This window comes from Flavobacterium columnare (assembly GCF_014844295.1).
GTDB classification, from domain to species: Bacteria; Bacteroidota; Bacteroidia; order Flavobacteriales; family Flavobacteriaceae; genus Flavobacterium; species Flavobacterium columnare.
This window is the reverse complement of the sequence record NZ_CP054494.1, coordinates 2866714-2924384: the sequence shown is the minus strand read 5'-3', so window position 1 is coordinate 2924384 and position 57671 is coordinate 2866714. Positions and strand designations below refer to the sequence as shown.

Sequence of the window (57671 nt, the reverse complement as noted above, 5' to 3'; positions counted from 1 at the left end):
CCTTTTCCTCTTATTATAGGAATATTACGTTTATTTTTTATAAATGAAAATAAAAAATTTACATTGCAACTGATTACGTATTCTACCATTGTATTAGTAATAGGATCTAGTACTTGTGGTATATTAACTTTTATAAACTAAAGATTATGATAAATGATGTTTTTTTTTCTTTAATTTTTTTTGTAGAAATAGTTAATGTAATAACTTTTTTTATTGGTCTCATATTAGTTATTTTTTTTAGAAAAGAACCCTATAAGACAATAGCCAAAAAAATATTAATTTATTCAATTATTTCATTTGTAATAGGATTTGGATGCTGTGTAGGAGGGATTGCACTATTTAATTAATGAACTTTAACGCTATATTAACAACTATTTATAAATTATAAAAATACATTTGCTATAGGTAAATATTAAATAATGATTGCTTATTATAGAAAAATACTTTCTTATACCATATTTGTTGTTTCTCTTCTTATGATTTCTTGTGATCAAAAACAGGAGCAGAGAGTCTATTTTGGCGGTGAAATAATAAACCCTAATTCAAAATTTCTTTACCTCTGCAAAGAAGATAAAGTTATAGATACTATAGAATTAGATCGTAACAATCGCTTTTTAGTTAAATATGATACCTTATCTTCTGGTATGTATACGTTTAGACATGAACCAGAGTATCAGTATATGTATGTAGAAAAAGGCGATAGTTTAATGATTAGATTAAATGCCCAAGAATTTGATAATTCATTAACTTTTTGTGGTCGTGGCGATGAAAAAAATAATTTTTTAATAGAATTATTTTTAAAAAATGAAGAAGATAAAAATTCAAGTTTTGACATATACGATGAATCTCTAAAAGAGTTTGAATACAGACTCAACAAGGAATACCAAGAACGGAAAATATTTTATAATGAAAAAAAAGAAGAAATAAGTTGGAATGAGGATTTTGATTTATATGCTAGTTCCATGCTAGAAATGCCTTATTTAACCAAAAAAGAACTCTATCCTTTGGTTCATCAATTTAGAACAAATCAAAAAGTTTGTGGTTTGCTTCCTAAAGATTATTATGATTATAGAAAAGAAATTGATTTTAACAATCAAAAGTTAACGGATTTTGCTCCTTTTGTTGCGTATCTAACCGCTATGCTAAACAATATTACTTGTGATAGTAAAAAAGAAACTATAATTGTAAAAAATAATATAGATAGATTAAAGGTTGCTGATTCTATATTTACCAATAAATCAATTAAAAACTCTGTATTACATAACATAGCTTTTATGTATCTTTTAGAAGATCAAAACACCTCTAATAATAAAACCTTTTTATCAGAATATTATAAACTTTCTACTGATTCATGCAGTAAAAATGCCATTAAAGAAATAGCTAATTCTATTCAATCTTTAGCCAAAAATAAATACTTACCCAAAATTGAACTTATAGATTCAAAAGGAAAAATAGTTAACTCCGTTCCAACTAATGCCCAAAAAACGGTTGTCTTTTTTTGGAGTTCAGAAGCCAAATCACATCTAAAATTAGCTCATAAAAAAGCTATGGAAATTAAGAAAAAAAATCCTGCTATAAATTTTGTAGCCGTTAATATAGATAAAGATCCTAATCAATGGGAAAAGGTTTTAGCACATCATCATTTTGAAATCCCTCAACTTCATGCTAAATATTTTGAAGACATACAGAGTAAATGGGTTATAACTAAAATACATAGAGCCATCTTATTAAATGAAGACAAAACAATTAAAAATGCTTTTATAAATATTTTTGATGCTGAGTTTGATAATTATCTAAAATAATTTTAATTCGTTTAAATCCTTATTAAGTTCTCAAGTTTTTAAAAAACTTGAGAATATTTTTTATATTAATTTAACGTTTTTATGCGTACTCTATTTTTATTTTTTTCTGTTGCCTTGTGGTCTCAATCAATTCCTAAAATTGATTTCATTTCCTTAAAAGCGGAATTAACTCCTTCTTTTAAAACAAGGTCAATTTCAGGAACTTGCCGTTATATAGTTCAAGTAAACCAAAAGATAGATTCTATTAAAATAGATGCCATAAAAATGAAGTTTGAACAAGTTAAAATAAATGGAAAATCTGTAAATTATAAAAACACAAATAAATCACTTGTCCTTTTTGAAGGATACAAAATAGGTAAAAATGAAATAACTTTTAATTACCAAGCTACACCTAAACAAACTATGTATTTTGTAGACATGGGCAATGATTCTTTATTTTTATCTTCTAATAATAAAGAACACATACATAACAAGTATCAAATCTGGACACAAGGTCAAGGAAAATATACTTCGCATTGGCTTCCTAGCTTTGATGATGTAAATGAAAAGCTGGTTTTTCATTTAAGTATTTTTGCAGAACCTTTTTATAAAGTAATTTCAAACGGTGTTCTAAAAAAAATTATACAACCAGGTATAAAAGCAAATAAAAAATGGGTGTATGAAATGAAAAAACCAATGTCTTCCTATTTAGCAATGCTTACGATAGGAGCATTTGATTCAAAAGAAATAGTATCAAAAGGAGGAAAGAAGCTTCAACTATATTATAAATATGAGGATGCAAATAAATTTGACTATACCTATAAATATTCGAAAGAAATTTTTAATTTCTTAGAAAAAGAAATTGATTTAGATTATCCTTGGAAAATATACAAACAAGTTCCTGTCGAGGATTTTTTATATGCAGGTATGGAAAACACTACAGCTACATTATTTTCTCAAGATTTTGTAGTAGATAAAACAGGTTTTAATGATAAAAATTACATAAATGTAAATGCTCATGAATTAGCACATCATTGGTTTGGTGATCTAGTCACAGCAAAAGAAGGAAAACATCATTGGCTACAGGAAGGTTTTGCTACTTATTACGCATTATTGGCGGAAAAACATTTGTTTGGAGATACTCATTTTCAGTTTGAATTACTAAAATATGCCGAAGAAATAAATGCTAATTCTAAAAAAGATACAATTCCTATTTTAAATGAAAAAGCAAGTGTATTAAGTTTTTATAAAAAAGGAGCATGGGCATTACATTATTTGAAAGAATCAATAGGGGATCATTGTTTTAAAAAAGCAGTAAAAGCATATCTAAAAGAATACCAATACAAAAATGTTGAAACAGATGATTTTTTAAATGAAATACAAAAAGTAGCTCCTCATTTTGATATAGCTCAATTTAAAAAAGAATGGTTAGAATCACCGGGTTTTGATATTGAAAAAGTCGTTCAAATTTTGAGTCAAAATAAAGAAGTCAAAAAATATTTTGAATTACAGGAAATGCAAACAATTCCTTTTGATCAGAAAAAAGTATTTTTTGAAAATATTTTACTATCAAATCAATATGTTGCTTTAGTACAAGAAATTATTTATCAATTAGGAAATATTTCTTATCATGAAAAAGCTGAATTGTTAAAATTAGCAATGAATACTAAAAATATAGCTATCCGACAAGCAATAGCAGAAACTATTCAAACAATACCATTAGAATTCAGATCTGATTATGAACAACTTTTGGATGATGAATCCTATATAACTAAAGAAATTGCATTAGTACAGTTATGCAAACAATTTCCAGAAAATTGTGCTATTTATTTAAATAAAACAAAAGAAATAATTGGTTTGAATGATAAAAGTTTTAGAATTACCTGGTTAGGACTCGCTATAAAATCAAAAATAGAAAGAAAAGAAGTATATGAACCATTTTTATCTGAACTTTTAGAGTATACAACTCTAAAATTTAGTTCAACAATAAGGCAAAACGCATTAGAAGTAATCCTTAAAATTAATCCAACTCATCCTATTGTTTTAAAATCATTAGTAAATGCTACGCAGCATCATAAATGGCAATTTGTTCGTTTTTCAAAAAATACAATTAGAGCTATGCTTAAAAAAGAGTATTTTAAGAAAGCTTTTGAAGGCATTCTTCCTAATTTGTCTGGCAAAGAAGAATTATTTTTGCGTAATGAATTAAAATAATAAAAGCAGAATCATAAAATCTCCTCTATATTTTTTTTAATATTTTCAGCAATTTTATCTGTAGGCAAATCATTTTCATCATTTCCAAAAGGATCTTCAATTTCCTCAGCAATAAGCTCTAAACTGGCTAATACATAAAATATGAATATAACAACAGGAATTGTTAAATATCCTAAACTAAAAACATAGCCAAAAGGTAATGACATAACGTAGAAAAAGATAAACTTTTTTAGAAATACACTATAAGAAAAAGGAATAGGGGTATTTTTAATTCGTTCACAAGCACCACAAATATCTAAAAAAGAGGAGAGTTCATTATTTATAAATACTAAATTTTCATCAGAAAGTTTTTTTTCATTTTTTAATTCAATTATCTTTTTAGTCATTAGTTTTACTATTTGACTTGGCTTATGTTTTTTATGGTGTATGTCTACATTTAGTTCATCAAATAACTCTTGATTAATCTGTTCATTTTTTAAATGTAAACTGAGTACTTGAGCAAAATATGGAATAGCCTTTTTAAATAAGACTTTATCTTCTTTATCTATTAAGATAGCAGAAAGTTTTATAGCTAAATTTCTACTATTATTTACTAAGGCTCCCCATTGTTTTCTACCTTCCCACCATCTATCATAAGCAGTATTGGTTCTAAAAACCAAAAGTAGTGAAATAACAAAACCCAACATGCTGTGCATGATGGGTATGTTTTTTAAATTATGTTCTTTAGATAACTTGAAATATTCTAGTTCTAAATAAGCTATAACCCCTGTGTATAATCCAATACTAAGTATTAGTGGTAATAATTGCCTAAAGGTATCTGCTTTATGAAATCTAAAAATAAAGGTAAACCAATCTTTTGTATTATAAGAAATCATTATTATTATTCTTTATCTTTATGAATTCTTTCTAGTATAATTTTTTCTGGAGCATGAAGAACCATTGGAAACTTTTCAATTTTCACAGAGCTTATATCTAATCCAAAAGCACTTTCTTCTGATAATGAAAATTTCTTTAGGAAGAAATAAGTGCTCATAACTATTTTTTCAGCAAAATTCAAGAAACTGTCATTTGAAAGATATTTTTCAGAAAGTATAAATTTAAAATCTCCCAAGATTTTATTTTTATGTAAAGATTCGTAACGACTTGTAATATCTACTTCGCCTTTTTCTACCATATCTTTAATTACTTCTTTAAACATTAAATTGATTTTAGTAGGCTCTCTAAATCCTAAATTAAAATCAATACGGTATAAATCATCTCTAATAATTTCTGTTACACGGTATTCTTTTTTATAAGGTTCATTGGCTACATTAACATGTATAAACCAATAGATATCAGCTCTTTTTGGACGTTTTTGTAAGATAGAATACATTACTTTCTCCTCAATTTCATCTACACGACCTGCATTAGTCATATATACTAAATGAGTAGCGTATTTAGGGATTGATAAATCAACACTTAATTCAGCTAAAACTTTTTTATAATGTTCTACTTTTACAAATTTTGTATAATTTTTACCTATTTGCTTAGCTCTATACCAAACAGCCATGACAAATATTAATAATGAAGCAATAATAAGAGTTACATATCCACCATGAGCAAACTTATCTAAACAGGCTATTAGAAAACTAAACTCAATAGCTAAATAAAATAGGATCACTGGTAGTATTATAAAAACTGTAATACGCTTCATAACCATATAATACATCAATAAAATAGTAGTCATAATCATACATAAAACAATTGCAAGACCGTAAGCTGCTTCCATTTTACCTGATTCTTTAAAATACAATACAATACCTATACAACCCGCTAATAATAACCAATTGATTGAAGGAATATATAATTGTCCTTTTAATACCGTTGGATATTTAATTTTAACTTTTGGCCAAAAATTTAATCGTACTGCTTCATTAATAAGGGTAAAAGAACCTGATATTAAAGCTTGTGAAGCAATAACAGCAGCTAAAGTGGCTATTAAAATTCCGAAGGGTTGAAACCAATCAGGCATTACCAAGTAAAATGGATTAATGTTATTAGGATTAATACTACGTAAAGTTTCTCCTTGATGTTTAATTAAATATGCTCCTTGGCCAAAATAATTTAATAAAAGAGCTATTTTTACAAAAATCCAACTAATTCTAATATTTTGTCTTCCACAATGCCCCATATCAGAATATAAAGCTTCAGCACCTGTAGTACATAAGAAAACAAAACCTAAAACATAAAATCCTTCAGGATGAATTTGTAATAAATGAATAGCATAATAAGGATTAATTGCTCTTAACACATCAAAATTCTGTGAAATTTGAATAATTCCTAAAATAGCCAACATTCCAAACCAAATGGTCATCATAGGCGCAAAAAATTTACCTACCAAACTTGTACCAAATTGTTGAATTAAAAACAATAGTACTAAAATAGTAATTACAATAGGAACCGTATTAATTTGAGGAAAATACAACTGCAATCCTTCTACAGCAGAAGAAACGGATATAGGAGGTGTAATAATTCCATCAGCTAATAGAGCAGAACCTCCTACAATGGCAGGTATAATCAGCCATTTGACTTTCGTTCGTTTAACTAATGCGTATAATGCAAAAATTCCACCTTCTCCGTTATTATCCGCAGATAGTGTCATAATTACATACTTTAACGTGGTCTGGAGAGTAAGCGTCCACAAAATAGCTGAAATACCTCCTAAAACAACATCTGGGCTAATGGCATGATTGCCTATAATAGCTTTCATTACATACAAAGGCGATGTACCAATGTCACCATAAATAATTCCTAAAGTAACAAGAATTCCACCTAAAGTAAATTTACTGTGAAGATCTTGATGATGCGTTGAGCTCATATTTGAAGTTAATAAAATAAAGGACAAAATTAAATATTTACAATTAATTGTTTGTCTTTTTAGGCTTTTTTTTTATGAATAAATAATATTTTTTTTAAGCCATTAAAAACGGATTCTTTTATTTTTAGTTTTTTTGTACTATTTGTTTGTAAAAGAACTAAAATAATTTCTATGATGTTACTCTTCTAATAAATATTACTACTTTTTTAGTAGACAAAAGTAGTAGAGAATCCTATTGAGACAGAAAAAAGAAGATGTATTTAAGAAAAAAGTACCTAAATATACCTTCTTTTTTTGAAAAGTATTTTATTTAAGAAACAAAATAAAAAATAGGTTAAAATTATTACCTGATAATAATTTTATTTCCTTTTTTAAATTTAGATAAACCACTATTTTTCTTTAAAAACAAACCCAAGCCCAATGGATTTTAACATTTTTTTACTAAATGGTGAAAAAAATACAGATTGACCAAAAAGCCAACCAAAAAACATTAACATAAAAGGGTAGAGGGGTAATACTAAAATGAATACTAAAAAATAATAGAAACTCCAATGCAAATTTTCTTTAGTTAAACCCAAAAACTGCATAAAATAAGCAGAAATTTTAGCTGATAAGGAACCATTTATAGCAAATACAATAAAAATAATAGCTAATTGATAATTAGATTTAATTCCCCAACGTTCTTTAAGTTTCTTCATCTATTTTTATTTTCACAAATATAATTAACGTATAGGAACTCTACCAAATAATTGTTGATTATTACTATTTTGAAAGTAAACAAGATAATTGTATATTAAATAATTTACTTCATAGCCATAACGGATATTAGGATCGTAATTTATTTGCATCTGATATAAATTTGGATTATACCTAAAAGATTCTAAAACTCGATTATTCCATTCTCTAATCCATAAACTATTTTTATTTTCAAGAAATGACAAACTATGATATCCTCTTGGAAAGGATCTACTTAGTAACCAATTACTAAAACCAGAGTCAATAATTATTACTTCATAATTAGTATCTTCATTCACGATTTTTACAGTATCTCCGCGAATTATCTTTGAATTTTCTTGCAAATTACTGGTGTTAAATTCACCAGATGATTTACAAGAATAAATCATAAAAATTAGTATCCAAAAAAATATTTTTTCCATTTTAAATTTTATGCAATTGTAATGATATAAACTATTAATTTTCAAAAAATTAAATAACCTTTTCTAAAATTATGAATTTAACTTATTAAATACTCATAATTTAATGTTATAATTTCTAAAATTTTATTAGATATTATGTTTAAAAGAATTTATACCTTCTTTATAAATGAACTATAATTTATATTATGTAAAATAGAAAATTTAAAGATTTCCTTTCACTTCTATAAAAAATGTTCTAATTTTACTTTTAATGAAATCATTAGATATTCTTTAACTTTGGCAAAGTCTTTGATATCGTAACAGTATCATTATTTTTGATAATTATAATTGTAATGCTCTAAAAATAAAACTTATACAAATCACATGAAAAACTCTATAGCTACAAATATTGCTAATTTTTTAAAAGATTTTAAACCATTTAATTTTTTATCTTTTGAGGATTTAGAGCAAATTGCTCGTTATATAAAAGTTATTCATTTAGATAAAAAACAAAAACTTTTTCAAATAAATGATCCTTTGCATGATAGTTTTTATGTTGTAAATTCAGGAGTTGTTCATTTAACAGTTGTATCAGATGCGGAAGAAACATTATTAAATAAATGCTATACAGGAGATATTTTTGGATTAAGACCTTTTTTTGCTAAAAATAATTATCAAATGACGGCTAAAGCAAATGAAGAAGCTATTTTATTTGCAATACCTATTGAACGAATCAGACCATTTGTCATACAAAATTCTCAAGTTTTAAATTTTTTATTAGAAAGTTTTGCCTTAAATTCAAATAATCCAACAGATCAAGATAAAAAACATTTGATTGCTGATAATATTCAACTTTCAGAATTTCAAAATGATTTTTCCTTTATACAAACACTAACCTATAACCACTCCCCTTTATTAGTTGAAAGACATCAAACCATTAGGGAAGTAGCGTTATTAATGGCTGATAAAATGCTAGATAACGCATTTATAATGGAAAATGATAAACTCATTGGAATTGTAACGGATTCTGATTTCAAATATAAAGTTGCTACAGGAAAAAATGCCATTCAATCGCATATTGATAAAATTATGACTTATCCTGTAATAACTGTTACTGAAAATGTTTCCTTATCCGAAGCCCAATTAGTAATGTTATCTCATAAAGTCCATCATTTATGTGTGACTGCAGATGGTACACCAAATACTCAAATTAAAGGAGTTATTACCCAACAAGATTTAGTACAAGCTCAAGCTAATTCTCCTGGAGTATTAATAAAAGAAGCTAAAAGAGCTAGTTCGTATTTAGAATTAAGAGCCGTTTATAGATCTATGGCATCTATGATGCAACAAGCTCTTACTAAAAATATACCATTGCAACATCTTTACAATGTAGCTGGTGAAATTGTATTAGCTATCATTAATAGATCCATCGAATTGGCTATTTTAGATTTAGGCTCCCCTCCTGTTCCTTTTGCTTTTTTGAGTATAGGAAGTCAAGGAAGAAAAGAACAGTTATTATTAACGGATCATGACAATATGCTAATTTATGCTGATGTAGATGTGCAACAGGCAAGAAATGTCCGATTTTACTTTAGTCAATTAGCTAAAAAAGTAGCAGAAACACTTGAAAAATTAGGTTATAAACACTGTGAATTTGGGAATTCTGTAACGAACGAAAAATGGTGTAAACCCTTAACCGAATGGATTATACAATACGAAAATTGGATTAAATCCCCTGGAGAGTTCACAAATGAACATTGTGCTATCTTTTTTGATTATGAATTTGTTTATGGAGATCAAAGTTTTGAAACAGTCATAATAGATACTATCTCTAAAATGAAAAACAAGGTATTGTTTTTAGATTATTTAGGAAATGATGCCCTTAAAAAACCTGCTCCTCTAAATTTTTTCAAAAAATTTAATGAAGAAGATAGCGGATTGCATCATGGAAAATTTAATATTAAAGAAAAAGCTATCAATCAAATGGTAGACATAGCTCGTTTACTATCTATACAATTTGAATTAAAAGGAATTAATAATACTTATTCTAGATATAAAGAATTAGCTATTAAAAACCCAGATAATGCTGAAGTTTATCGTCAAGCATCTGAAACTTTTTTATTAGTATCTAAATATAGAATTTTAGAAGGTTATAAAAATGATAATACGGGTGAATATATAGATGTAGAACATTTACCTAAAATAGAGAAAGAACGTTTAAAAGAATCGTTTTCTGTATTAAAAGATTTAGAAGAAATAGTAAAAGACACGTTTCAATTAACACAATTTTCATAAAAATGCTCGATTGGTTAAAACATTTAGGAAAAGAATATCCAGATTTTTGGAAACAATACTTAGTTCAGTTAGAAATACCTTCTGTACGAAAGGTAGCTTTGCATATTGAAACTACAGGATTAAATCCATCAAAAGATAAAATTATTTCAATAGGAGCTGTTGTCATTGAAAACAATCAAATTATAATTGAACAAAGCTTAGAAATTGAACTAGAAAAAGATAAAATTATTAATGCAAAAGAATTAACGTACGAAGAAGCACAAGCCATTGAAGCTTTTATTCATTTTATAGGCAATGCTACACTTATAGGGCATCGTATACATTATGATATTGAAATTTTAAATGAATATCTATCAAAATTACATAGTGGTCGTATAAAAAACAATTTATTAGATATAGAAGTTATGGAAACAAGAATTTTAGATTTAAGTTCTAAAATATTTTCATTAGAGGAATTGTTTTCTACCTATAAAATAAAAAAAACGGAAGTACTAACTTCGGGAAATTTAGCATTCAATATCGGTTTGTTGTTTTTAAAAATGAGAGGTAAGTTAAAGATTAGCTAAAAAAAAATTAGCAAGCTCTAGTTAAATTTCCACTAAAAAATACAACCTGTTTTTTCTATTTTAACAGGTTGTATTTTGGTTTCTTAAACTTTTTCGTTTTTAATTTCTTCAAGAACTTCTGGGTTTAATAACGTAGAAATATCTCCAAAATTTTCTAAATCACCAGAAGCTATTTTTCTTAAAATTCTACGCATAATTTTACCTGAACGGGTCTTAGGTAAACCACTAACAAATTGAATTTTGTCTAACTTAGCAATAGGTCCTACTTGATCCGAAATGATTTGATTTATTTCAATTTTTAAATTTTCACGATCCCGATGTTCTCCTGTTTCTTTTAAAATGACAAAACCATATAAAGCATTTCCTTTTATATCGTGAGGAAATCCTACTATAGCACTTTCTGCTACAGCTGGATGTTCATTAATAGAATCTTCAATGGGAGCTGTTCCTAGATTATGTCCTGAAACAATAATAACATCATCTACTCTACCTGTTATTCTATAATATCCCACTTCGTCACGTAATGCTCCATCACCAGTAAAGTATTTTCCAGGAAATTGAGAAAAATAAGTTTCTTTATATCGCTCATGATCTCCCCAAATAGTTCTGGCAATACTTGGCCAAGGAAATTTAATACATAAACTTCCTACAACTTGATTTCCTTCTATTTCATTTCTTAATTCATCCATTAAAACAGGTTGTACTCCTGGTAATGGCAAGGTGGCATAAGTAGGTTTAGTAGGAGTTACAAAAGGTATAGGTGCAATCATAATTCCACCTGTTTCTGTTTGCCACCATGTATCTACTAGTGGACAACGCTTCCCTCCTACATGGTCATTATACCAATGCCAAGCTTCTTCATTAATAGGTTCTCCTACTGAACCTATTACTTTTAATGATTTTAAAGGAAATTTCTGTACATAGTCTAAATTTTCTTTGGCTAAAGAACGAATGGCTGTAGGAGCTGTATAAAATTGTGTTATTTTATGTTTTTCGATTATTTGCCAATAACGTGAAAAATCGGGATATGACAATATCCCTTCACTGATTACGGTTGTTCCACCATTTAAAAGAGGTCCGTATAATGAATAAGAATGTCCTGTAATCCAACCTATATCTGCGGTACACCAAAATATATCTCCGTCATTATAATTAAAAACATTTTTAAATGTATAAGCTGTGTAAACCATGTATCCAGCTGTTGTATGTAACATCCCTTTTGGTTTTCCTGTAGAACCTGAAGTATATAAGATAAATAATGGATCTTCAGCATCCATTATTTCAGCCACACTAGTGTCTAAAGCATTGTCTAATAAAGGTTGTAACCAATGATCACGTCCTATTTTCATATCTATCTTTTCCTTGGTTCGCTCAACAACTAAAACGGTTTTAACACCGTGACAACGTTCTAGTGCCTCATCTACAATCCCTTTTAGATTGATTTTTTTATCACCTCTATAACCTCCATCAGATGTAATCACCATTTTTGCTTGACAATCATTTATACGAGCTTCCAAAGCACCTGCTGAAAAACCTGCAAAAATAACAGAATGAATAGCACCTATTCTTGCGCAAGCTAAAACGGCTATGGCTAATTCAGGTATCATGGGTAAATAAATACATACGCGATCTCCTTTTTCTATGCCTTGTTCTAACAAAACATTAGCCATTTTTGAAACTTTTTGATAAAGTTCGTTGTAACTTATCTTCTGTGCTTTTTCTTCGGGGTTATTAGGTTCAAAAATAATTGCTGTTTTGTCTCCACGTCTAGCCAAGTGGCGATCAATACAGTTTTTTGTTATATTAACTTTTGCATCAATGAACCATTTAAATTCTGCTTTTTGCATATCAAAATCAAAAACCTTATCCCATTTTTGATACCAGATAAAATTCTCATCGGCTATTTTATCCCAAAATTTTTTGGGTTCTCGTACCGATTTTTTATACATTTTAAAGTAGTTTTCTAAATCCTTTATGGTATAATAACTCATGATTTGCCTTTTTTATAAAATGGTTTATGACTCGTTAAAATTCTGAAAAGCGAAAATACCATATTTCTAATGAGTGAGCAATTTATAAATCATTAAATATTTACTAAAAAGTAAAAAAAATTCTACTTCTATTTTTTAATACATTTTCTTTTTTCTATTCTATCTAAAAGAATTAAATAAAATAGTATACAAGAAATATAAATTAAATTATTTTTGCAAACTTAGGATCATTTGAAATAGTAGAACTATTTTTTTATTACCTATGCTGTTTTTTTAAATAAAATAAAATGTTTTTTAATTCCTTAGAATTTGCGATTTTCCTACCTCTTGTTTTTTTACTCTATTGGTTTGTTTTTAATAGATCTAAAAAGGCACAAAATACCTTATTAATTATAGCTAGTTATTATTTTTATGCTTGTTGGGATTGGCATTTTTTGTTCTTATTAATTTTTTCAACGCTTTTAGATTATGTATCAGGTATAAAAATTGAAAGAAGTAATAACGAAAGAATTGCTCAATTTTGGTTTTGGTTAAGTGTTGGGATAAATTTAGGGTTTTTAGGAATTTTTAAATATTATAACTTTTTTGCACAATCATTTGCTGATTTATGCAATAAAATAGGATTTGAAGTACATCCTTATCTATTACAACTTGTATTGCCTGTTGGTATTTCTTTTTATACTTTTCATGGATTATCTTATGTAATTGACATTTATAAAAAAAGAATTAAAGCGGAATATAATTTTATTGATTATTCATTATTTGTTAGTTATTTTCCTTTATTAGTCGCTGGTCCTATTGAAAGAGCGACTCATTTATTACCTCAAGTAAAGGTTAAAAGAGAATTTAATTTTGAGAAAGCAAAAGAAGGAACCTACCAGATTATATGGGGGTTAGTAAAAAAAATAGTTGTTGCTGATTCTTGTGCATTGTATGCAAATGCTATTTTTGATCATTCGCATACAATGAATTCTTATTCATTAGTATTGGGTGCTATTTATTTTGCCTTTCAGATATATGGTGATTTTAGTGGTTATTCGGATATTGCATTAGGAACATCTAAATTATTTGGAATTGATTTACTAAAAAACTTTAATTATCCTTATTTTTCTAGAGATATTGCAGAGTTTTGGCGTCGTTGGCACATCTCTTTATCTTCTTGGTTTAGAGACTATTTATACATTCCTCTAGGAGGTAGTCAAGGAGGCAAATGGATGCAAGTTCGTAATACATTTATTATTTTTTTAGTCAGTGGATTTTGGCATGGAGCTAATTGGACCTTTATTATATGGGGACTTATAAATGCTATCTATTTTTTACCCCTTTTATTATTTAATAAAAACAGAACTAATCTAGGAACTATACATTTCCAGTGGAATGCTTCTGGAATTACAACCATATTTAATATAATAAGTACTTTTGCTCTTTCTACTTTGGCATGGATATTTTTTAGAGCAAAATCTATTACGGATGCTTATAATTATATTTACCAGTTATTTACTAATGGTGATTTTTCTATCCAATACCTAAATAATGAGCGTTATTCTTATGAATTAATGCCTTTGGTTGTGTCGTTTATTCTTTTTGAATGGTTTAATAAGGATAAAATTGAGCCTATTTCTGGAAGATTTGTTTATGTTAAATTATTTATATCTATTTTAGCTTTAATTGCTTTAGGTGTTTATTCTGATTATAAGGAGTTTATATATTTTCAATTCTAATGAAAAAATTCTTAAAACATAGTGTATTACTCTTATTTATTGTTTTAATAAGTAGTATTTTTCTGGATTTACTTTATACTTTTATTCTTAAATCTTCAGCTAAAAGGAATAAGATTGAATATGTATTACATACAAAACAAAAAGTGTATGATGTTATTATTATGGGGACCTCCCGTGCTAATAATCATTTTGTCCCCTCTCTTTTTAAAAAAAGAGGTTATAAAACATTTAATTTCGGAATGAGTGGTTCACATCTTTTTGAAACCAATTTAATGTTAAAAATAATGCTTCAACAAAATTTTAAAATTAAAAACTTATTATTAGAAGCAGATTTGAGCGTATGTAATGAAAAAAGAGACGAGGGAACAACAGCTCGTTTTATGCCCTATTTACATACTAATTCCATTATAAAAGATCATTTTAAATTTGAAAATGACTTTTTAGAACTTTATTATATTCCTTTTTATAGATACATAAAATTTGACGCTAAAATTGGTTTTAGAGAGGTAAACAAGTCCTTTCTTAAGAAAAAAACAAATTTATTAGATCATAATGGTTATTACCCTCTAAATGGAACTAATTGGAAAAGAATGAAAAATAATATTTCAGGATTAAAACCTATTCGTAATAGTTATTTAGATGATATTAAGAAAATTTGTAAAGAAAATAATATTCGATTAATTTTAGTAATGACTCCTATGTGTAAAAGCACTGAAGGAATGGATTATTTTGATAAGATAAATAAAATCTATCCTGAGATTTATAATTTTGAAAATGCGGTAACAGATGATCATTATTTTTCATCTTGTGGTCACTTGAATAACCAAGGAGCTATAAAATTTACTAAATATGTATTAGATCATATTTCTTTTTAATTATAGAGAAAAAGTTGTAATGTTTGAAAGCGAATTCTAATCTTTTAATAAAAACTGTATACTAAAACAAGGGCTCTCCTAAAAAGGAATAACTTAGGTTTCGTTTGTTCTTTTAAGGTTAATAAAAAATGTAATTATTAACATTATACAACTTAAACTTCCCGTTCACTCCGTTTGAGTTCTCCCCCCTTGGGGTCAACTAGAAAAGAGACTCAATGAAGTGAAATGAGAGGATTACCACCTTTTCGGACAGCCTCTTGTTTTTTAGTTTAATTTATAGTTTAGAATTACTAAGCATGAAAAACAAGTACTGGAATATGTACCCGATGTGTCATTTTTTGAGTTAATCTTTTAGTAAACAATTCCGTAAAAAAATCTCTTTTGTAAGTAACCATTCCTAATAAATCGATTTGATAATGGTTAATAAAATACTCAATAGCGTCTACCACGTTTTCGGATTTATTAAGTATAAAACTAACCTTTTCATTTTCAAATTCTTTTCTCCAAGAATTTATAATATCTTCTGATACTTCATTCTCTGAGTTTATAACGTGTAAACACTTAACAGACCATCCTAACTTATTTGCTAGATTTACTGTTTGTGCAAAAGGTTCTCTATCTTTTTCTCTAAATCTGGTAGTAAATCCTATAGTTTCTAATTCTTTGGTGTTACATCCTTCTGGTAATACTAAAGTTGGGACATTTGCGGTTAAGATGACTGAATCCGTATTAGTTCCCATAATTTTAGAAAACCAATCATCATCTCCTGAAGTTGCCATTATGATAAAATCTACTTTCTCTTCTTTTACACACTGATTGATACTTACACTCAATTCTCCCAAAACAATTTTATGATGGATCTCTACAGCTTCTAATCCTTTTGAGTAAGCTAATTCTTCCAATTTTTTATTGTTTTCTTTGAAAAGTTCAAATTCGTCTAAATCAACACTGGAATAAAGCATATTAGCACTTAGTACACCAGACTGTACATCTACTATAGGTAAACTGTAGGTATGTAATAAAAGTACTTTTGCTTGATTTTTTTTGGCTAATTCCAAAGCAAAAAGGCTCGCGTCATTAGCTGCATCTGAAAAATCAGTAGGGACTAAAATGGTTTTCATATATATAAGTTTTAGTTATGATAGTCTATCTATTTAAGAATATTTAGTTCTTTTTATTCGTACTCTAATTTAGGACTAAATAGTTATAAAAAAAATGATATTTATCATTTAATCACATTCTGAGTTTTTTCTTGTTGTTATCACTTTTTTATCAAAAATTCTTTACTAAGTTTTATAGTGGAATAGATATAAATAGAAAAGAGCTTAGATTAAAAACAATCTAAGCTCTTTTCTAAGAATTAATAATTTTATTATTTTTTAGTCCATTCCTTTATGCTTTCTTCATTCATCTTTATATAATCAAGATTATTTGCAGATTTTGCTCCCTCTAATGAATTTTTTGCTGTTTCTATAGCTCCTTTATAATCGCCTAACTTGGCTTGAATTTGTGACTTAAGGCGAGTGTACCAAAAAGGTTTTTTTTCATTCATTTCATAGGCTTTATTAACATAGACTAAGGCTTTATTGAGATCTCCATTTATATTGTAGTAATATTGTGAAGCGGCAAAATAATCTCCTGAAGTAGGTCCGTTTAATGTTTTATCAATAGAAGCAATAGCTGTTTTATTTGTTGGTACTTCAAAATGTAAGGATACAGCTGTCTTTTCCCATAAGAAATCAAGGTTGGCTCCGTTAAAATCTGTATTAGAAATTCCTATAGTAAATGTTTCTACTGATTTATGTAATATTTCAGTTTTAGCAGATGTTTTTAAAGCTACTTTTGCATCATCCCATTTTTCAGGAGTTCCCCAATTGTTGGTATCATTATAAAAATAAATTTCCCATTCTTCTGCTTTAGGCATTAGATATAAAGCATACTTTCCTTTTTTTAAGGTAGCCCCGTTAATTGTTACATCATCAGTAAAACTAATAGTTGTATTAGCATTTGCACCTGCACGCCATATCTTACCGAAAGGGACTAGGTCTCCAAAAACAATTCTTCCTTTTATACTGGGACGGGAATACTCAATTTCTACTTCTGTTAGACCAACAGTTTGTGTAAAAAGAGCTTTAGGACTTGCTTGCGGAACTTTTATTTGTCCTTGTGTAAGCAAAGAAGCTAAAAAAGTAGTAGCTGCTATTATAAATCGTATCATCTAAATAGTTTTTTCAAAGATAAGGTTCTGATTTTTAAAAAATTGTTAACAAAAGTATAAAATAATTTTCTGCCTTTAGAATCCTTTAATCAATATTCTTAGGTTTAGATTTCTTAAATGATCTCTTGTTTTTTATTTGTGAAATAAGTAGCAATAATATACCTGTTAGCATAAATAAAGAGATATAAACTAACATTTTATTTGCAAGAGGTAAATAAATATCAAAATAGGGTAATCCTCCTTGACTGAATAAAAAGAGTTGGTTAAAAATGATTCCTAAGGAAAATAAACCAATCCCTAATATACTCATTTTTTTTAAACATAATATTTGCTCTATAAATATGTTTGCTAATAAATATAAAGTAATTATGCATAAAAATACTAGATGTAAATATGCTATTACTATGGTTCTATTACTATATACAAAATGTTTTAATTCATTTATAAGTAAACCTATTGGTAAAACAAATTTCAAAGTAGTTGCTATAAGTATTATTAATAAAATTCTTTTTAAAATTAAAGGAAGTGTTTCGTATTGGTTTTTAAATTTAGTAATAAAGAGGTATTGCATTTTAAACCAAAAAAAGAGTTGGAGAAATGTAAATATAGCAGTTAATAGAAACACCCATTTAGGAACTTCAACCCAAAGTATGGAAAAGATATAGGTTATAATACAAGAAATAAAAAATAGATAAAAATAGTTTGTTAGCTTTTTTATAAGTTGTGCTTCCAAGGAGAGTTTTTTAATAAATAAACCAATTATTGTAAAAAGAAACCAACCATTGTACTGAAAATGTAAATAGAAATAAATAGAAAAATGATACATATTTTCATTAATGTTTTTTGTAGCTAACATATAAGCTAGAAAAAAAGTTCCTAAAGTAGAAATAAAATTAAAGAACAGGCCTCCTTTAATCCACATATTTGAAAGAGTATTTTTTTTGTTATCTTTTAAAAAAAAATACGTAAAAAAATAAGTTATAATTATAGACAAAGTTGATGCTATTATTGATATTAATCCGTAACCTTGAATGATAAATGAACCAAGCATTCCATAAGAACAAATTAAATTTACTAATAATAAAATATTATATTTCTTATATTTCTCTTGTTTGTGTAATGCCGCTAATAAGAAAAATAATGTTTGACTAATCCAACCTGAGAAAGCAAAATGTGAATGCGCGTGAAGTAGGTTTTTTTGTTGAAAAAAAGGAAATTCAAAAGCAATTTTATAGCGCATTAAAGTACCTAGAACTACAACTATTAATAAATTAAAAATAGAAATTAATGCCCAATTCTTATTTGTAATTTTCATTAAAAATAAATTTTATGATTAATAATTTCAATAATACCTGATCTTTTTAATTTTGAACAAGCACGTATTACGGTTTCTACTCTAAGTCCTGTAAAATTTGCAATTTCCTGACGAGTAAAGGGAATATGAATTTTTTCCTGTACGCTTTCAGGTTTTTGAATCATTAAAAAAGATATTATTTTTTGTTCTGTATTTTGATTTATTATATCCTTTGATGATTTAGCTTTACCTATAATTCTTTTAGACAAAATTTTAATAAATAACATCTGTAGCTCTGGTATTTCTTCTAACATCTTAAAAAAGTTCTTTTTAGAAAGTTTTAAAACGGTACTGTCCTTTATAGAAGCTGCTGTAGTTGGATAATTTTCATCAATAAATAAAGGAGGTTCCCCAAAACTTTGGCCACTTGAAAAGTATCCTTGTACAAACTCTTTTCCTTCTTCATTCCTATTAAACATTCGGATACTTCCGCTTATGATAAGGTAAAAAAATAAAGCCGATTCCCCTTCATTAAAAATTACTTCATTTTTTTTAACTATTTTTTCTACAGCGCCATACTTTATAAATAGATCATAATATTTTATCATACTATATTTCTTAGAACTATAATCAGCTTTTCTACTTCTTTGTTATTATATAATCCATCTCTTTACCTATTTTTTATATTCTAATTTAACCCTGATTACGCATTGGAAATTCATTACAGATAAAAATGACTTTAAATCTAAAAAAGTACTCTTTTCCCCCTCAATCTAACAAAACTAAAACTGTAAGGAAAAATTTCCATTCCTTTTTTATCAGAAAGGCTAACGCATAATCTGCGTTTAAACTTCTATACAGAATGATTAAGTCTAATAGAAAGGAAAGAATATTTAAGCCTTTAATAAGACAAAAATATCTTATTAAAAAATATCAGTTTATGACTTTTGTCATTATATCATTTAATATTTTAAAAAGGTATTGCCTATTTTAATTCCTGAAGCTAGTTCTTCTAGAGTAGTACTTTTAAAGATCGTTAATAAATTAGATTTTATATCTTTAAACTTATCATGAAATGGGCAAGGATGCTCTTCTGAACAATCTTTCAATCCAAGACCGCAGCCTTTTACTATAGAATCGCAATCTAAAGCTTCAATAATTTCTAGAAGTGTAATATTTTTTAGTTTACTTTTTTCTATATAAAATCCGCCACCACTGCCCTTTGATGATGAAACTATATCTTTATGCACCAGTTTTTGTAAGATTTTAGCAGTAAAAGCCATTGGAGAATCTATTTGATCTGCTATTTCTTTTTGGCTCATCTTTCTATTAATTACAGACTCAGAAGCGATAAAAATCGTTGCTCTAATTCCATATTCACAAGTTTTAGAAAACATTTTTTTATGTAAATTTATTCATAAAAAACCCAAATTTAGAAAATATTTATCATATCAATGGTTTTTTCTTTTTTCTGTTAAAAAAAATAACTCTACTCTATTGAAGGTTTTATTATAAAAAACAAAAAATCGCTTCAATATATATTGAAACGATTTTTTAAATAATTCTATTTACGCTTTATAGATCTTTGATAATGAATTCACTTCTGCGATTTAATTCATGTTCTTCTTCTGTACAAGATTCTTCGTTAGTACATTTTATAACTGGCTGACTTTCTCCATATCCCTTGGCTATAATACGTTTTGATTCTATTCCTTTATCTATAAAATAATCTTTAGTAGCGGTTGCTCTATTTTCAGATAAAACTAAATTATAGGTCTTCCCTCCTCTTATATCAGTATGCGAGCCAATTTCTATAACCATATCGGGGTATCTCTTCATTAGTTCTATTACTTTATCTAATACGGCTTTAGAGTCTTTACGAATATACCATAAATCATAATCAAAATAAATAGGATCCGTTTTAATGATTAATTTATCTTTTTGAGCAACGATCTCTTTTTCTTTAGCTAGAATTTCTTTTACTTTTTCTTTTTTCTTTTCTTCTGCTAATGCTCTTTGTTTTTCTTTTGTTTCTTCTTCTATTTTTTTCTTAGCTTGTTCCGCAAGAGTTTGCTCTTCTTGAATTTTAGCTAAAGATTTTAATTTCATAGAAGCATCGTTTTCTTTGTTACGCTCTTTTTGAATAGATAACGAACGTTTATCGTCTGTATAACCTTCTTTTGAAGCTTTTACAATATACCCTTTTTCGCAAGGAACTGTAAACCTAAATTTGCCATTAGAATCTGTAGACAGAACTTCTAAATCTTTTTTATTTATTAAATCATACAAAATTAGTTTTACTCCTTCTAGTGGTAAGGCTGTATCAATATCAGTAATTATACCAGTTATATATTGCTTACAATCTTCAATAATTAGAGGTTTTATTTCTGCAAATGAATAAAGATCGTCTCCTCCTTTTCCTCCTTTTCTATTAGATGAAAAAAATCCTTCTTTTGTATTAGAATTAATCATAAAAGCAAAATCATCTACTCCAGAGTTTATAGGCAAGCCTACATTTATTGGTTTAGAAAAATTTTCGTTAATAATTTCAGAAACAAAAACATCTAAAGCTCCAAAACCTATATGTCCATTAGATGAAAAATATAGTTTGTTATCATTTGAAACAAAAGGAAATTGTTCACGATGGATTGTATTTATTTGACTACCCAAATTTTTTGGGATTCCGAATAGACCTTCATTAATTTCAACACTATAAATATCAAAAGATCCTTTACTTCCTGGCATATCAGATGAAAAATAAAGTGTTTTTTCATCGGGACTTAGAGCAGGATGAGCAGTAGAAAAATTAGGGTTATTAATAGGTAACGAAGTTATATTACTCCACTTACCGTTTGTTAATTCTGCTTTATAAATATGTAATACTGAAATTTTTTCACTATTTTTTGCTCTTTTTCCACTTTTTTTTGTAAAATTCCTTGTAAAATACATAGTTTTCCCATCTGCTGTAAAAACAGGGGTGGCTTCATGCATTGAGGATTTTAATTCTTTTGCAAAATAATCTACTATTGAATCTTTTGCGTAAATATTTCCTAATGGAACTGATACTAAATTTAAATAAGATTCGTTGTTCCATTTGTATATTTTATCTAAAAATCCTGTTTCTTTTTTAGCGGCTGCATAAACTAATTTGTTATTATAAACAACAGCTCCAAACTCAGATTTATTAGTATTAATTCCTAAATTTTTAATTTTAAAGCGTTCACCAATAGCTGTAACATTTTCTAATATTTTTAATTCTTTTTCTAGTAAAGCCAATTCTGAGACTTTACCTTTTTTAGAGTAATAATCTATTAAAACTTGATTGGCTTCAGCGTAGTTAGCAGTAGCTTTTAATGATTCTGAAAAACGAAAATAGTATTCTTCTGACAAATCTTTCCCGTAATTTTTAATCAAAAAACGAAAATATCTCTGTGCATTTTTTAAATCATTTGTAAAATAATAACAATCCCCAAGGTTTTGAATAACCTCTTGCGATCGGTTTTCTATTAACAAATTTTCATATAATGGTATTGCCTCACTATAATAGGTTCTACTAAAATATTTTCTTGCTCGTTCTAATTTATTTTCTTGGGCTAATCCAAATAATGAAAATAAAAGTATTGATATATATAATAATCTTTTCATGTGTTTAAATTTTATTTTTGAGGGCACATCATATTATGGTTTTAAACCTTTATGCTTATAGCTATACCCTTTTTAAAGCAATTTAGTATTACTTTTTAGAAAAATCGTGGCGATTTATCATATCCTTTACTCAATAAATCTAAATTAAAGATTAAAAATACTTCGTGTGTAGCTGAGTTAAAACGTCCTAAATTAGATAATGTATGATCGTATGAATAACCCAATTTAAAGTTTTTAGTTGGATTAATAGCCATCAAACCACTTACTGAATCATCTAATCTATAAGAAGCACCTAACTCAAAACGATTATTATATAAAACATTTGCTGAAATATCTAATGAAAAAGGAGCGCCTTTAACAATTTTTGCCATAGCAGAAGGTTTTACTTTCAACATATCGTTTATATTAAATACATACCCTGCAGTAGCAAATAGATGCAGTTCTTCGGATCCTAATTGATTAACCCCTTGACGCTCTTCAATGTATTGCGTAGGTAAAACATTAGGCACTGAAATTCCCATATAGTATTTATCTGAAAAATAATACGCTCCAACCCCTACATTGGGTTTAAAAGCATTTATATTTTTATTGAAAGCTTGATCTGTAATCGTGTTTCCTGATTCTAACTGAAAACCATTAAAGTTAGTTGTTAGATTGGTAAAACCAGCTTTCATACCAAATGATAGTCTTTGGCTACCTCCAAACTGAAGTATGTATGCAAAATCAGCATAAAAATTATTTTCTTTTTTGGCACCGCTTCCTACATCATCTGTAATTAATGAAGCTCCTACCTCTATTTTTTTATTTAGGGGTATGTGAGCAAAAGCAGTCATTGTTTTAGGAGATCCTATAGCCCCTACCCATTGTGAACGATATAAAACTCCTAAATCTAAAACAGATTGTTTCGCAGTGGCATACGCTGGATTTACTACACTCATGTTATACATATAATGTGTGTATTGGGGATCTTGTTGAGCAAAATTCGTAAGGCTAATTAAAAATAAGCAGCCTATATATATATACTTTTTCATTGGTTTTATTACTTTAATGATATTAACGATTCAAATATAGACGTCCTTGTTTTGCTGGAATATTATCTTTATTAAAATTGATTAAATAAAAATATACATCATTAGGGACTACTGAGCCAACCAAATTAGTTGAGGCAGAGTTTTTACCATCCCAATTATTGTCTTTATTCCCTCTAAACAACAAATTACCATATCGATTATAAATTTCAATAGTATAATTAGGATAAACAAATTCTATATTCGGAATATGAAAAGTATCATTTACACCATCTCCATTAGGAGAAAAGCCATCAGGAATAAAAAAGTTATCAGGAACATTGCAATCTGTCAATGAAACAGTCACAGCTAAAACCTCTTTTGATTTACATCCGTTTGCAGAATTTGTACTAAATCCATAGTAGGTCGTTCCTTCTTGTAGTAGATTAGAAGGGGGTATTAAATTTCCTGCGGCTAAAGCATCATACCATTCTATAGTTGAAGGAGTGTTCGTATTATTAGACAAATCTTTAATTGTGGGTTTATTCAATCCACAAAAAATTTCTCCATTTGGATTTAATGTTGGTGCTTCAACAATATCAATATTTACATTTACAGGTACTCGCTCCGTCTCACAACCTGTTATTAAATTTATTTTTGAAACATAATACTTACCCGTTTTTAATGGAGAAGTATTAGATAATGAATTAATAGAAAGATCTGAGCTATACCATAAGTAGTCCTTTCCTTGTGGTTTTAAATTTTGTATTGTAGCATTTTCTGTTTCACAAAAAATTTGATCTGATACAACAGGCAATTCTGGATAATTATATATATTAAAAGTATCTATAATATTACTCAAAGCTATATTACAAGAGTTATCTATATTGGTCAACTCAGTTAATAATATTGTTGTAATACCTATATTGGGTAATACTTTTTTGGGTAAGATAAATTTAGCTTTCCCTGAAACTATATCTAAATCTATTTCATTATTATAAGAATTGTTAGTTCCATTAAGATCATAAAATAATTTGACGTGTTTTAATGATTCTAAACCTGTAATAAATACTTCAACTTCTTTATCCTTACATACATCATTAACTAATACTTTTAAATTAGAAACGAAAGGCAAAGGCTTTACATTAAAGATATTCCTTAAGTCAACTATACTTGAACATCCTGTTTCATCATTCGTTATTTTTGTAACTACAATTTCTGTTTTTCCAGCATTAAGCAATAAATTCTTAGGTATGCTAAAATTAGCAACTCCTCCTAATACGTTAAAAGTTAGAAATTGGTTAACTGCTACATTGGCTCCACTCAAATTGTATAGAATAGAATAACTACCATTTTCTAACAACAAGGCATTCTTTATAGTTGCATTAGCATTGTAATTTTGACAAACTTCATTTACAGTTAAAATACTATTTTGGAGATTAGGTAAGGGATTAATTTTAACTATAAATGATTGATCTTTGAAATTATTAGGACAAATTCCTAACGCATCAACATACACAAGATCTGTAACATTAACTGAATAATTACCTGATATATTAAATTTCATATTAGGAATCGTAAAATCAGCAACTCCTTTTTTAAATTCAATTCTTTCTTTAGTATTATAATAATTACCGTGATCGCCTACAACATTATAAGTGACCCAATAATTACCATCTGGTATTAAAACTGGATTTTGAGATAATATAGCGTTAAAAGAAGTTGTTTGAACTTCATCAATACATCTTTTATTTGGAGTAACGACTAATGATATGTTTGAATAATCTATAAAATTTTCTATTGTTATAACAAAAACTGATCTTTTTTTATCACATATTGGATTAGTAGGATATACTTCATAAGTAAAAGAATAAGATCCTACTCCAAATTTTTTGTAGATTCTTTCAACATTTATAAAAGAATCTGTTAAAGAAGTTAATTCACCTGTATTATTGTTATCATACCATCTCCCTCCTGGATCTTCTCCTTCTAATCTATCAAACAAATTTATATTTTGATATACTGAAAAATCCTCGTTATTACAAATTCTAAGGGGTAAAGGGGTACCTTCTTGAGCTGGTGGATAAACAGTTAACTGCGCTATAGCTCTACTTGCAGGACATTCATTTACTTCATTTACGGTATAAGAAAATGTATAAGTCTTAGGTTCTTTTAGATTTTCGACAGAAGTATCAAAAAAGTTGGATGAAACGCCTAAATTATTCGTTTCATTTACCCATACTCCATTAAATTGAGGGCTTATATTATTGGATCCTGTTCCGTCAAATAATAAGAATAAATTATAAACATTATCTCCACAAGCAGTTCCTTTTGGTCCTGGAACACCAGCATAATTTCCTACTGTTACCTCTACAGTACCAGTGGTATCTACACAGCCAGAAACATTTGAAACCGTGTAAGTATAAGTATACTTACCACTTCTTCTAATTTTCTGGACATTTAGGATGCCTGTTGTTGGATTTAATCCTCCTGATAATTCATCATCTAGCCAAACTCCTCCTCTAACAGGATTGCCTCCTAATAAAGAAAATAGATCAATAGCTTTACTACTTGGATTAGTAATATCACAAACCGTAATAACTCCTGAATCATCTCCACCGCATTGGGCTTTTGAAATTTGACTAAACAGGATTACGAATACGAATAGGAAAACTGTGGGAGCAATTTTCCAAAAAAGGGGTAACGTTCTCTTCATTTTCTATGAAAATTTATACAAAAGTACGTAATGTTAATAGTATCAAGTATATTATAGATAAAAATCGACAAAAAACAATTTTAATCGGTAAAAAACACTATTTATAAAAGAAAAAAGAGACAATAATATTAGAATCCCGTTTAATTAATTATTTTACTCAACTAAAAAATGTATAGATCGTAATGCCGTGAACTAGAGGCTAAACACATTTTGAAATGATTGGTAAAACTAAGAACTTAATATTAATTCATTAAACTGTATTAAATAATTTGAGTAATTCACTACAATCTGATGTAGTAAAGGCTATAGATATTAAACAATAAAATAAGTGTTTTAACTTTTAGCTCACAATAACCTAGTATAAAAGTACAAATAAAAAATCATTAAATATTAAATAATGTTATAAAAAAATACTTAAAATTAAAATCTTTAAAGAAAATAAATTAAAACATAAAAAACTTATTTTCTTTAAAGATCCAATAAAAAATAAAGTTTATAGTGCTATTCTTTTTTGCTTCCTGAGGGTAGAAAGTATAATACACCTAATCCTATGATAAATAAAATGGCTGAAGCTATAAAGGCTGGAATTAAAACTTCTTTATGACTGTCTAAAGCATTATTTAATGCTGCATATAACAACCATATCTGAATAGCTATATTTAATATTAGTATAAATATAATGGTTGAAAGTATGGCATTTAACTTTCTAGTATTGGCTATATTTTGTCCTGTTCTGAAAGTACTCATAAGTAAAATTTTAAATTGTTTATGATCCTATTGCTCTTACATATAATCCTTCTTTTTTTTCAATCACTGCTAATTGAGGCAAAGGTCTAGGGGGTGGTCCTGCTAATACTTCTCCTGTTTTAGCATCAAAATGCCCTTCATGACATGGACAAATGATCTGACCCGAACCTGGTTTATAATATACAGCACAGGATAAATGGGTGCATTTTTGTTCATAAGCTCTAAAAGTTCCATCTTCAAGATGTATAAGTATATAAGGTACATCGCTACCTTTTACTTGAAAAGCTTTAGTACCACCTATAGGGATATCCGTTTTGTTGCATACAAATTGTTCGCCTTCTATTTCCTCTTTAGGAAATAAATAAGCTTTAGCCGCTACTAAGCCACTACCTACCATTAATCCACCAGAGACAAGAGTTAAGAACTTTGCAAAATCACGTCGGCTAACTTGTGCCGCTTCTTGCTTATGAATAGGGAAATCTTTTTTCCAATTTTTATTTATATTACTTTCTTTTGACATCGTTTAAAATTTTAATAAATAATTAATTCAGTCTTTCCTTTTGGCATCATGATATTTACTTTAGTCCAGACTACTTCATTTCCAAAGATGAACTTATTAACGGGGGAGCTATTAGGTCTTGCTTTTTTAATTTCTTCTTTGGTTCCATAAAATAAAGCACCACTAGGACATACGGTTGCACACATAGGCTTTTCTCCTATACTGGTTCGATCATAGCACATAGTACATTTCATCATTAGATCATAAGATTCTATTTTTTTAGGAACACCAAAAGGACAGGCCATAACACAGTTAGAACAACCTATACAGCGTTCTGTATTAGCGGTATGTACTATTCCAAACTCGTCTTTAGAAATTGCATCGGCTGGGCATACATTTGCACAAACAGGATCTTCACAGTGCATACATACCTGTACGGTGGTTTGTATAGTAGTAGCTCTTTCTACATAGTTCACGTGTATCATAGAGTCATGACCATTTGTTTCACATTCAGCACAAGCCATTTCACAAGCTTTGCAACCTATGCAGCGTTGCATATCTATAAAGAATTCTTCATTTTTATTAAACGAGGTATAATTACTCATAATTTTTTTATATTTTATTTACTTGCATAGGCTTTTGTAACAAAAGGACTCAGTGCCATTGTTTTTAAAGGTTCTAGTTTGCAAGCTGAAACTTTAAATTCAGGTATTTTTGATATAGGATCTAAAGTTCCTGGTGTCAATAAATTTGCTGATTTTTCTCCTGGCCAATGGTAAGGGATAAATACGGTGTCTTTTCGTATTGTTTCTACAATATTAGCTGGAAATACCCCTTGACCACGACGAGTAGAAACTTTTATTAATTCGTTCTGTTGTATATTATATTTTTGCGCTAATTCTGGGTGAATTTCTACTAATGGTTCAGGGTATTGATCAACTAATTTACCTATTCTTCTGGTCTGTGTGCCACTTAAATATTGCGAAACAACTCTACCTGTTGTCAAGGTAACTGGGTATTCATCATCTGTTACCTCACCTGGTAATTTGTATGGTGCTGGATTAAAATGTGCTTTACCATCAGGAGTTCTAAATTTTTTATCCTCCCAAAGTCTTGGTGTACCAGGGTGGTCGTCTGATGGACAAGGCCAAAATATGCCCATATTGTCTTCAATTTTTTTATAACTAATACCATAATAATCGGCTGTACCTCCTTTTGAAGCTACTCTTAGTTCATTAAATATAGCTTCGTTGTTTTTATAGGAAAATTTGTCTTGAACTCCTAATTTTTTTGCTAATTCTAATAATATTTCAGAATCTTTACGTGCATTACCTGGAGGTGTTACGGCTTGTCTAATTCTGATGACTCTACCTTCTGCTGAAGTGGTTGTTCCGTCTTCTTCTTCTTGTAATGAACCTGCTAAAATAACATCTGCATGACGAGCCGTTTCATTTAAAAAGAAATCTATACAGACATAAAACTCGAGTTTTTCTATGGCTTCACGAACATAATTACTATTGGGTAAAGAAACCAATGGATTGAAACAAATAGAAAGTAATCCTTTTATTTCGCCGCGATGAATAGCTTCAATAATTTCATAGGCTGATAATCCTTTACCTGGTAAATCGGCTTCATTAATCCCCCAAACTTCAGAAATATATTTTCTATGTTCAGGGTTTTCAATATCTCTATTTCCTGGTAGTTGGTCGCATTTATGACCATGTTCACGTCCCCCTTGACCATTTCCTTGTCCTGTAATGGTAGCATATCCACAATAGGGTTTGCCTATTCTACCTGTAGCTAGAACGAGATTTATACATCCTAAAACATTATCTACTCCTTTTGAATGGTGTTCGATTCCTCTAGCGTGTAATAAGAAGGAAGTTTTAGCTTTTCCCCAAAGTTTAGCGGCTTCTTCTATTTTTTCTTTACTAATACCTGTTACCTCCTCTGCCCATTCTAACGTATAACTTTCTACTGCATCTATTGTATCTTGAAAACCAGAAGTATGATTATTAATAAAATCGTGATCGAGCATATCATGATCAACTAAATATTTTAGCATAGCACCATATAAAGCTGAATCAGTCCCTGGTAATATGTCTAGATGAATGTCGGCGGTACGAGCTAAAGGGATGATTCTAGGGTCAATTACTATTAATTTAGCTCCGTTGTCTCGTGCTTTCCATATCCAATGGGTTAAGGTTGGAAAGGTTTCACTAACATTGGCTCCTGCTACAATTATGACTTCAGCATGTTCTAAATCAGAATAATTATTAGAAGCTCTGTCTAAACCAAAAGCTTTTTTGTTTCCTGCTCCTGCACTTACCATACACAAGCGACCGTTATAATCTAAGTTTTTTGTTTTAAGAGCTACACGGGCAAATTTACCAACTAAATAACTTTTTTCATTGGTTAATGAAACACCTGACAACATAGAAAAAGCATCATTACCGTAGGTTTGCTGAATTCTTTTGATTTCAGATACGGTTTTGTTCGTTGCTTCTTCCCAAGTAGTATTTATAAAACCTTTTCCTTCTACTCTAAACATTGGATTGAGTAAGCGATCTGGATGATTGTTTTGTAGATATCGTTGTACTCCTTTAGGACACAGTCGTCCTTCATTAAAAGGGAATTCTTTCCAAGGATCAAAGCCTACTACTTTATTATTTTTTACTAGAAGTTTTATTCCGCATTGCATACCGCAAAAACAGCAATGTGTTTCTACTACAGCATCAGGTTCGTCTCTTCCTACATACCCTTCTTTAGGAGCGTAGTTCAGGTGGGGACCAAAATCTTCTATAATTTTTTCTATTGATACGGGTAATTTTGCCATTTTTTTTGTTTTTTATCCAAATAAATTTCCACCTTCTTGTCTTGCTTTAAGGTGTGCTTGTGCTATTTTAGAACGTTTCCCTTCAGGGCTTAAATCTAAATGAGACGTTCCATCGGGTTTAGAGAAATCAAATCCTAATTTGCGTGTTACTATTTTTAAATCGTTTATATGCAATTGGGTTGTAAATTCTTTTCCTGTGTGTGGGCAAACGGCCATTCCTTGTTGTTTTTTTCCTTCTATTTTATAAATATGAGCTCCAATTTGAGCGGGTCTTTGAATAATATGAAAGAATTTTCCAAAGGGAATCCATATTAAAAATAAGATTACAGTTACTGCATGTGAAACAGCTAAAAAGTCAAAAGCAAAACCTTTCATAAACTGATATGAATAGGTTAATCCTAATCCAGTAGCCGAAATAGCTATTAATAGAATAAGGGGTAATAAATCGCCCTCAAATGTTTGAGTAGCAATTAACCCTGGATTGGTTAATCGTCTTTTTAAATAATATAACGAACCTAAGATTACAAACCAAGAAGACCAATTTAGGGCATGAAAGGTTAAAAAAGCTGTTATAGAACCTAGTTTGAACGAAAATACTTGAAACCCAAAAAAGTGTGCTTGATATAAATCTATTGTGTCTGGTGCTAACGTAAAATGTATCCAACCAAAGGTTAACGGAATAGTAATCATAAATGCTGAAATACAACCTATAGCAATCATAAAATGGGCTAACCAACGGTATTTACTTCTAGGATAGATAAACTTTTGTAGGACTATATTTCCTGTAATTTCTTTGATTACAAATACCAAATGGTTAAAAACTTTTCCTGTAAATAGGAAGTGTATTCCTCGTTTAAAATACATCCATGTTGGCGGTCTTTGTAGCCATACGGAAGTACGGTACACGATCCCAAAAAAAGCAAATACAGTTCCAAATAGATAGGTGATTAAGGCGGCATCAAAATTTTGCAAATTTCGTGAACCTAAATAAACGAGTACTATCATTATTATACAAGATAGTGTGGCTATAAGGAGTGCGTTAAAATTTAAATTCTTTAACTTCATTTTTTAAGTTTTATTACGTTAACTTGGTCTTTCACACCCTTTTTTATTATAGTAATACCAGTTGATGAGGGTTGCTAATGCTGTGAATACGATTACTCCTATAAAAAATTCATTAGCAGTTCCGTTACTTGTAATATTATTTCCTATTAATTTTGAGAAGATAAAAGGACCAAAGGCTGCAATAGCTGCTGTCCAACCAATAACTCCTGCAGCTTGGCGTTGATTTTCTGAAAAGATGATGGGATATTGTCTAAAAGTACCTGCGTTGCCCATACCTGTAAAGAAAAACATCATTAAAATAACACTCACAAACATGGGGAACTGATCAATACTTGTAGGTGCTAAAAGACCTTGAGTAACTAAAATAATACATCCTAATAAGATTCCTATACCTGTTAGTGTAGTTAAGATTGCTCCTCCTACTTTATCTGCTACAAAACCAAATAACACACGTGTTGCTGAACCAATTAAGGGGCCATAAAAAGCATAAACTAATGGGTCTGGAGCATTAGGAAAATCACCATATAAAAATTTAATCATTAGTGGAAATGCAGCTGATAACCCTGCAAAGGTTCCAAAAGTCATTACATAGGTAATAGTACAAAACCAAGTATGTTTATTATTAAAAATATCCATTTGCTCCTTGATAGAGGCTTTCATAGGGATACTTTTTAAATAGAACCAACTTATGATTGACAATAAAACCAATAAAGGAATGTACCAAAAAGCTGCGGATTGAATATAAATTTCTGTATGCGTAACTGCTTTATTGTTGGGCTGTAATTCGTTTAATATTTTTTCAGCTAATTTAGGATTTGCATTTGCAATAACTTTTACTCTCACTTTTAACGGTAAATTCCTAAATATTGTTGTCTTTTTTGTTGAATTGATTGCTCTCTTTACAGAATCTAAAACTTTGGGCTTTACATTGCTTAATAAAGCTTCTTGATTTTTAGGTTCCATTTTTTCAAATATTGCTATTTGTTGCTCAAGAGTTGTATTTTTTACTATTTCTTTAGCTTGCTTAGCATCAATCGTTGTAAATAAAGAGGGAGTACCATACAAGCCTACGCTCAAAACTAGAGGTGTTACAAATTGGGCTAAGGATACACCAAAATTTCCTATACCTGCTTGAATGCCTAATGCTGTTCCTTTTAATCGTTTTGGAAAAAACATATTTGTACTTGGCATATAAGAAGAAAAATCGCCTCCTCCAAAACCTGTTGTAAAAGCTAATACCATGAATACCCAAAAAGGAGTATTCGTATTCATAACAGCTAAACCAATACCTACTACAGGAATTAATTTAATGAATGTTGCAAAAACTACTATATGTCTTGTACCAAAAATAGGGAGTATAAAAGTATGTATCATACGTAAGACCCCTGCTGCTATACCAGGTATAGCAGCAAGCCAAAATAACTGGTCTTTATTAAATGAAAAACCTAATCCTGGTAACTTAACTACTATAACACTCATCATAAACCATGAGGCAAAAGATAATATTAATGATAATGTTGTTATGGTTAGCGTTTTCCAAGCTATTTTACTTCCTGTTTCTTCCCAGAATTTTTCGTTTTCTGGTTCCCATTGATTTAACCAAGTATTCATATTTTTTTTTTATTAATGATCGTGTTCTATATCTCTTGAAAATTCAGGTGTTTTTATTCTTAAAATTTTAATAATGGTATTGTGCATCCATATCAAACAAATACTTGAAATAATAAAAATAAATATCCAAGAACTGGTCCATAATCCTGTGGTATTTAATAAATATCCAAAAATAATAGGTCCTAAAAATCCACCTAATCCACCTATAAGTCCTACCATACCTCCTACTAATCCCACCTGATTAGGAAAATATTCTGGAATATGTTTGTACACTGCTGCTTTTCCTATTCCCCAAGAAATACCTATTAGTATAACTAATACAAGATATACCCACATATTAGCACTGAATTTAATTTGTGTAATTCCTTTTGCTAATAATTCTTTTTTCTTTACTTCTTGGTTTTGTTGTACTACAATTTCTTGCCAAGAGGATTTTATGGGTAATAGAGTACTTTCTTTTATATGACTTTCCTTTTTAAGATTTATTTTATGTGCTTTGCTATTAACTTGTATTATGTTGTGTTTTATTTTAACAGGACCATTTGTGGTAGCTAAAACTCCAGGACCATCTGTTATAATTTCCATTTTAGGAAAAATAAGTAGAAAACTTATAACTACTGATGATCCTAAAACCCAATACATTACTTTTCTAGCTCCAAATTTATCTGATAGATATCCTCCAAAAGCTCTAATTACACCTGAGGGTAAACTAAACATTGTAGCAAATAATCCTCCTGTTACTAAACTGGTATGATATACATTCATGAAATTGGGTAATAACCATTGTGAATAGGCTACAAAACAACCAAAAACTAAAAAATAGTATACCCCAAAGCGCCAAACTCTCACGCTCTTTAATGGTTGTAATTGTTCTAATAAAGTTTTAGATTTTGTATCTATTTTTTTGCTTTTAGCAAATATTAAAAAGGCAAAGCCTATAACTACTAACGTAATAGCATATAGCACAGGTAGCATTTTCCATCCGTTTTGAGAATCTGTTTCTGAAAATTTATTTAACAATGTAGGGGCAATAAAAGTAGTTATGGCTGCCCCAGCATTTCCCATTCCAAAAATACCTAATGCTCTTCCTTGCCATTCTTTTGGATACCAAACTGAGGTATAGCCAATTCCTACTGAAAAACTGGTTCCTACTAAACCAAATAAAAAACTTAGTAGTGCAAATGCCCAAAATGTGGTAGCAGTAGTTAAGGCAAATAATGGAAAGGCACATACAAATAAAAGGGTTGAAAAAACAACTTTTCCTCCATATTTGTCAGTTAAAATTCCTATTGGAAGTCTAAAGATTGCACCTGATAAAATAGGAATACCTAATAACCAGCCTACTTGAACTATATTCCAATTAAAAATACCTTTATCAACAAGATAAGTTACTAATACACCATTTAATGTCCAACAGGCAAAGCATACTGTGAAGGCCAGTGTATTTAAAAATAAAATTTTGTGCGATTCTTTTAAATTGCTCATAATACTTCTAATTTTATATAAAGATAAAAATGTCCTATTTGAGTTTGTATGACTTTTATCAGTTCTAGTTAGGAATTGATTTTTAATTAACCTCCAATAGTGATCATACTTCTGTTTGCACTATAATTCAACGGATTACTAAAAGATTCTGTTGTATCAAATCCTCCTCTTATTTTATATTTTGAGGTTATAGATTTTTCTATTATAGGAATAATGTTCTTCCCTTCTCTTAGGGGTTCTAGTAATGGGGTTTCTAATTTTGAAAATAGACAATTTTTTAATTTTCCATCGGCTGTTAATCGTATTCTATTGCAACTATCACAAAAAGGATTAGTAACTGTGCTTATTATTGCAAATTGTCCTTTAAAATCAGCAATTCTATAATTTTTAGCTGTATCATTAGGTTTATCAGGTTCTCTTATAATATGAGTTGATTTATAATTGGCATAAACTTTTTCTAAAATTTCATCATAATTTACCAACATATCTTTATTCCATTCATTTCCATCAAAAGGCATAAATTCAATAAAACGAACTTGTACATGAGCCTCTTTTGTAAAGTGAATAAAGTCTAAAATTTCATTATCATTAAATCCTTTTATCAAAACAACATTTAATTTGACATGAAAATCATTTTCTATTAACAAATGAATATTTTTAAGAACTTTTTCAAATTGATTTCTACGTGTTATAGATAAAAACTTATCTTGTTGGAGCGTATCTAAACTTATATTAACAGAATGTATGCCTGCTTTTTTAAAAGTTTCGATGTACTGATTTACTAAAATGCCATTGGTTGTAATTGCTAATTCAATATTTAATTTTGAAAGTTGTTCTATAATTTCTTTGGCATCTTTTCTAACTAAAGGTTCGCCACCAGTTAACCTTATTTTATTGACACCAAAACCAATAAAAGTTTGGCTAATTTGCAGGATTTCATCTGCAGTCATTATATGCTTTTTAGGAGTTAATTTAATTCCTTGAGCTGGCATACAATAGGTACATCTTAAATTACAATTTTCAGTAATTGAAATGCGTAAATAATTATGAAATCGACCAAAATTGTCCGTGAGCATATTTTTACTGGTTATGGTTAAAACCTTTAATAATTTTAAAAAGATGTAATACTGAAGGAAATACTGCATCTATAGATTCTCCAGCACCATTAGTCGAACCTGGTAGTGCCATAATAAGTGTATTCCCTCTAAAGCCTACTACACTTCTTGATAACATTGCATAAGGTGTACGCTGTTGTCCATAATTTCTGATGGTTTCTTCAATACCTGGAATGCGTTTATCTAATAATGGTATTATGGCTTCAGGAGTAATATCCCGAGCTGATAGTCCTGTTCCTCCTGTTATAATAACTAAATCAAATTGATTTGTAAACAAGTTCATTACTTCTGATTGAATATCTAAAACTTCATCTGGGATTATTTTGTAAAAAGAAGATTCTAATCCTAATTTTTGAATTTTTTTAATGATGGTTTTCCCTGCTGAGTCTGTTTTTTTCCCTGCTGAAATACTATCAGAACAAACAATAATTCCAATTTTTAGTTGATTATCAATAGTTTTAACCTCTGATTTCCCTCCTTTTTTTTCTATTAGTTTTATACTATGTATTTCCACGGATTTATCAATGGGTTTTAGCATATCGTACATAGTTAGTGCAACAATGGAAGCCCCGTGCATAGCTTCTACTTCTACCCCTGTTTTATAAATTGTTTTGACTGTAACGATAATCTGAATATTTAAATCTTGGATATCATGTGATACTGAGGTAAATTCTATAGGTAGCGGATGACAATCAGGAATAGCATTTGATGTGTTTTTTACGGCAAATAAACCCGCAATTTTAGAAACTTCAAAAACATCGCCTTTAGGAACGTTTTTTTTTATTATAGCTTCTATTGTATCTTGACTACCTACCTTTACAATAGCTTGTGCTACAGCGGTACGTAATGAATTGCTTTTATGTGTTATGTCTACCATATTATTGATTTTTTTTCCATGTATAACTTTGATCTTCTAAGATTTCTTTTCCAAAAATGGGGACTTCTTTTTTTATTGCTTCAACTATATATTCTAAAGCTTCATAAGTCACTTTTCGTCTAGGTGCAGAAACAAATACAAATAAACAGAGTTCGCCTGCTTCTACTCTTCCTAGACTATGGTAGATGTGCATACAAGTTATACTATATTTCTGAAAGGTATTTTCTCTAATTTCATCTAATTTTTCTACCGCCATTTCTTCATAAGCAGAATAATCTATAGCTATTACTTTTTTGTTCTGAATATTATCAGCCCGTACTTGACCTAAAAAGAGTTGATGTGCTCCTATATCTTTTTTTGCTTGATGTTTTGTAATTGAAGTAGCTATAAATTCGGACTGTATAGCGCCTTTAATAAAAACGTTTTGTTTTAGTCTATTCATTTTCTAATACATTAAGAATTGAATTGATTCCATATTTTAATTGCCCTATATTTTTAAAACCTATTTCTTTGAGTTTCTCTTTTGCCTGGGAACTTCTTATTCCACTTTGACAAATAAGAATTATTTTTTCATTTTTATCCCAATTCTGACATACATCATATAACTGACTTAAAGGAACTGACTCTATACATTGAAATGGTAAATTAGGTAATTCATCTTTTTCTCTTAAATCAATAATTTTGTATTGGTTGTTTTTACATTTTTTAAGAAATTCAACACCATTCATATCTTCAAATGATTCTTTATTAGCTTCTTTTATTTTAAGACCTTTTTTATAACCTAATCTTATTTGCTTTTCATTTTTTAAAAATTCAATTTCAGTAGTACTTTGTAATAACAAATCATATAAAAGCACTTTTCCTGAAACTATTTTTCCTATTTGAAGTATTATTTTAACTACTTCTGCTGCTTGCATGGTACCTAAAATATTGGGTAAAACTCCTAAAACACCATTGGTTGTACAATTGGAAATAGAATTGTTTTTTTGTTCAGGAAACAAACATCTATAACTAGGGCCGTTATTATAATTAAAAACACTTAATTGTCCTTGAAATTTATAAATAGATGCGTATACAAAAGGCTTTTCTGTAAGTAAACATATATCATTAATTAAATAACGTATTTGAATTTCGTCGGTACAATCAACAATTATATCATATTCTTGAATGAGTTTATACGCATTCGTTTCATTTAAAAATACAGGATAAGTATGAATCTTTATAAACGAATTGCTTTTTTTTAGAGCTTTTTTAGCAACCTCTGATTTACTTTGCCCACAATCGTTTAAAGTATACAAAACTTGCCTATTTAAATTAGTTTCTTCAACCACATCCCCATCTATAATACCTAACGTACCTACTCCCATTGCAGTTAAATTTTGTAATACAGAACACCCCAACCCTCCTGCTCCAACTACAAGAACTTTTGCTAATCCCAATTTTTGTTGACCTATTACGCCTATCTTTTCTAAGCTTATTTGACGATTATAACGTTTTAAAATATTCATTTTTATAAATTTTATCCTCCTGCAAAAGGAGGAAGTAAAGCAATTTCATCTTCCTTATTTACAATATATTCTGAGTCTTGAATTTTTTTATTAATTGCTATTTTAAAAGAAATTTCTTTTAATTTTTCGTACTTAAATGATAAAATTTGAATGATTTCAGCACAAACAATCTCATGTTTATCTATTACAATAATCTCTTCTTCTTTATGCGTAACATCCGTAAGTTGACCAAAATATTTAATCTTAATTTGCATTTTTATCCGTAAATTGATTTACAATAATTTTGTATTCCTCTTTTGTATTAATATTCTGTAATTGATATTGAAACCCTTCAGGAATAGCAATTCTTCGAGTTTTAATATTTTTTAATACTTTTCTTAATTGTAATGTGTTACTAACAATAGCTTCTTTAAATACTATTTTTAAATCCGTGTTGTAAATACCAATAAGAGGATTATCACTTTGTTCATTTCCAAAAATGGTAATGCTACTGCTTTTATCAATATGATTTTTAATCAATATTTCCATTAACTCAGTAGTAATTAATGGAGTATCTACACTTACAATAATTGTATAAGGTGTTTTTGAACAACTCAAAGCTGTATAAATTCCTCCCACAGGTCCTTTCTCTTTTATAAGATCTTCAATGGTATAAAACCCCATTCTTTTGTATTCAAGATTAGAGGTAATAACTTGAATCGTATTACAAATAGGGTCTAGAGCATCTTTTATACACTTTATAAAAGGAATATTATTAAGTAAGAGAAGTCCTTTTTCTACTCCCATCCGACTACTTTTTCCTCCTGCTAATATGTATCCTGTTATGTTCATCTAAAGAACTATTAATTTAGTAGAAGCAATCACTAATACAAAAGATAAGATGTACTTTAGAGTCATATTATTAAATTTTTTACTGCCATAAAAAGCTCCCAAAACACCTCCTATAAGTACAACTAGAATAATATGAGTCATTTGTAGCGGAAATTGCCCTTTATTTGCCAAAAAACCTAAGATTCCAGATATGGAATTAACGAATATAAATAAGGCAGAAACAGCAGCTGTTTCTTTCATACGTCCCCAATTTAATAACAAAATAACAGGACTTAAAATCACGCCTCCCCCTATGCCTAAAATACCTGATATAAAACCTATGAAAGCTCCTATTAGAAGGGCTTTTTTCAAATGAATAACCTTCATTTCGTGCTTTTCTTTCGGTTCAAATACTAGTATTTTTACTACGACAAAGAGTAAAATAATGCCTAAAATTATTTTGTATAAATAGGTGTCTATTCTAAAAAAACCTCCGATAAACGAAAATGGAATTGAGGTAATAGCAAAAGGATAAAACAATTTCCAGCGAAATTGTTTTGATTTATAAAAAAATAAAAAGGCAATTGAAGACACTAATATATTTAGGATTAACGCTGAGGGTTTCATGACTTCGGGCGAAAATGAAAACAAACTCATCAGTGCCAAGTACCCACTTGCCCCTCCATGTCCTATACTGGCATACAAAAAGGCAATGCTTGCTATGAGAAATAAAAATAGATTTGACTCAATATTCATCTTAATTAAAATTTTACGAGATCTTAACAGTACTCGTCACCTTAATAAGACAAATTTATCTTTTTAATATTTTAATTTATATGATAAATATCAACTATAGAATTTGATTTAACTATATACTCCCCTGCTTCAAGTCTTACAAGAACATTAGCTAAAGCAAAAGTATTCAGCATATTGGAATTTTGATGGCTAAGTATCGTTACTCTTTCTCCATCATAATAGGCTTTTAAAAATTGAGTCCTTGTGTTTTTAATAATATAATCATGTGAAATAGGAACTTTTTTAAATGTATCAGGAATAAGACCCATTCTTTTTTTTATAATAGGCAATACATAAATATAATAACAACTAAGCGAAGCCGCTGGATTTCCAGGTAAAGCATACACTATTTTAGAATCCTTTAATCCTACATACAAAGGTTTCCCTGGTTTTTGACTAACTTTATAGAAAAGGGTTTTTATCTTTAAATCCGCTAAAGCTTTATATACAAAGTCATAATCACCTACGGATATCCCTCCTGAAATAAGAATCATATCATGTTCTAACAATGCTTTTTGAATGGCAATAGTAGTAAGCTCTAGATTGTCTTTTACTTTATAAATCGAAACATCTTCTGTATAATCATTTAAAGCTGATTGCAACATAATACTATTACTTTCATAAATTTGACCAAATGCTAATTCATTTCCTGGGGCAATTAATTCATTTCCAGTTACAACAATTCCTACTGAAGGTTTTTTATATACTGTTACGTGAATAATTCCTAGACAAGATAAGAAGCCAATAGCAGCGGGGGTAAGCGGAATACCTTTTTGTAAAGCAATATCCCCTAATCGTATTTGTTCTCCTATAGGTCTAATATTTTCCTCATATTTAGGTAATTCTGATAAAATTAATCTATTCTTTTCAATCTTACACTTTTCAATAGGAATTACCGCTATGGCATCATTAGGAACCGCAGCTCCAGTAAATATTTTTATTGCTTGAGATTCTTTAAGTAGAAGCTGAATAGCATCACCTGCCTTTATTTCCCCAATTATATTAAAATCTAAACAATCCAATTTGTTCACAGCAAAACCATCCATTGCTGATTGCTTAAACGGTGGCATATCTATTGGTGAAATAATATCTGAAGCAAGTACATAACCATTAGAATCTTTTAATAAAATTTCTTTTGTAAAAAGTTCTACTTCTATTTCTTCTATTTTTTTTAAAGCCTCTTGAACAGATACCATCTTTTTTGATTTATTTAATCCTTAACTAATTATGTAAAAGTAATGAAAGTCTTTTATATTAATAAAATAGATTAAGAGCATTTTACTACTAAAATTATATTGCAAACTTATATGGTTCGTTTTTAGGCATACTTAAAGTTTTAAAAAAGTAAAAATGTTACAAAAAAGAAACACACCTCTTTTATTTATCTTAAAAAATTGTTAATATTATGGGCTAATAATAAAACTAATAGGTATGAAAAAAAATTATATTGCATTATTTTCTATACTATCTATGATTTCAAATCTGCAAGCACAAGAAAACGCAAAATTTGAATCTAAGAAAGAACATCAAAAAACATTGCGTATGGATAAAGCGTCTTCTCGTGAAAAAGCTTTAGACGCTATAGAAAAAACGTATGGACTAGGTAAAGAGAATCAATACAAAATTAGCTCAGTAACTTCTGATATTACAGGCCTTACACATCAAAGGCATCAACAATATTACAAAGGATTAAAAGTAGAATTTGGAACTGTTATTACCCATGAAAAAAATGGCTTAGTTGAATTAGTAAATGCAGAACTATATAATGCAAAATCACTAGATTTAACTCCTAAACTTTCAGCTCAGAGGTGTTTTCAATATGCTTTAGATTACGCAAATGCAGAAAAATATTTATGGGAAAATCCAGAACAATCTAAAGTTTTTGAATATGAAAAACCTAAAGGAGAATTAGTCATTTTTCCTGATACTAATTCCGGAAAAATATATCTAGCATACAAATACGATATCTATTCTGTAAAACCTATTTCTAGAAAAGAATATTATATTAATGCTAACACAGGAGCTCTTTTATATACAAATCCTTTAATAAAACACTTCCATAAAAATTTAGTTTCAAAAGATCAAATAAAAAGAACAGGTAAGCAAATAGAAAATATTATTCTTCCTTCAGCATTAGCTTCAGGAAATGCAGCTACTCGTTATAGTGGTAACAGAAGTATAGAAACCACTTTTGATACAAATTTAAACAGATATATTTTATCCGATGCCACAAGAGGAAAAGGTATTGTTACCTATAATTGTGCTAATGGTAATTATGCTAATTCTCATTTTACAGATGATGACAATAACTGGACAGCTGCCGAATTTCACAATGCAGCTAAAGATGATGCCGGCTTAGATGCGCATTGGGGTGCTCTAAAAACGTATGATTTTTGGAAAACTATTTTCAATAGAGACAGTTTTGATAACAAAGGAAGCGTTATAAAAAGCTATGTTAATCTTGATCTAGCCATAGTTGATCCCACAAATAGCTCTAGTGACAATGCCTTTTGGGATGGTCAATTTATGAGCTATGGCAAAGGAACTGATTTAGATGCCTTAACAGCTGTTGATATTTGTGGTCATGAAATAGGACATGCTGTATGTACCTATACAGCCGATTTAGCATATAAAAATCAATCCGGAGCAATGAATGAGGGATTTTCAGATATTTGGGGAGCATGTATTGAACAATATGCTAAAAACGGCAATCTGAATGCAGCAGCTGATACTGCCAGTCCTGGTACATTAAATGTTTGGAAATTAGGAGAAGATATTGGTCCCTCTTTACGATCTATGAGCTACCCTAATACGAAAAGGGCTCCTGATACTTTTTTAGGATTGTATTATGTAGATACACAAGATGATACTGGAGTTACTCCTGAATGTGCTGATCCAAATGAGGCAAATGATCAATGTGGTGTACACACTAATAGCGGTGTTTTAAATCATTGGTTTTACATATTAACGGCTGGTAAATCAGGTACTAACAATGCTAGTTTAGCAAACGGTGGACAAGATGTTTATAATGTTCAAGGAATAGGTATGACTAAAGCAGCACAAATAGCTTATTATGCTGAAAGAGATTATTTAACTCCTAACTCTACTTTTATGGATTGTAGAAATGCAACCATAGCTGTAGCAAATTCTTTATATTGCGCATCAAGTCCAGAAGTACAATCCGTTACTAATGCTTGGTATGCTGTAAATGTTGGAAGCGCATACAATGCTGTTGCCAATGACATTGTTTTAAAATCTTTACAAGGAGGCAATTTAAATGTAAATTGTGGTGCATCCTATAACCCTATAGTTACTTTTGAAAATGGAGGATCTAATATTATTAATGCTGCTACGATAACTTATAATATAGACGGTGGGGCAAGTTCTACCCTAAATTGGAGTGGCAATTTAGCTCAATGCCAACAAGCAACAGAAGCTATAAACATAAATGGGCTGACTCGAGGTTACCACATACTAAATGTTACTACTAACATAACAAATGATGGTTTAACAACTAATAATACCAAATCTATGGTCATCTTAGTAAATGATTCTGGAAATATAGGCTCTATAAACACATTTAATACAGCTAATGACGCTTTAATATCTGTAGATAAAGGAGGAAAAAGCAATACTGTTTGGGAAAGAGGTATCGTGAACAAAACCAATCTATCAGTTACAGCTACTGGTAATTCACCAGGGTATGCTACAAAATTAGTAGGAAACTATCCTGATAAAACTACGTCTTACTTAGTTTCTCAATGTTATAATTTATCAAACTTAACCAATGCAAGGGTAAGTTTTGATATGGCATTTGATCTTGAAAGTAACTGGGATATTATTTATTTTGAATATTCAACCAATAATGGAGCCACTTGGACTCCTCTGGGGGAGATGAATAACACTTGGTATAACAGTTCTAGAATGCCTAATGGTGTGGATTGCTTCAATTGCATTGGAAAACAATGGACTGGCGATTATCATATTGCTCCTTCAGGAGGTAATGGAAACAATGGTAATAAAAGAAATTATAGTCAAAGCCTAACAGAAGTAGGCCCAGCATCAAATGCTATTTTCAGATTTACTTTTATATCAGACGATGCTTCAAATCAAGAAGGAGTCTTCATTGATAATTTTGTTATACAAGGAACTTTAGGAAATGAAATAAATAATTTTGAATACTTTGAAATTTCTCCTAATCCATCGAATGGTAAATTTGATATTACTTTGTCTACAGACCAAGAAGTAAAAGTTAAAATTTTTGATTTAGGTGGTAGAAATGTATTTGAAAGAAAATATGAAGTAAAAGGTTCTGTCTTTAATAATGAGATAGATTTATCTAATATTTCTTCTGGTGTTTACATTTTAAATATAGAAAGTAAAAATAAAAAAGAATCAAGAAGAATTATTATAAATTAATTTTAAAAAATCTCTAAAGAAGGTATCCAAAAAGTAGACAATCTTATCATTTAGCTTTGTTTAATCAATTCTTTCTAATTTACCAAGAAAGTTCAGAATGAACAGATAAAATAAATCAAATAATATATCCATTATTAGGTTTCTTTTTGTCTAAATAAAAACTAAGTGTTAGTTATCTACTTTTGGAAACCTTCTTTTTTATTCTATCTCAGGTATAAAATATTTTCTTACAACAATTCTAAATCGTCAATATAAAAAGGTTTTATAACCTTATTATTTTTTATTTAAATTTGATTTTATTAACTTGTGCAAAATATTATTAACTGTAAATATCCTGCAATATGCAAGAAGAAATGAATGATAACCTGCTAAAAGCAGATGGAAATGATCACAATCTATCGCAATCACATACTCAATTAGCGATAGAAACCATCGAAAACTTAAATGCAGAAGTAAGTGAAGATAATACATTGGAAGATGAACACGAAATTCCAATGAAAGATTATCATACCATGAGTATGGATTTATTAGTAACAGAATTTGAGCAATTGCTTTCTACTGACAAGATTATGGCCATTCGTAATCATGTAGAAGAAATAAAATCTGCTTTTTTATCTAAATACACTCATTTTATTGAAGAAAAAAAAGAAGAATTTTTACATGAAAACCCGATTGAGAATTTTGAATACTATTATCCTACAAAAACAAAATTTGATTCATTATATAATAATTATAAAGACAAAAAAAATACCCACTTCAAGAATTTAGAAGCTAAGTTAAAATCGAATCTTCAAAATAGACTAAATCTAATTGAAGAACTTAAAACATTACTAGCTTCAAATGCTGAAATAAAAGATTTATTGAAGCAATTTAATGACATCCGTGATCGCTGGAAAAATGCGGGGTCAATACCTAAAGACAAATACAACCATGTTTGGAATAACTACCATTTTCATCTAGAAAACTTTTATGATTTATTACATCTAGATAGAGAAGCTCGTGATTTAGAATTTAAACATAATTTAGACAAAAAATTAAAAATTATAGAAAGAGCTAAAGGTCTTTTAGAAGAGTTAGATGTTTTTAAAGCTTTTAGAGAACTTCAATTATTACATAAAGTTTGGAAGGAAGAAATAGGTCCTGTATCTAAAGAAAATAGAGAAGAAATTTGGAAAGCTTTTAGCGAAGTAACGAAACAAATGCACGAAAAACGTGAAGGTTTATTTGAACAACAACGCTTAAAAGAGGAAGAAAATCTAGCCCTAAAAAAAGATATTATAAACCAAATTACTCAAATTACTCAAGAAAAAATAATTATACACTCTTCTTGGCAAGGGCAAATAAACAAAATAGAACAATTAAGAAAAGCTTTTTTTGAAGCAGGCAAAGTACCCACAGAAGTAAATGAGCAAACGTGGGCTGATTTTAAAAATGCTGTTCGAAATTTTAATGCTAGCAAAAACTCTTTTTATAAAGATATCAAAAAGGAACAACAGTCCAATTTAGATAAAAAAAATGCCTTAGTTGCTAAAGCAAAAGAGTTAATGAATAATGACAACTTTGATGAAACTACCCCTATCATGAAAAAAATCCAAGAAGATTGGAAATTAATAGGTCATGTTCCTAAAAAGTTTTCGGATAGTGTTTGGGGAGAATTTAAAGAAGCTTGCAATCACTATTTTGATAGATTAACGGCCTTTAGAAACCAAAATGAGGCTATTGAAATTGTTGCTTTCGATAAGAAAAAAGATTATTTAGAAATTGTAAAGACGTTTACCCTTTCAGGAGATCATAAAAAAGATTTAGAAGCTATAAAGAATCATATAGAAACTTGGAGATCATTTGGTAAAGTACCTTTTTCTAGAAGACATATAGAAGGTAAGTTCAATAAAGTACTCGATGGATTATTTGATCATTTGACATCAAGTAAACGTGAAGCCGAAATGGTACGATTCAATAGCCGTTTAGAACAATTAAGCCAAGAAGGACAACATAAAATAGACGGAGAAAAGATTTTTATTCAACGAAAAATAGAAGAAGTTCAAAACGATATTTTTCAATTAGAAAATAATATTCAATTCTTTTCTAATGCCAAAAAAGATAATCCTATGATTATTGAAGTAAAGAAAAATATTGAACGTAACAGAGAGGAATTAGCTATGTGGAAAGAAAAGTTAAAGCAAATCCACACGCTTTAATTCTATTGAAACGATAAAGAAGTTATACAAAAATAATTTAATATTCATTTTACCCCTCACAACAGGAGAAATCACATGATCAATATTCTGTGATTTCTCCCTATGCTTAACAACCTTAATAGTCTAAATATTTGATAAAATGCTATGAAATATTGTAAAATAGGATATTACCAAAAGTTTATTGAAATTCGTTTCAATAAACTTTTTTGTTTATAAAAAACTCAAAAATGCTGTTTTATATACAAAAGTCTTCAAAATATCCAAAAAGGGATTCCTAAAAGCATACACCTTTTCAACCGAAAAGAAGTCTTTAATCTCTTTTAACCTTCAATTTATCAAGATATTGTCTTAAGAAAGCTTTCATTTTAGCTAAATCATATCCTCACGTTTTCTCTTTGAGGGAACTTACGGGATACATTACAAAAGAACAAGGGTAATAATCAGAAAAGAAAATTCAAAGTTTAAATAACGGTTAATTTATTTTTCCTTTAAAATACCAGTACAAAGTATAAAAATCAATCCGTTTGATTAAAAAAATGAATACTTGAACGACAATATATTGTTTTCTTAACCATTAGAGTTCCGATAATTCTACAAAAAAGGTACTAAAAAGTAGTAACTCAACATCTAATTTATCACCTCGACAACAGGAGAAGCCACATTATCAGTACTATATGATTTCTCCCTTTGTCGGATAATGAATAATTTTAATAATTAAAATTCGCTAAAAAAGTGTTCTTTTTTATCAAAAATATCTTAAATTAATTCTATAAAAATTAGAATTTTATTTGGTTAATATTTTTTTTATCTCATTTTCTAAATCTTCACCAAAAAGATTCGTATCTATAATATTTCCTTTTTCATCAACTAATACTGTTGATGGAATACTTTCTATTTGATACATTTTAGCAATTGGATCCTCCCATTGCTTCAAATTAGAAACATGATTCCAAGTTAATTGATCCTTATTAATGGCTTCTTTCCATTTTGTTAGATCTTTATCTAAAGATACGCTTATAATATTTAATCCTTTTGAATGCCATTTTTTATAAAGAGCCACTACATTTGGATTTTCTTTTCGACAAGGACCACACCAAGAAGCCCAAAAATCGATTAAAGTAACTTTTCCTAAAACCTCTTTTAAACTCAGTGTTTTACCATCAGGTGTTCTAGCACTAAAGTTAGGAGCCTTTTTAGTTACTTTATTTTTTTTTTTGTTCCTGCCATTGCTTTTTCAAAATCTTCTAATTGCTTTTTGATTTTTTTACCAGCGGTCGTTTCTTTTATATCATTTTCTAAAGCATCAAAAGATTTTTTAATCTTAACTATATCTGCATTTGGAGTATTAAAAAGTGTAGGAATTAATAATAATGATATGAATGATTTTGGATTTTCATTAATATACTTAGCCCCAGAAGTAATAAAATCTTCCTGAAATTTAGAAAACTCTGTATTTAATTTTTGCATTGTAACAGAATCATTTACTTTCTGAGCTTCTTCCATTTTTGCCATGTTTTCTTTTTGAAACGACATCATACGCTTAGATATTCCCATCATTTCTGTATTGTACTTAATCAATTCATCGTTATTATAAGTACCTCCAACTTTAGCCAATGGAATGCTGTCTTTATTAATTTTTGCTGTTATATTTCCTTTCTCTAAAATAAAAACGAAACCTCCTTGTTGATTTTCAATAGAAACCATGTGTACTTGCGGTTCTTTTGCTTCACCTTCAAAAACGAATTTACCTTTTTCTATTTTTGCTGTATCAATAGCTACAGGCATACCTGTATTTTCATCTTGTTTTTGTAAAAACACTTTTGTACCATCTTTTAAGCCATTGATTTCTCCTTCAAATTTAAATCCATTACCAATTATACCATTACATGCAATAGATAAGGTTATTAAACTGATTCCTAAAATTTTTTTCATCTGTATGTATTTGTTAATAATATAAAGAACTATAAAATAGTTTTACTAATTTTGAACCACAAAAATAACCTTTTTGTAGTTATATAAATCATTTTTAAGTTTTATTTAAAATTTTGAAGAAAACAAATTCTAAATATTATCCTAAGATAAATTCACTCAAAAAAACTTTTTGTGTATTTACTGAGGTTCCCCATTCATCTGTTTCTTGCTTAACACCTGATTTTATAAGTAAATCAGGCAGCAAATATTTTTATATAGAAAAAGGTATTTATAGATTATCCAATCATTGGGGACGATTTGCAAATTCAAAGTGGCGATTAATAGATCAGGAGTTAGAACCTTCTAAATACAAATTAGGCTTTGCTACTTGGGATAGTTTTTTTCCAGATAATGAAATTGAAAAATTATATTATATCGATTGGGATCTAACACGTAACGAAATTCATTATCTGCATAAACAAACAAAAGATTACAATGGCTGTGCTATTTTAAGAACGAGTAAGGAAACTCAAAAAAGATTAAAAAATGCTCGTAATATTTTAAATCTTACGAATTGGGCAAAATATTTTGATGACGATATTACTATTTTAAGAGAAAAAATAATACATGATTTAATCTATACAGAACTAACCTTAGATGAAATAAAAAAGAAATACCTATGAGTCGTAAAAACGAAGAAAATATTCAAAAATTTAATAATAAACTTAAAAAAAACAAAGAAAAAAAAGAAAGTAAAAAAATTAAAAGAAAATACAAATTAAAAGAAATTATTAATAGTTTTTCTAAAAAAACAGAATCAAATATCATATAATTTATTTCATTTAAAAACAGAAAAAAATTAGGCATTTTTTTCTTACATAATTATCTTTTTATTAAATTTGAGAAAGGAATTGATTCATTCCTGCTTATAATTCTTAAATTCTATTGTCTCTTGTAAACGACATAATAAGTAATAAAAGTAAAATTATGGAGGATTTGGCCCAAAAAAGGACAATAAAAATAATAAGTATTATTTATTTTACTACAGCATTATTCTTTTTAACAAATGAAATCTTTAAAATAAATTCGATATTCTCCTATTTTGGACTATTACGTCTAATATCCTTACAAATACTCTATATATACAGTTCATCAAGGAGAAATTCTCTTTTTATAGGAATTCTTATTTTTGTAACTATAAGCAATTTCTTTTTTCAATATAAAACAAAATCTTTTTTATTTTATGGAATGATTGCTTATTTAATTAATAGATTACTTAGTCTTATATTAGTTTATAAAAGTATAACTAGAAAAGAACCTATTCCCATTGCAATTTCCACAATCCCATTTTTATTCTTTTACTTGTATATTATATTTTTATTTAAAGATTTTTATACCTACAATTTTTTAGTACTTCTATTTAATGGTTTATTAATGTCTTTATTAGGGGGGCTTTCATTATCTAATTATTATTTAGAAAACAAAGATGTTAACAATAAAAATTATTTTTTACTTATAAGTACTATTTCATTTGTAATGCAAAATCTAATATTTATTCTTCAAAAATATTACACTTTAGAACGACTTTTTGAACCTATTAATATTATATTGAACACATTATCTCTCTATATTTTCTATAGATTTATTATTTTAAGCGAAGAGTGTAAGAATAATAAATAAAATTTTATTATTCTTACACTCTATTGATTTTAGAATTAAAAAGATATTATTCTTTTTTATCTTCTAGAGGAACTAAATTAGATTCTTCCTCTATAGTTGTCGTTGAAACGGGACTAGCAGTCGGGTAAGTAGATTTTGGAAAAGCACTATATCTTTCTTCTATTTTAGGCCAATTAATTATACTAAAAAATGTATTAGCGTATTCTCTTTTTCTATTTTGAAATTTTAAATAATACGCATGTTCCCACATATCTAAGCATAATAAGGGAACTCCTTTAATACCTAGTGTTTTCATCTGAGGTGCATCATTATTGGCTGTGGTAATAATTCTTAATTTCCCGTATTTATCCGAAAGCAACCAAGTCCAACCTGAACCATTAATTCTTATAGAGGCTTCTGAAAAACTTTGAATAAACTGATCAAAAGAACCAAAATCTCTATTAATAGCCTCTAATAATTCACCGCTAGGCTGTCCACCAGCTTTTGGGGCAATAGATTCAAAGTAAAAATTATGATTGTATACTGCTCCTGCATAATTACGAACATCAGTATCCGAATAATTTAGGTTTTTAAATATATTTAAGAAATCTAATACTTCATATTTTGTTCCTATAACCGATTTATTTAAAGCATTAACATAGGGCAACAAATATTTTGAATAATGTAGCTCTAAAGTATTAGAATCTATATAAGGTTCTAAAGCTTTGTAATCATAAGTTAAATTGTATAATTGAAAAGATCCTTCATTAGCTTTTAAATCGGACGGTTTGGTATCTCTTTTTTCAACAGCGATTATGGGAGTAGCAGGAACATCTACTACTTCTACCAAGGTATCTTTCTTACAACTTAAAAAAGATAATGCAACCCAACAATTTATGATAACTATTTTTTTTTTATCCATTTATACAACTATTTCATTTACTAAATCAATATAACTTTTTTTAGCTTCCTCAATAGACAAATGGCTTACCTGCATCCAAGCGTTTAATTTAAAAGCATCGCGTACATCCAGATTACTATACTTCATATTAGACATAGAGCCATAACTGGCTTGTTTGTAATAGGCATATAAACGCAACATAATATCCTGAGGAAGAGAGTCCTGTTGCATTTTAGAAACTTTCATGAAAGCCTCCTTAAGTTTAATATCTAATTCTTGATCAAACATTTTAAGCTTGCGCAATAACTGTGTAATTTCCAATTGCTTTTTCTTGTAGTTGTACATTAACCTTAGTTCCTAAAGGTAAATATAAATCTACACGAGAACCAAATTTTATAAATCCTGCATCAGTTCCTTGAGTAGCTAGATCTCCTTCTTTTGCATAATTTACAATTCTTTTTGCTAAGGCTCCTGCAATTTGACGATACATAATTTCTCCAAAAACTTTATTTTGAACGACCACGGAAGTACGTTCATTTTCCGTACTAGCTTTTGGATGCCAAGCTACCAAATATTTTCCTGGATGATATTTGCTGTATTTAACTATTCCAGAAACAGCGTAACGAGTAACATGAACGTTTATTGGAGACATAAATATAGAAACCATCAAACGTTTATCCTTAAAGTATTCTTCTTCGTATACTTCTTCTATGACTACTACTTTACCATCAACAGGAGCTAATATTGTATGTCCGTTAGGTTGTATTGTTCTGTTAGGATTTCTAAAAAATTGTAAAATCATTACATATAAAAATAACACTACTATTTGTACAGTCAAACGTAACCATATAATATCAACTAGAAATTTATCCGCTAAAAACAAGCTGATAATCATTACCAATGAAGCTACTGAAATAATTTTAATTCCTTCTTTATGAAACATATCCTACAATTTTTAATAATAAATAAACAAATGGAGTTGTAAAAATAATACTATCTAGTCTATCTAATATTCCTCCATGACCTGGCATAATATTACCACTATCTTTAACCCCAGCTAAGCGTTTGAATTTTGATTCAACTAAATCACCAATGGTTCCAAAACAACTCGTAAATAAAGCAATCAAAACCCAATATACTAACGGAAACAAATTTACATAATATATCCCAATTATAAAACTTGCCAATATAGCAAAGAGGGCACCTCCTAAAAAACCTTCTATTGTTTTTTTGGGTGATATTTTTTCAAACAACTTCCTTTTTCCAATTTTTTTACCAACTATATAGGCAAATGTGTCATTTGTCCATATTAAAATAAAAATTGCTATAATAATATGAGGATAATGATTATCATTTATTTCACCCAGTTTAGTAATTAGTATGAATGGGATGATAATATAACCTATTAATAGGATCCAATGCAAAGCAGTGATGTTTTTTATTTTATTATTAAATAACCAACTACAAAGAAAAATCAATACCATTAAACTGATGATGGTAAGCATCCAATTGTTAAAAGGATAGTTATTAAAGTAGGTAAAATTAAGATACGAAATGATAGCTAATAAAAAAGCCAGCCATTTGTTCATCCTAACTAAATTTGTAAACTCATTTACTGCTTGCAATAAAAAAAGTCCAAAAAGAATTAAAAAGGATTCTTCTGAATATAGAGTAGCAGACACTAACAAAGCAATATATACAATGCCTGATAATGCACGGACTAATGTTTCGTTCATGCTATAAATCTTCTAATAAAAGTAAATATACATTTTTTGGAGAACTTCCGTAATGAAGAAAATCTTCTTCTTTAACTTTTTCGAAATACTTAATAGTTGTAATATTCGTTGGATAATTAGTGGTATATCGTTTTTTAATTTCCCTCAATCCATCACTTTTACCTGGAACCATCTGGCTGGTGGCTCCTATTACTACTATACTATCTGGCAGTTCGTTAATTTTATTATGTTTTATTTGACTAGAAGAAAACATAATAGAACCGTCTTCTGCAATAAGTCCTTCACAAGTTGCTAATAAAAATTTAGGCCTTGTAGTATTCAGATAGGTTATATTATTAGAATCTAGCATTCCAAATAATTTTGATTCCAAGCAAATAGCCTCTGATTCGAACCAATCATTCTCTTCTAAAATATTTTCAAATTGTTCATTTAATTCTGCTAAATTTTCACAGTATAAGAATTTGCCTCCATTCTTTTTAAAATTCAAGGTGAACAACTCATCTACTGGTAAATTAACATTTACTTCTTGAAAAGGATTATATTCACTTTCATTAGCTTCTTGAGAAGCATCATTACTTGACCCAAAAATTTTCCTAAAAATACTCATATATTACTTACAAATAGAAGTAGTTGATTTAATTGGCAAAGTTAAAAAAAACTCAATCTAATTTTAACATAAGATTGAGTTTTTTAAAGTTTTTATTAACTAAGTTTTAAACAATTTCTTCCTGTAAAGGTTTATCATACGGACGTTTTCCAAAAATTTGCTCTAAATCGTCCTTAAAGATTACTTCTTTTTCTATTAAAATATCTGCCAAGTGCTCTAACTTTTCTTTGTTTTCTTGCAGAATATGAATAGCGCGTTGATATTGTTTTTCAATAATAGCCGATATTTCTTTATCTATTGTCAAAGCTGTTTCTTCTGAATACGGTTTAGAAAAATTATAATCGGATTGTCCTGAAGAATCATAATAAGTTACATTACCTAATGTTTCATTTAATCCATATATAGTAACCATAGCACGTGCTTGTTTTGTTACTTTTTCTAAATCACTTAAAGCTCCTGTAGAAATCATATCAAAAACTACTTTTTCAGCAGCGCGACCTCCCATTGTGGCGCACATTTCGTCTAACATCTGATGCGGTCTAACGATTTGTCTTTCTTCTGGCAGGTACCAAGCGGCTCCTAAACTTTGTCCTCTAGGTACAATAGTTACTTTTACAAGTGGTGCTGCATGTTCTAACATCCAACTCACTGTAGCATGTCCAGCCTCATGAATTGCTATTGCTCTTTTTTCTTCTACTGTAATTATTTTATTTTTCTTTTCGAGTCCTCCTACAATTCGATCTACTGCATCTAAAAAGTCTTGTTTGTCTACTGCAGATTTGTTGTTTCTAGCTGCAATCAGAGCGGCTTCATTACACACATTAGCTATATCCGCTCCTGAAAATCCTGGTGTTTGTTTTGACAAAAAGTCAGTATCTAAACCTTCTACCTTTTTTAAAGGTTTTAAATGTACTTCAAAAATTTCTTTACGTTCACGAATGTCTGGTAAATCAACATAAATTTGTCTATCAAAACGTCCCGCACGCATTAAAGCTTTGTCCAACACGTCTGCACGGTTGGTAGCAGCTAGTACAATTACACTGGTATCTGTTCCGAATCCATCCATTTCGGTCAAAAGCTGATTTAATGTGTTTTCACGCTCATCATTAGATCCTGAAAAATTGCTTTTTCCTCTTGCTCGACCCACCGCATCTATTTCATCAATAAAAATAATTGCTGGTGACTTTTCTTTGGCTTGTTTGAACAAATCACGAACTCTAGATGCCCCTACTCCTACAAACATTTCTACAAAATCAGAACCAGAAAGGGAAAAGAATGGAACTTTAGCTTCCCCTGCTACTGCTTTTGCTAACAATGTTTTACCTGTACCTGGAGGCCCAACTAATAAAGCTCCTTTAGGTATCTTACCTCCTAAATCCGTATATTTTTTTGGGTTTTTTAAAAATTCTACAATTTCTTGAATTTCTTCTTTAGCTCCTTCTAATCCTGCTACGTCCTTGAAAGTAACTTTTACATCTGTTTTTTCATCAAAAAGTTTAGCTTTTGATCGTCCTATATTAAAAATCTGTCCTCCGCCTCCTGAGCCTCCTCCAGACATACGACGCATCATAAAAATCCAAAATCCAATCAAGATAAAAATAGGTAATAACTGAATCATAAAATCAGTCCATCCACCTGATGTCTTGTATTCGTATTGAGAAAGTTTTTTTGCTAATTTAGCTTCTTTTAAATCTTTAGAAAAACTACCATCTTCGCCACTAATTTCGAAAGAATAATGAGGACCTACATTTTTACCTCCTAATAGATCTTCTTTGGGTAACTTTGTATGAGCTTCTTTTGCTAAAGCAGTTTCTTTTAAATAAACCGTAACAAAACGATCATTATCTACTTCTACTTTATCTACATCTCCTGCTTCTAAAAACTCATAAAACTTAGAAACATTTGTTTTAGTGGGTTCAATCCAACGAGATTGTCCTGATAAATACATCCCTATAAATACCGTTCCTATTAAAACGTATATCCACCAAGGATTAAATTTAAAATTATTTTGCTTATTTTCTTTTGACATAGATACTCTAACAATTAATATTTATTTTCGATTGATGTAATTTTAGCATCTCCCCAAAGACTTTCTATGTTGTAATATTCTCTGATGTGTTTTTGGAAAACATGAACAACTATGTGAACATAGTCCATTAATACCCATTCTCCGTTATCAGTTCCTTCTACATGCCAAGGTTTTTCTTTGAGTTCTTTTGAAACAGCCTTTTGAACTGAATTTACAATTGCATTAACTTGTGTATTCGAGGTACCATTGCAAATCACAAAATAATCACAAACTGTATTTTCTAATTCTCTAAGATCTAAAATATCTATATCATTCCCTTTTACGTCTTCAATACCTTTAATGATATTTGCTAATAAAATATCGTTTCCTACTTCTTTGTTCGCCATTTATCTTTAATAATTATTTTTCGCAAAGTTATTCTTTTTTGTCTTTATTTTGAAAGATAAAAATATAGATACTTAATTTTTACTATTTCAAATCACATTACATGAAGTTAATCAAACTCAATGCCATAGATTCTACAAATGATTTTTTAAAAAAACTTTCACAAAATCAGAGCCTTGAAAATTTCACAGTAGTTACAGCTAAGAGCCAATGGAAAGGCAAAGGACAAATGGGAAGTAGCTGGAACACAGAAAAAGATAAAAACCTAATAACCAGTATATTGATAAACAAAATAACAGATCATAACATTACTATTTTTGACCTTAATATAACTGTTGCTGTAACTATTAAAGAGGCTCTTGAAAAATATCAAATTCCTGACTTACACATAAAATGGCCAAACGACATTATGTCAGGAAATAAAAAAATTTCAGGTATATTAATAGAAAATAATTTTAAAGAAAATCAACAGGTAGAATCCATTATAGGAATTGGCCTAAATGTAAATCAAGAGAATTTTAGTAATTTACCTAAAGCATCTTCATTAAAACGTATAACTGACAAGGAATATAATGTAGAAGAAATATTATTTACTATCTTAGATATATTAAAAATAAATCTAGAAAAGTTAAAAAAGGATGGGAAAATAGAATTATGGAAAAATTATCATACCTATTTATTTAAAATTCATAAACCTGCTGTATTTGAAGATCAAAAAAATAAAAAATTTATGGGCATTATTCAAAAAGTAAATTATGATGGTTTACTTGAAATTATGATGGAAGATGATACTATTCAGACTTTTGGAATCAAGGAAATTACAATGCTTTATTAACGGAATAAGAGAATAAAAAAATGCTTTATCTAAAAATTGATTAAAGCATTTTAAATTATTTTATAGAAAGCAAAAGTTTAAATACTTTTTTCATCCAAGGCTAAGTCAGACTGTGTTTTACCATGATTAGCCGGTTGACCAAAACTGTCCAAATTAACCATCGTAATAGAATCTACTGTAATAATAGTAGCTTTTGTCATTACATTCTTAACCTCACATTTCATTGTAATAGAGGTACTTCCAAATTTAATAACATCTAATCCTATTTCTATAATATCGCCTTGTCGAGCAGAACTCATAAAGTTTATTTCAGACATAAACTTCGTTACAATTTTATTATTTTTTAAAATAACTATTGAATAAAGTGCTGCTTCGTCATCTATCCAAGATAACAATTTTCCTCCAAAAAGAGTTCCATTTGCGTTTAAATCTTCTGGTCTAACCCATTTGTGTGTCTTATATCTCATGCCTAATTTTATTAAGAACAAATTTACATATTTCTAGAAGATCAAATATTAATTCCTATAGCTATTTATTTTAAAACCTTTATCATTGACTTTATTAGCTTTTTTGTTTTTTATTTTTCTATTGACATTATTCAAAAGTGTACTAAAAACATTGGGTTTTTAACAGAATTTTATTAGCGTTTTTTTGAGAGTAAATTCTTAATAATAAATTTTTTACTATATTTAATAAAAAATAGAAGATGGAAACTCGCGATAATAAACTTTTACTTTTAAAAGGAGAGCCTTTAGGGAATATAAGTGTTGAATCTTCATCAGAAGAATTGTTTCAAAATATGACAATTCGTCCTATACTAAAACTACAGAATGATTTATTTATTCAAGTTTTCATTAATTATGCTATTAAACAAAAGAATGTTTTTTTTACTCTTTCTGTGGAAAAAAAATTAACTTATATCGAAAATGCCCTACAAAAAGATATTAAGTTTAGAAATTCTCTAAAAGGAATGGTAATTGGCTTATTTACCCTTGATGACTATACGGAATATACAAAAAACTCATCAAACTTAAACAAAAGGATGATAAATTTAATAATTGAACGATTAAAAAACAATATTCAATTATTAATTATTTAGATTTTAAATTGCTTATATTACAACATCAAATTCAAGAGGAAGTTGGCTCTGCTGAGGAGCAACCAACCAGCAATAGGTTTTATAATTATAGATAGTTAAGAGGATAGACTAAAAATCTATCCTCTTTTAAATTATCGGTAAATAGTCTTATTTTCTTTAGCTAGCTTGGTTTCTAGTGCTTCTATACGCTTTTGTTGTTCTATGATATAAAGAGTTAACTCTTCTATTT

General features: G+C 28.9%; 52 protein-coding genes (2 of these 52 only partly in view). 13 read left to right on the top strand and 39 right to left on the bottom strand.

Annotated elements, in window-relative coordinates; genetic code table 11:
* The 3 genes from HUE53_RS12850 to HUE53_RS12840 all read left to right on the top strand — a co-directional run.
* Positions 1 to 141, top strand: the 3' portion of a protein-coding gene (locus HUE53_RS12850) for a hypothetical protein (protein WP_097609749.1). The gene continues 129 nt to the left of window position 1, outside the view; the window shows 141 of its 270 coding nt (coding positions 130-270); the start codon falls outside the window, past its left edge; the stop codon is at positions 139 to 141.
* A 278-nt stretch (positions 142 to 419) separates the two neighbouring features.
* Positions 420 to 1802 carry a TlpA family protein disulfide reductase gene (locus HUE53_RS12845; RefSeq protein WP_014164570.1) on the top strand — a complete coding sequence of 461 codons (1383 nt, stop codon included), beginning with the start codon at positions 420 to 422 and terminating at the stop codon, positions 1800 to 1802.
* Between the two features lie 81 nt (positions 1803 to 1883).
* Positions 1884 to 3995 carry a M1 family metallopeptidase gene (locus HUE53_RS12840; RefSeq protein ID WP_014164569.1) on the top strand — a complete coding sequence of 704 codons (2112 nt, stop codon included), beginning with the start codon at positions 1884 to 1886 and terminating at the stop codon, positions 3993 to 3995.
* A gap of 11 nt (positions 3996 to 4006) precedes the next feature.
* Here the strand turns inward: HUE53_RS12840 and HUE53_RS12835 are convergent, their stop codons facing one another.
* The 4 genes from HUE53_RS12835 to HUE53_RS12820 form a co-directional block, all read right to left on the bottom strand.
* A complete protein-coding gene (locus HUE53_RS12835) occupies positions 4007 to 4870 on the bottom strand; it encodes a bestrophin family protein (RefSeq protein ID WP_014164568.1) in 864 nt (287 codons plus the stop codon).
* Between the two features lie 5 nt (positions 4871 to 4875).
* Complete coding sequence (locus HUE53_RS12830; RefSeq protein ID WP_014164567.1) at positions 4876 to 6852, bottom strand: KUP/HAK/KT family potassium transporter; 1977 nt, start codon at positions 6850 to 6852, stop codon at positions 4876 to 4878.
* Positions 6853 to 7241: 389 nt separating this feature from the next.
* Positions 7242 to 7550, bottom strand: coding sequence for a DUF6787 family protein (locus HUE53_RS12825; RefSeq protein WP_014164566.1), 309 nt, complete (start codon positions 7548 to 7550; stop codon positions 7242 to 7244).
* Positions 7551 to 7574: 24 nt separating this feature from the next.
* Positions 7575 to 8009: a DUF6146 family protein gene (locus HUE53_RS12820; RefSeq protein ID WP_065213622.1), complete on the bottom strand. Its 435-nt coding sequence runs from the start codon at positions 8007 to 8009 to the stop codon at positions 7575 to 7577.
* A gap of 363 nt (positions 8010 to 8372) precedes the next feature.
* Here HUE53_RS12820 and HUE53_RS12815 point away from each other — a divergent pair, with 363 nt between their 5' ends.
* Entirely contained in the window at positions 8373 to 10283 is a 1911-nt protein-coding gene (locus tag HUE53_RS12815) for a DUF294 nucleotidyltransferase-like domain-containing protein (protein ID WP_192188561.1), read from the top strand.
* A 2-nt stretch (positions 10284 to 10285) separates the two neighbouring features.
* Positions 10286 to 10849 carry an exonuclease domain-containing protein gene (locus HUE53_RS12810; RefSeq protein ID WP_014164563.1) on the top strand — a complete coding sequence of 188 codons (564 nt, stop codon included), beginning with the start codon at positions 10286 to 10288 and terminating at the stop codon, positions 10847 to 10849.
* 83 nt (positions 10850 to 10932) lie between these two features.
* Here HUE53_RS12810 and acs read toward each other — a convergent pair whose 3' ends face one another.
* Positions 10933 to 12840 carry an acetate--CoA ligase gene (gene acs / locus HUE53_RS12805; RefSeq protein ID WP_014164562.1) on the bottom strand — a complete coding sequence of 636 codons (1908 nt, stop codon included), beginning with the start codon at positions 12838 to 12840 and terminating at the stop codon, positions 10933 to 10935.
* Positions 12841 to 13127: 287 nt separating this feature from the next.
* Here acs and HUE53_RS12800 point away from each other — a divergent pair, with 287 nt between their 5' ends.
* Together HUE53_RS12800 and HUE53_RS12795 are read left to right on the top strand one after the other, a co-directional pair.
* Positions 13128 to 14561, top strand: a complete 1434-nt coding sequence (locus HUE53_RS12800; protein WP_014164561.1) for an MBOAT family O-acyltransferase — start codon at positions 13128 to 13130, stop codon at positions 14559 to 14561.
* Positions 14561 to 15436 carry a hypothetical protein gene (locus HUE53_RS12795; RefSeq protein ID WP_192188560.1) on the top strand — a complete coding sequence of 292 codons (876 nt, stop codon included), beginning with the start codon at positions 14561 to 14563 and terminating at the stop codon, positions 15434 to 15436. The genes HUE53_RS12800 and HUE53_RS12795 overlap by 1 nt, the downstream gene beginning before the upstream one ends.
* A gap of 290 nt (positions 15437 to 15726) precedes the next feature.
* On the opposite strand, the gene HUE53_RS12790 is transcribed toward HUE53_RS12795, so the two are convergent.
* From HUE53_RS12790 to HUE53_RS12680, 23 genes are all read right to left on the bottom strand, one after another.
* Entirely contained in the window at positions 15727 to 16557 is an 831-nt protein-coding gene (locus HUE53_RS12790) for a universal stress protein (protein WP_014164559.1), read from the bottom strand.
* 251 nt (positions 16558 to 16808) lie between these two features.
* Positions 16809 to 17654, bottom strand: coding sequence for a DUF2911 domain-containing protein (locus HUE53_RS12785; protein WP_077225289.1), 846 nt, complete (start codon positions 17652 to 17654; stop codon positions 16809 to 16811).
* Between the two features lie 85 nt (positions 17655 to 17739).
* Positions 17740 to 18969, bottom strand: coding sequence for a hypothetical protein (locus tag HUE53_RS12780; protein ID WP_014164557.1), 1230 nt, complete (start codon positions 18967 to 18969; stop codon positions 17740 to 17742).
* Positions 18969 to 19556: a Crp/Fnr family transcriptional regulator gene (locus HUE53_RS12775; RefSeq protein ID WP_014164556.1), complete on the bottom strand. Its 588-nt coding sequence runs from the start codon at positions 19554 to 19556 to the stop codon at positions 18969 to 18971. Before HUE53_RS12775 ends, HUE53_RS12780 begins: the two co-directional genes overlap by 1 nt.
* 354 nt (positions 19557 to 19910) lie before the next feature.
* Positions 19911 to 20345, bottom strand: coding sequence for an RrF2 family transcriptional regulator (locus HUE53_RS12770; RefSeq protein WP_014164555.1), 435 nt, complete (start codon positions 20343 to 20345; stop codon positions 19911 to 19913).
* Between the two features lie 178 nt (positions 20346 to 20523).
* Entirely contained in the window at positions 20524 to 22593 is a 2070-nt protein-coding gene (locus tag HUE53_RS12765) for an OmpA family protein (protein ID WP_065213616.1), read from the bottom strand.
* A 95-nt stretch (positions 22594 to 22688) separates the two neighbouring features.
* Entirely contained in the window at positions 22689 to 23624 is a 936-nt protein-coding gene (locus HUE53_RS12760; protein WP_192188559.1) for a PorP/SprF family type IX secretion system membrane protein, read from the bottom strand.
* A gap of 22 nt (positions 23625 to 23646) precedes the next feature.
* A complete protein-coding gene (locus HUE53_RS12755; protein ID WP_065213614.1) occupies positions 23647 to 26316 on the bottom strand; it encodes a gliding motility-associated C-terminal domain-containing protein in 2670 nt (889 codons plus the stop codon).
* Positions 26317 to 26817: 501 nt separating this feature from the next.
* A complete protein-coding gene (locus HUE53_RS12750) occupies positions 26818 to 27063 on the bottom strand; it encodes a DUF6755 family protein (RefSeq protein WP_014164551.1) in 246 nt (81 codons plus the stop codon).
* A gap of 19 nt (positions 27064 to 27082) precedes the next feature.
* Positions 27083 to 27583 carry a Rieske (2Fe-2S) protein gene (locus tag HUE53_RS12745; protein WP_014164550.1) on the bottom strand — a complete coding sequence of 167 codons (501 nt, stop codon included), beginning with the start codon at positions 27581 to 27583 and terminating at the stop codon, positions 27083 to 27085.
* A gap of 11 nt (positions 27584 to 27594) precedes the next feature.
* Complete coding sequence (locus HUE53_RS12740) at positions 27595 to 28167, bottom strand: 4Fe-4S dicluster domain-containing protein (RefSeq protein WP_192188558.1); 573 nt, start codon at positions 28165 to 28167, stop codon at positions 27595 to 27597.
* Positions 28168 to 28181: 14 nt separating this feature from the next.
* Positions 28182 to 30398 carry a molybdopterin oxidoreductase family protein gene (locus HUE53_RS12735; RefSeq protein WP_077225293.1) on the bottom strand — a complete coding sequence of 739 codons (2217 nt, stop codon included), beginning with the start codon at positions 30396 to 30398 and terminating at the stop codon, positions 28182 to 28184.
* 12 nt (positions 30399 to 30410) lie between these two features.
* Positions 30411 to 31463, bottom strand: coding sequence for an MFS transporter (locus HUE53_RS12730; protein ID WP_192188557.1), 1053 nt, complete (start codon positions 31461 to 31463; stop codon positions 30411 to 30413).
* Between the two features lie 18 nt (positions 31464 to 31481).
* On the bottom strand, positions 31482 to 33074 hold the full coding sequence (locus HUE53_RS12725; protein ID WP_065213611.1) for a magnesium transporter MgtE N-terminal domain-containing protein: 1593 nt from the start codon (positions 33072 to 33074) through the stop codon (positions 31482 to 31484).
* A gap of 12 nt (positions 33075 to 33086) precedes the next feature.
* Positions 33087 to 34559 (bottom strand): MFS transporter, encoded by a 1473-nt coding sequence (locus HUE53_RS12720; RefSeq protein WP_065213610.1) that lies wholly within the window; start codon positions 34557 to 34559, stop codon positions 33087 to 33089.
* Positions 34560 to 34645: 86 nt separating this feature from the next.
* Positions 34646 to 35635, bottom strand: a complete 990-nt coding sequence (moaA, locus tag HUE53_RS12715) for a GTP 3',8-cyclase MoaA (RefSeq protein ID WP_173668581.1) — start codon at positions 35633 to 35635, stop codon at positions 34646 to 34648.
* 4 nt (positions 35636 to 35639) lie between these two features.
* The gene (gene moaCB / locus HUE53_RS12710) at positions 35640 to 36551 is read right to left on the bottom strand and encodes a bifunctional molybdenum cofactor biosynthesis protein MoaC/MoaB (protein WP_065213609.1); all 912 of its coding nucleotides are present in this window, start codon (positions 36549 to 36551) and stop codon (positions 35640 to 35642) included.
* Position 36552: 1 nt separating this feature from the next.
* Positions 36553 to 36993 carry a molybdenum cofactor biosynthesis protein MoaE gene (locus tag HUE53_RS12705; RefSeq protein WP_065213608.1) on the bottom strand — a complete coding sequence of 147 codons (441 nt, stop codon included), beginning with the start codon at positions 36991 to 36993 and terminating at the stop codon, positions 36553 to 36555.
* The gene (locus HUE53_RS12700; protein WP_014164542.1) at positions 36986 to 38059 is read right to left on the bottom strand and encodes a ThiF family adenylyltransferase; all 1074 of its coding nucleotides are present in this window, start codon (positions 38057 to 38059) and stop codon (positions 36986 to 36988) included. Before HUE53_RS12700 ends, HUE53_RS12705 begins: the two co-directional genes overlap by 8 nt.
* An 11-nt stretch (positions 38060 to 38070) precedes the next feature.
* On the bottom strand, positions 38071 to 38313 hold the full coding sequence (locus HUE53_RS12695; RefSeq protein ID WP_014164541.1) for a MoaD/ThiS family protein: 243 nt from the start codon (positions 38311 to 38313) through the stop codon (positions 38071 to 38073).
* Positions 38303 to 38890 (bottom strand): molybdenum cofactor guanylyltransferase, encoded by a 588-nt coding sequence (gene mobA, locus HUE53_RS12690; protein WP_014164540.1) that lies wholly within the window; start codon positions 38888 to 38890, stop codon positions 38303 to 38305. Before mobA ends, HUE53_RS12695 begins: the two co-directional genes overlap by 11 nt.
* A complete protein-coding gene (locus HUE53_RS12685; RefSeq protein ID WP_192188556.1) occupies positions 38891 to 39625 on the bottom strand; it encodes a sulfite exporter TauE/SafE family protein in 735 nt (244 codons plus the stop codon). It lies immediately after the preceding gene.
* Between the two features lie 71 nt (positions 39626 to 39696).
* Positions 39697 to 40860, bottom strand: a complete 1164-nt coding sequence (locus HUE53_RS12680) for a molybdopterin molybdotransferase MoeA (protein ID WP_192188555.1) — start codon at positions 40858 to 40860, stop codon at positions 39697 to 39699.
* A 235-nt stretch (positions 40861 to 41095) separates the two neighbouring features.
* Here HUE53_RS12680 and HUE53_RS12675 point away from each other — a divergent pair, with 235 nt between their 5' ends.
* Both HUE53_RS12675 and HUE53_RS12670 read left to right on the top strand, forming a co-directional pair.
* Complete coding sequence (locus tag HUE53_RS12675) at positions 41096 to 44083, top strand: M4 family metallopeptidase (protein ID WP_192188554.1); 2988 nt, start codon at positions 41096 to 41098, stop codon at positions 44081 to 44083.
* A 341-nt stretch (positions 44084 to 44424) separates the two neighbouring features.
* The gene (locus tag HUE53_RS12670) at positions 44425 to 46281 is read left to right on the top strand and encodes a DUF349 domain-containing protein (protein ID WP_014164536.1); all 1857 of its coding nucleotides are present in this window, start codon (positions 44425 to 44427) and stop codon (positions 46279 to 46281) included.
* A gap of 784 nt (positions 46282 to 47065) precedes the next feature.
* Here HUE53_RS12670 and HUE53_RS12665 read toward each other — a convergent pair.
* Positions 47066 to 47431 (bottom strand): TlpA family protein disulfide reductase, encoded by a 366-nt coding sequence (locus tag HUE53_RS12665; RefSeq protein WP_225556221.1) that lies wholly within the window; start codon positions 47429 to 47431, stop codon positions 47066 to 47068.
* A gap of 47 nt (positions 47432 to 47478) precedes the next feature.
* Positions 47479 to 48213 carry a DUF4369 domain-containing protein gene (locus tag HUE53_RS12660; protein WP_014164534.1) on the bottom strand — a complete coding sequence of 245 codons (735 nt, stop codon included), beginning with the start codon at positions 48211 to 48213 and terminating at the stop codon, positions 47479 to 47481.
* 113 nt (positions 48214 to 48326) lie between these two features.
* On the opposite strand from HUE53_RS12660, the gene HUE53_RS12655 reads away from it, so the two are divergent.
* Together HUE53_RS12655 and HUE53_RS12650 are read left to right on the top strand one after the other, a co-directional pair.
* Positions 48327 to 48875, top strand: coding sequence for a hypothetical protein (locus HUE53_RS12655; protein WP_014164533.1), 549 nt, complete (start codon positions 48327 to 48329; stop codon positions 48873 to 48875).
* Positions 48872 to 49024, top strand: coding sequence for a hypothetical protein (locus HUE53_RS12650; RefSeq protein ID WP_099046418.1), 153 nt, complete (start codon positions 48872 to 48874; stop codon positions 49022 to 49024). Before HUE53_RS12655 ends, HUE53_RS12650 begins: the two co-directional genes overlap by 4 nt.
* Positions 49025 to 49918: 894 nt before the next feature.
* Here the strand turns inward: HUE53_RS12650 and HUE53_RS12645 are convergent.
* From HUE53_RS12645 to rsfS, 7 genes are all read right to left on the bottom strand, one after another.
* A complete protein-coding gene (locus HUE53_RS12645) occupies positions 49919 to 50773 on the bottom strand; it encodes a superoxide dismutase (RefSeq protein ID WP_192188553.1) in 855 nt (284 codons plus the stop codon).
* Positions 50774 to 51040 (bottom strand): acyl-CoA-binding protein, encoded by a 267-nt coding sequence (locus tag HUE53_RS12640; protein ID WP_192188552.1) that lies wholly within the window; start codon positions 51038 to 51040, stop codon positions 50774 to 50776.
* A 1-nt stretch (position 51041) separates the two neighbouring features.
* Entirely contained in the window at positions 51042 to 51695 is a 654-nt protein-coding gene (locus HUE53_RS12635; RefSeq protein WP_192188551.1) for a phosphatidylserine decarboxylase family protein, read from the bottom strand.
* Positions 51685 to 52488 carry a phosphatidate cytidylyltransferase gene (locus HUE53_RS12630; RefSeq protein WP_014164528.1) on the bottom strand — a complete coding sequence of 268 codons (804 nt, stop codon included), beginning with the start codon at positions 52486 to 52488 and terminating at the stop codon, positions 51685 to 51687. Before HUE53_RS12630 ends, HUE53_RS12635 begins: the two co-directional genes overlap by 11 nt.
* 1 nt (position 52489) lies before the next feature.
* Entirely contained in the window at positions 52490 to 53095 is a 606-nt protein-coding gene (locus HUE53_RS12625; protein WP_014164527.1) for an LUD domain-containing protein, read from the bottom strand.
* A 106-nt stretch (positions 53096 to 53201) separates the two neighbouring features.
* Positions 53202 to 55124, bottom strand: coding sequence for an ATP-dependent zinc metalloprotease FtsH (gene ftsH, locus HUE53_RS12620; RefSeq protein ID WP_065213603.1), 1923 nt, complete (start codon positions 55122 to 55124; stop codon positions 53202 to 53204).
* A 14-nt stretch (positions 55125 to 55138) separates the two neighbouring features.
* A complete protein-coding gene (rsfS, locus tag HUE53_RS12615) occupies positions 55139 to 55510 on the bottom strand; it encodes a ribosome silencing factor (RefSeq protein ID WP_014164525.1) in 372 nt (123 codons plus the stop codon).
* A gap of 101 nt (positions 55511 to 55611) precedes the next feature.
* Here rsfS and HUE53_RS12610 point away from each other — a divergent pair, with 101 nt between their 5' ends.
* Positions 55612 to 56343, top strand: a complete 732-nt coding sequence (locus HUE53_RS12610; RefSeq protein ID WP_014164524.1) for a biotin--[acetyl-CoA-carboxylase] ligase — start codon at positions 55612 to 55614, stop codon at positions 56341 to 56343.
* 77 nt (positions 56344 to 56420) lie between these two features.
* On the opposite strand, the gene HUE53_RS12605 is transcribed toward HUE53_RS12610, so the two are convergent.
* Positions 56421 to 56810, bottom strand: coding sequence for an acyl-CoA thioesterase (locus HUE53_RS12605; RefSeq protein ID WP_065213602.1), 390 nt, complete (start codon positions 56808 to 56810; stop codon positions 56421 to 56423).
* 239 nt (positions 56811 to 57049) lie between these two features.
* Here HUE53_RS12605 and HUE53_RS12600 point away from each other — a divergent pair, with 239 nt between their 5' ends.
* The gene (locus tag HUE53_RS12600) at positions 57050 to 57442 is read left to right on the top strand and encodes a glyoxalase (RefSeq protein WP_138425024.1); all 393 of its coding nucleotides are present in this window, start codon (positions 57050 to 57052) and stop codon (positions 57440 to 57442) included.
* Between the two features lie 131 nt (positions 57443 to 57573).
* Here HUE53_RS12600 and HUE53_RS12595 read toward each other — a convergent pair whose 3' ends face one another.
* Positions 57574 to 57671: the 3' portion of a hypothetical protein gene (locus HUE53_RS12595; protein ID WP_192188550.1), read on the bottom strand. It continues 592 nt past the right edge of the window; the window shows 98 of its 690 coding nt (coding positions 593-690); its start codon lies beyond the right edge, outside the window; its stop codon occupies positions 57574 to 57576.

Coding starts and splice junctions, on each gene's coding strand:
- HUE53_RS12845 (WP_014164570.1), top strand. CDS start 420: ATGATTGCTTATTATAGAAAAATACTTTCTTATACCATATTTGTTGTT.
- HUE53_RS12840 (WP_014164569.1), top strand. CDS start 1,884: ATGCGTACTCTATTTTTATTTTTTTCTGTTGCCTTGTGGTCTCAATCA.
- HUE53_RS12835 (WP_014164568.1), bottom strand. CDS start 4,870: ATGATTTCTTATAATACAAAAGATTGGTTTACCTTTATTTTTAGATTT.
- HUE53_RS12830 (WP_014164567.1), bottom strand. CDS start 6,852: ATGAGCTCAACGCATCATCAAGATCTTCACAGTAAATTTACTTTAGGT.
- HUE53_RS12825 (WP_014164566.1), bottom strand. CDS start 7,550: ATGAAGAAACTTAAAGAACGTTGGGGAATTAAATCTAATTATCAATTA.
- HUE53_RS12820 (WP_065213622.1), bottom strand. CDS start 8,009: ATGGAAAAAATATTTTTTTGGATACTAATTTTTATGATTTATTCTTGT.
- HUE53_RS12815 (WP_192188561.1), top strand. CDS start 8,373: ATGAAAAACTCTATAGCTACAAATATTGCTAATTTTTTAAAAGATTTT.
- HUE53_RS12810 (WP_014164563.1), top strand. CDS start 10,286: ATGCTCGATTGGTTAAAACATTTAGGAAAAGAATATCCAGATTTTTGG.
- acs (WP_014164562.1), bottom strand. CDS start 12,840: ATGAGTTATTATACCATAAAGGATTTAGAAAACTACTTTAAAATGTAT.
- HUE53_RS12800 (WP_014164561.1), top strand. CDS start 13,128: ATGTTTTTTAATTCCTTAGAATTTGCGATTTTCCTACCTCTTGTTTTT.
- HUE53_RS12795 (WP_192188560.1), top strand. CDS start 14,561: ATGAAAAAATTCTTAAAACATAGTGTATTACTCTTATTTATTGTTTTA.
- HUE53_RS12790 (WP_014164559.1), bottom strand. CDS start 16,557: ATGAAAACCATTTTAGTCCCTACTGATTTTTCAGATGCAGCTAATGAC.
- HUE53_RS12785 (WP_077225289.1), bottom strand. CDS start 17,654: ATGATACGATTTATAATAGCAGCTACTACTTTTTTAGCTTCTTTGCTT.
- HUE53_RS12780 (WP_014164557.1), bottom strand. CDS start 18,969: ATGAAAATTACAAATAAGAATTGGGCATTAATTTCTATTTTTAATTTA.
- HUE53_RS12775 (WP_014164556.1), bottom strand. CDS start 19,556: ATGATAAAATATTATGATCTATTTATAAAGTATGGCGCTGTAGAAAAA.
- HUE53_RS12770 (WP_014164555.1), bottom strand. CDS start 20,345: ATGTTTTCTAAAACTTGTGAATATGGAATTAGAGCAACGATTTTTATC.
- HUE53_RS12765 (WP_065213616.1), bottom strand. CDS start 22,593: ATGAAAAGATTATTATATATATCAATACTTTTATTTTCATTATTTGGA.
- HUE53_RS12760 (WP_192188559.1), bottom strand. CDS start 23,624: ATGAAAAAGTATATATATATAGGCTGCTTATTTTTAATTAGCCTTACG.
- HUE53_RS12755 (WP_065213614.1), bottom strand. CDS start 26,316: ATGAAGAGAACGTTACCCCTTTTTTGGAAAATTGCTCCCACAGTTTTC.
- HUE53_RS12750 (WP_014164551.1), bottom strand. CDS start 27,063: ATGAGTACTTTCAGAACAGGACAAAATATAGCCAATACTAGAAAGTTA.
- HUE53_RS12745 (WP_014164550.1), bottom strand. CDS start 27,583: ATGTCAAAAGAAAGTAATATAAATAAAAATTGGAAAAAAGATTTCCCT.
- HUE53_RS12740 (WP_192188558.1), bottom strand. CDS start 28,167: ATGAGTAATTATACCTCGTTTAATAAAAATGAAGAATTCTTTATAGAT.
- HUE53_RS12735 (WP_077225293.1), bottom strand. CDS start 30,398: ATGGCAAAATTACCCGTATCAATAGAAAAAATTATAGAAGATTTTGGT.
- HUE53_RS12730 (WP_192188557.1), bottom strand. CDS start 31,463: ATGAAGTTAAAGAATTTAAATTTTAACGCACTCCTTATAGCCACACTA.
- HUE53_RS12725 (WP_065213611.1), bottom strand. CDS start 33,074: ATGAATACTTGGTTAAATCAATGGGAACCAGAAAACGAAAAATTCTGG.
- HUE53_RS12720 (WP_065213610.1), bottom strand. CDS start 34,559: ATGAGCAATTTAAAAGAATCGCACAAAATTTTATTTTTAAATACACTG.
- moaA (WP_173668581.1), bottom strand. CDS start 35,635: ATGCTCACGGACAATTTTGGTCGATTTCATAATTATTTACGCATTTCA.
- moaCB (WP_065213609.1), bottom strand. CDS start 36,551: ATGGTAGACATAACACATAAAAGCAATTCATTACGTACCGCTGTAGCA.
- HUE53_RS12705 (WP_065213608.1), bottom strand. CDS start 36,993: ATGAATAGACTAAAACAAAACGTTTTTATTAAAGGCGCTATACAGTCC.
- HUE53_RS12700 (WP_014164542.1), bottom strand. CDS start 38,059: ATGAATATTTTAAAACGTTATAATCGTCAAATAAGCTTAGAAAAGATA.
- HUE53_RS12695 (WP_014164541.1), bottom strand. CDS start 38,313: ATGCAAATTAAGATTAAATATTTTGGTCAACTTACGGATGTTACGCAT.
- mobA (WP_014164540.1), bottom strand. CDS start 38,890: ATGAACATAACAGGATACATATTAGCAGGAGGAAAAAGTAGTCGGATG.
- HUE53_RS12685 (WP_192188556.1), bottom strand. CDS start 39,625: ATGAATATTGAGTCAAATCTATTTTTATTTCTCATAGCAAGCATTGCC.
- HUE53_RS12680 (WP_192188555.1), bottom strand. CDS start 40,860: ATGGTATCTGTTCAAGAGGCTTTAAAAAAAATAGAAGAAATAGAAGTA.
- HUE53_RS12675 (WP_192188554.1), top strand. CDS start 41,096: ATGAAAAAAAATTATATTGCATTATTTTCTATACTATCTATGATTTCA.
- HUE53_RS12670 (WP_014164536.1), top strand. CDS start 44,425: ATGCAAGAAGAAATGAATGATAACCTGCTAAAAGCAGATGGAAATGAT.
- HUE53_RS12660 (WP_014164534.1), bottom strand. CDS start 48,213: ATGAAAAAAATTTTAGGAATCAGTTTAATAACCTTATCTATTGCATGT.
- HUE53_RS12650 (WP_099046418.1), top strand. CDS start 48,872: ATGAGTCGTAAAAACGAAGAAAATATTCAAAAATTTAATAATAAACTT.
- HUE53_RS12645 (WP_192188553.1), bottom strand. CDS start 50,773: ATGGATAAAAAAAAAATAGTTATCATAAATTGTTGGGTTGCATTATCT.
- HUE53_RS12640 (WP_192188552.1), bottom strand. CDS start 51,040: ATGTTTGATCAAGAATTAGATATTAAACTTAAGGAGGCTTTCATGAAA.
- HUE53_RS12635 (WP_192188551.1), bottom strand. CDS start 51,695: ATGTTTCATAAAGAAGGAATTAAAATTATTTCAGTAGCTTCATTGGTA.
- HUE53_RS12630 (WP_014164528.1), bottom strand. CDS start 52,488: ATGAACGAAACATTAGTCCGTGCATTATCAGGCATTGTATATATTGCT.
- HUE53_RS12625 (WP_014164527.1), bottom strand. CDS start 53,095: ATGAGTATTTTTAGGAAAATTTTTGGGTCAAGTAATGATGCTTCTCAA.
- ftsH (WP_065213603.1), bottom strand. CDS start 55,124: ATGTCAAAAGAAAATAAGCAAAATAATTTTAAATTTAATCCTTGGTGG.
- rsfS (WP_014164525.1), bottom strand. CDS start 55,510: ATGGCGAACAAAGAAGTAGGAAACGATATTTTATTAGCAAATATCATT.
- HUE53_RS12610 (WP_014164524.1), top strand. CDS start 55,612: ATGAAGTTAATCAAACTCAATGCCATAGATTCTACAAATGATTTTTTA.
- HUE53_RS12605 (WP_065213602.1), bottom strand. CDS start 56,810: ATGAGATATAAGACACACAAATGGGTTAGACCAGAAGATTTAAACGCA.
- HUE53_RS12600 (WP_138425024.1), top strand. CDS start 57,050: ATGGAAACTCGCGATAATAAACTTTTACTTTTAAAAGGAGAGCCTTTA.